The sequence below is a fragment of the Bacillus sp. G402 genome (assembly GCF_051172515.1).
Taxonomy (GTDB): Bacteria; Bacillota; Bacilli; order Bacillales; family Bacillaceae; genus Bacillus; species Bacillus altitudinis.
In genome coordinates this window covers 1,031,082-1,088,470 of the sequence record NZ_JBPIZC010000001.1, presented here as the reverse complement: position 1 = coordinate 1,088,470, position 57,389 = coordinate 1,031,082, and the positions used below count along the sequence as shown (strand labels likewise).

Below are 57,389 nucleotides of genomic sequence, written 5' to 3'. Positions count from 1 at the left end.
AAAACGTAACAGTTGATTTCACAAAAGTTCAAGAGTGGAAAGCTTCTGTTGTCAACAAATTAACAGGTGGAGTTCAAGGTCTTCTAAAAGGAAATAAAGTAGACATCGTCAAAGGTGAAGCTTATTTCGTAGACAGCAACTCTGTACGTGTCATGGATGAAAATTCAGCGCAGACTTATACATTTAAAAATGCAATTCTTGCAACTGGATCTCGTCCAATCGAATTGCCTACATTTAAATACACAGACCGCGTGATTAACTCAACTGGTGCTTTAGCGCTTAAAGAAGTACCTAAAAAGTTAGTTGTCATCGGTGGTGGATACATCGGTACTGAGCTTGGTACTGCTTATGCGAACTTTGGAACAGAAGTTGTCATCCTTGAAGGTGGAGACGAAATCCTTCCAGGTTTTGAAAAGCAAATGAGCTCATTAGTGAAACGTAACCTGAAGAAAAAAGGAAACGTTGAAATTCACACAAACGCTCTTGCAAAAGGCGTTGAAGAAAAATCTGACGGTGTCACTGTTACTTTCGAAGTAAAAGGTGAAGAAAAAACTGTCGATGCTGACTACGTACTTGTGACTGTTGGTCGTCGTCCAAACACAGATGAGCTTGGTCTTGAGCAAGTTGGTGTTGAATTGACAGACCGCGGAGTTGTCAAAACTGACAAACAATGCCGTACAAGCGTTTCAAACATCTATGCAATTGGTGACATCGTTGATGGACCACCACTTGCACACAAAGCTTCTTACGAAGGTAAAATTGCTGCCGAAGCAATCGCTGGAGAGCCAGCTGAAATTGATTACCTTGGTATTCCTGCTGTTGTATTCTCTGAGCCAGAACTTGCAACTGTTGGATACACTGAAGCAGAAGCAAAAGAAGAAGGAATCGACATTGTTGCAGCGAAATTCCCATTCGCAGCAAACGGACGTGCACTTTCTCTTGATGCAACTGATGGCTTCATGAAAATGATCACTCGTAAAGAGGATGGTCTAGTGATCGGTGCACAAATCGCAGGTGTTGGCGCTTCTGATATGATTTCAGAGCTTAGCCTTGCAATTGAAGCTGGAGTGACAGCTGAAGATATCGCAATGACAATTCACGCTCACCCAACTTTAGGTGAAATCACAATGGAAACGGCTGAAGTAGCAATCGGAAGCCCAATCCATATCGTAAAATAATAAACGTTGAAACCCTCTCCACACGGAGAGGGTTTCAGATTGTTGACAAAGGGCTAAAATGAACTTGATTTTAGCCCTTTGTCTTCTTTTCAGCGTGATAGAAAATCTTTGCAGTCTAGGAAGGACGAGTACTGGCGCGGAGCGAATTTGACATTCGTGAGCACCAGCACGCAGGACTGACAAAGAATGCGAGGGTTTGTCTACCCGCTGAAGCCCTCTCCACACGGAGAGGGGTTTTTTATGTATGTGAAACGTCGCTGAAAAAGAAAAACCCTCATGAGATGAGGGCTTTTTTCATATGGATATATAAGTGCAAAGTCGAACCGTTAATTTGTATTCACTCGATCTAATGCTTGGCATATGGGTGATAAGATATCCTCTTTACTTCGGACATTACCTTCCACCTTCACAATGACTTTTTCATTATTGACAAGTAAAATAGCCGGCAGTTCGTCTACTTCATTTTTCCAGCCTTTACGATCTTCTTTGACAATCATCTTGGACATTTCCTTCGGATATTCATTTTTTAAATCGAGCACTGCGTCATAATAAGGACTTTCTTTATCAAGATTTTCTGCATCAGTAAAAAAGAGAATTCTCGGCTTTTGAATATGACTGACCTGGTCTGTCTGATTCGGTATGATATACGCAAATGAGCATGAACTAAGTACAAAGAGCATAGGGAATATAATGAGAAGGGTCCTCATAAAATTCAATCTATTCACCTCAAAATCCTTTGGGGTTGTACCAACATTTTTAGGAGTTAGTTCCCTGTTAGTCACTCTAGTGTATCACGTCCTTTTTGACAATTTTCGATTGTTACTCAATTGTTACAGAATTGATATGAAGCAAAATACATTTGAAACGTTTCCTCAATATGATGAGAAAAAAGCATATATTTATAAAAAATAATTAAATGTGTCATACAATTAACCGTTGACAACTTAAATGTGACATCATATTATAGAGGTATGAAATAGATTAAACGCTTTCAAACTTTGAGTAAAGAAAAGGGGAATGTACGTGGGTACAATTATTTGTCAAGATTGCAATGAAACCATTGATCAATTTGAAAATGAAAAAGTGACAACACTTTATGGAACATGTGGTCACTGTCATTGCTGTGATGAAGCCTCTGAATAAATAAAAAAGCATGCAGCTCCAATTGGGGCTGCATGTTTCTTTTTTATAAAATGGCTTTTTGTTCTTTAATGACACGAATCATATCTAGTGTGGAATCTTCTGGTCCTTGAACAGGAAGACCGATTTCGATATTTTTAAAGATATAGGAGATATTTTCTTCTGTGATGATTTCACCTGGTATAAAAATAGGAATACCAGGCGGATAAACCATGACAAATTCTGCAATGATACGGCCAGCCGCTTCTTTAAATGGAATGACTTCCGTTGTTGCGTAAAAAGCGTCACGCGGTGTCATCGCAAGCGAAGGGATCTCAGGCAGTAACACTTCTGTCACGGCTTGTTTGCCGCCTTGACGTGCAGAGGTTGCCGCAATTTCCTTCATAGCCGTTACAAGCGTATCAATCGTCTCATCACAATCGCCAGGCGTCACGATACATAAAATGTTGTATAGGTCAGAGAGCTCTACTTCAATTCGGTAGCTTTCTCTCAGCCATTTCTCCACATCATGGCCATTCAGTCCAAGGTCTTTAATGGAGATGATTAATTTTGTTGGGTCATAATCGTAAGTAGAAGGTGAACCGAGAATTTCTTGACCAATACAAGTAATACCTTCAATTTCGTTTAAACGAGTTCTTGCTGATTCAGCTAATCGAATGGCTTCATCTGCAAGTGCCTTTCCTTCAGTCGCTAATCGCTTTCTAGCGACATCCAGGGAGGCTAAAAGCAAATAAGAAGTAGACGTAGTTGTCAGCATGCTTAAAATAGATTGTACTCGATCCTTTGAAACAAGCCCTTCTTTTATATTTAAAATCGAGCTTTGGGTGAGAGAGCCGCCAAGTTTATGCACACTTGTTGCTGCCATATCAGCTCCCGCCTGCATCGCAGACAATGGAAGCTCATCGTGAAAATGAATATGCACACCATGTGCCTCATCTACAAGAACAGGTACGTCATACGAATGAGCAATCTCTACAATGGTTTTTAAATCAGCTGAAATGCCAAAATACGTTGGGTTAATCACAAGCAGCCCTTTCGCATCTGGGTGTTTAGTCAGCGCTTTTTTAGCTGACTCTGGCGTGATGCCATGAGAGATGCCAAGCTCTTTGTCAATTTCCGGGTGAATAAAAACAGGTACTGCACCAGAAAATACAATAGCAGACATAATCGACTTATGGACATTACGTGGAACAATAATTTTGTCTCCAGGGCCACAGACGGTCATCACCATTGTCATGATCGCGCCGCTTGTTCCCTGTATAGAGAAAAACGTATGGTCGGCACCAAATGCTTCTGCTGCAAGCTCCTGTGCTTCTTTGATCATTCCTCGAGGCGAATGTAAATCATCAAGAGGTTCTATATTAATAAGGTCAATGCTTAATGCATTGTCTCCAATGAATGCTCTAAATTCAGGGTCCATTCCGGCTCCTTTTTTATGGCCTGGAATGTGAAATTGGACTGGATTAGTTGAAGCGTGTTTTTTTAGTCCAGTGTATAAGGGTGTATCATGTTGTGACAATTGCTTTCCCACCTTCATCGAAATACCTGCTATTATTATCCCAATAACAGCAGATTTCATTGCATAAAACAAAAGAATTATATTATGAACTGATCGGAATGTAAAGCATAAAATCAATCGGATTCTGATCAAACAGATGCTATAATAAAAGTTCAAATAAGAAATGTGGATTAAAGTGAGGGACAAGTAAATGGAATATCAATATCCAATGGACGTCGACTGGACAACTGAAGAAAAGATGGCGGTCATTTCATTTTTTCAAGCCGTTGAAAAAGCCTATGAAACAGGAATTGCGAAACAAGCGTTACTAGAGGCTTATAAACGATTTAAAGAAGTTGTACCATCAAAAGCAGAAGAAAAGACGCATTGTGCGGCGTTTGAAAAGGGAAGTGGGTATTCCCCTTATCGCACAGTAAAAAGTGCAAGAGAGGCTGAAGAAACAGCTATGATACGGATGTAAAAAACGAGCCTATATAGATAGGCTCGTTTTTTATACAGATTCTTTTTGTGTAAAGCGGTATAGATAAGTTACTGTGCGGAAGGCATCTTCAATTTTTGATAAGAATTCTTCATTATTCATTTGAACAACTTCTTCTCTAGGAAGCTGGATGCCGCAAAGGAGTTCGGCCTTTTTGACTGTTTGAACACGTTCAAATAGTGTTCTCAGCTGTTCAGCATCAAGTTCGCTGTGGCGGAGGACGTCCGGTTTCATATGATCCTTAGACCAAACAAAGTCTTGCGGTATTTTCTTTTGGATCGTGTCCAGCTCTTTTTCGAATAATTGCCCATATTCACCTTTTACTGGAGATTCATAAATGAGCGCAAACCATACAAATACATGAGTTTTCCAAAGCCCAATTTGAAAATGAGGGAGCTTTTTATACCCACGCTTACTGTTAGCGAAAGCCACCCAAGTGTCATTTGGCGGGTTGACTGATCTTCTTGCATGTTTTGCCACGTGGACAAACATTTCGTCTCCTGTAATAGAAGAAAGAAGCGGTGCAAAATGTTCACCAAGTGCTTCAAGCTTTGGACGGACTCTCTCTTTTAATACGGCCATACGTTCATCTAAACCGTCTACTGTGAATGTTTCAAAATCTTCATCTCTAAAACGCATTTCACTCATGTTATGCCTCCTGTATCTTTTCGCTGATCATATTTTATCATAGCTTGGGTCAAGCTCAAAAAAAGATGCACTTTAAAGAGAAAGATAGCAGGGATCTTGGTTCGGCGTTTAAAAACATCGATTTTGTGGTACATAACAAATAGGTAAAAACACAATTTTCAGAATGTCGTTGCGGTTATGCGATCGCTTCATACGATATAAGCAAGAACCATTTCTCTTATCGATTGTATTTTTTATCAATGAAAACTGACAAGGAATGAATCATTCTCTGGAAGGGGCGTTGACCAATGAAGCAAATCGTGAAGCATGGGTATAGACAAGAGAAGAAGAATCGCATCGCTGTGTGGAGATTAGAGGTTGATTATGAGCTTTCTACGCTTCATGAAGCCATCGAGCAAAAAGATGATATCCAAGTAGAACGCAGCAAACGAAAGCTTGAGCGCCTAAGAAAAGAATGGGAGCAGCTTCAAGGGTAAAACAAGGTGAGGTAAAAACGAACCAATTCATCGGTTCGTTTTTGTATGAAGCTGCTTTTTTCTTGCTTTTACGTACATAATATCAGTATGCTAATACAAATAGGTACTACATAGAAAAGAGGTTTACAGTCCGATGACAAACTGGGTGGAAATTGACCGACTTGCAAAGCTTTGGGTAAAAGAAGCGGGTAGCCGCATTAAAGAATCCATGCAGGAAGGTCTATCAATTGAAACAAAATCAAATCCAAATGATCTTGTCACAAACATCGATAAAGAAACAGAACGTTTCTTCATTGAAAAGATACAGTCGACATTTTCAGATCATCATATTTTAGGAGAAGAGGGCCAAGGGGAAGAAGTGACCTCTCTTGACGGGATAGTATGGATCATTGATCCAATTGATGGCACCATGAACTTTGTCCATCAAAAACGAAATTTTGCCATTTCAATTGGGATATTTGAACATGGTGTGGGGAAAATCGGTCTTATTTATGACGTCATCCATGACGAGCTCTATCATGCAGTCAAAGGAGAAGGGGCGTATATGAACGATACCTTACTCCCGCCTTTAAAAGATGTCGCCATTGAAAAAGCCATTGTCGGCATTAACCCAACATGGGCGATTGAAAGCCCCCATTTTGACGCTAAGCCGTTTGCCCGTCTCGTACGCGATGTGAGAGGAACAAGAACGATTGGATCAGCTGCACTTGAACTGGCTTATATTGCAAGCGGAAGAAGCGACGCATATGTCACGTTAAGGCTAGCGCCATGGGATTATGCTGCTGGATGTGTGTTGCTTGATGAGGTAGGCGCTGTTTACTCGAATATTCACGGAGAACGCTTAACGTTTCTAGAGAAAAATAGCATTGTTGCCGGAAATCGATCCGTCTGTGAGAAAATCTTGCATGATTACATAAAAGGAAGCGGAAATAAAAAATAAACAACATCACTTCATGAGAATGAAGTGATTTTTTGTTTTTCCTGAAACTTTTTGGTAAGGCAGATGTCTAAACGAATGAGGCCTTAATTTGATGTAAAGGATTGTGTAGCAATGTTTGATTTGTTTAGTGATTTATCCCTCCATTTTGAAAGGTTTTTTATTTTAAATGAGTACAGTATCCACATGATTCAATGGTGTGTGCTTGGACTATTTGTCCTTTTCATTACACTTCCCATATGGAAAGAAAAGAAGAGTAGTTATGTATTTTATGCTGGAATCGTATTAAGAGTAGTTCTGCTAGGGAGTATGACACTTGAGATGATCCACCAAGTGCTAGCTAGACAGTATACGATCGAAACATTTGAAGTGCTGACAGATTTCATGCAATTTCTCATCTATGGATATGTCTTGCTTGCATCACTTTTCTATGTGATTTCTCTTCCTTATTTAAAAAATAGGGGCATGTTTTTTGCGTTTGATTTATCTGTGTTACTTCTGCCCTTATGTCAAACGATATTTATTGTGTTAGTTGAAAGCAAAAAGTTCTTTCTCAGCGGTGATACGGAGCTGATATGGAGAGATTTGATCATCATTTTGCTTATGATTGGCTTTGCCGCTTTGGTACTTCACCTATTCTTTCGTTTGTTTTGGCACCAGAAGTGGAAAGAATTGCTGTTTTTCTATGGCTTGATTTTCACTGCGCTGCTGTATATTTTTTATCCTTCTATTTCGAAGTATGAGCTGCAATCTTCGTTTAAGTCCATAGTGATTTTAGTGGCGGCCGCAGGAAGCTTTATGACATTACATTTGTTATGTGCGTTAATACAAAACAAGGTAAAGTTGAGACAGTGGGGTGCTGGGGGGATTGTCGTCTTTTTTACGCTAATGCTGAACCCGATCCTAAATCTCCCACATATCATGTTTCAATTTACTAAAACGGAACTGACAGATACTTTCTCAGAAGAATATCGACCTTTATCTGAAGCAAGTGCGAAAGCATTCGCTTTAAAGTTTGTACCAGCGGACACTTCATTATATTCAACGACTATTAAGCAGCCGATCTCTGATAACTACGTGTTTGCAGCCGATCAGTATGAAGTGAATGTTTCTGCGTTTACAGGTGAATTAAACAGCTATTTTTATCATGGTCGCGCAAAGGGTCAGCATTTGACCGATAAAGAATATAGGGAAAAAACCATTGAATTTTTTGAAAGAAGCGGCCGATCCGTTGATCTAGACCGCATTCATATCGTCGTCGAAAAAGAAGACGGGGAGAAAAGCGTTCTTCTTTTGCCAAAAATGTCTCAGAATAAAGATGAGAGCCTAGCGTTTGCCACATGGAAAAAAGAGACGCTTCGACAAGCGCAATATGGGAACGCCATCTTTCAATTAAAGGATATAGACGGGATCAATTTAACAAACAAAGAAATGAAAACGAAAATAAATCGTATCTATAAAAAACTAAATTTACAGCCAACAGATTATCAGATTACAGACGTTGATGGCTTTTATTTTCAGTGGCAGCATGAAGTGGAGGTAAAGACAGCCGATCATTCTACATTTGTGTTTAATGGTTCAACGAAAGAATTGCTAAAAATACAGCTATCAAAAGCGATTCTTCAACAGAAAAAAGGAAATATCAGTGACGAAGATTTGTTGGAAATGATAGGGGAACAGTCAAAAGACGTGAAGACAGAAACAGGATCTCGTGAACACAAACAATATACTTTTCACGGGTCATCCCATTTACTTCATGTGACGAGAGATGCTGATGGAATTGCGTTGAATTGGCAATCAGACTCTTCTTTACCGCATACGGTATCGAATCAAGAACGTGATGAAGTCTATCAGCAAATCCTCAAAAAGTATGAACCTTATGCCATCTATAAAAAACAAATCAAGCCGGTGAGAATGATCGACAAAGAGGGGGAAAAGAGCATTTCGTGGTTTGTGATCATTCAAACTTTCGGATCGAATGAGCGGAAAATATATGAAGTAAATGGACGAACAAAAGAGGTGCAACGTTTTGACAGATAAAGAAAAACAAGCCATCTTTCAAGACTTATATGAATTGTATCAGGAAGGGGAGCTTGGAGAAGAGGCTTCTAACTGGATGATGGCGCATGAAAAGCAGTTTCAGCATTCTTTTAAGGGAAACGAGTTTACTCCTGCCCACACTGAGGATCAGAGCGATTATCTCGAATTAAAACGCATGAAGTGGTTTATTTCTTCGTTATACTTCTTTTTTATCGTATTATCAATTTGGATGACTGTGTGGTTTTATTTTTGATGTCTAGACCGACCAATCAAATTGAAAAAATATATGAAGAATATTTTCAGGAAATCACCAAATATTTATATCGCAGAACGGGAAATGTCGAAACAGCCAAGGACCTTGCGCAGGATGTATTTATCAAGGCACTGCATGGGTTATCCTCTTTTAAAGGACATTCAAGCATTAAAACATGGCTTTACACCATTGCTTATCATACATTTGTCAACGACTATCGCCGAAAAATAAAACGAACTTTTACGGATGTAGAAAATGCTGATTTTTTAGAGCAACAGATATTCATGACACCTGAAGACCATTTAGAAACTCAAGCTGATATTCAAAGGCTGTGGAGCCAGATCAATCAATTGAAGGATTCTTCCCGAGAAGTCCTCATTTTAAGAGATATTCAGGAATTATCGTATGAAGAAGTAGCGGAAATTTTGAATTGGACTTTACCTAAAGTAAAGACAACCCTTCATCGAGCAAGATTAGAGCTGAAACGAAAGCTACATTGTGAGGAGTTCAACAAATGAGCTGTTATTTGATTGAAGAACTATTACCACTTTATATAGAAGGGGACACGAGTGAAGAAACAAATCAATTAGTGAATGAGCACTTACGTTCATGCAAAAAATGCCTTCATCTATATGAAGAAATGAAAGAACCAGTCTCTATTGCAAAGTCAACAGATTTCATACCGTTCATAGATGAAAAAGAAGAAAAAAGAAAGTTTGAAAAGCGCTACTATGGAAAACTGTTATTAAGGGCAAGTATCGTTTTTAGTATCGTCTATCTCATCATGCTCTTGATCTATTGGATATAAGAAAGAACCCCCATCTGGATGAACCGGATGGGGGTTTTTTGAGCTTAGTTCAATTTTTCTTTAGCAATTTGAACTGCATCATAGAACGTTTTTAATTGCTCTTGAGGAATTTTCTTAAGCAATTGGTTGAAAACAAGTAATTCAGTAGAGCTGAATCCAAGACCTTTAGCGATTTTAGAATCAATTACAACGTTTCCTTTTTTGTCTAGAACAAGTGCATCACCAGCAAGATCAGCAATTCTGATCACTGATTTGAAAAGCTTTTCGAATTTAGTTGCTTCTTCTTTAGTAAGACCAAGTTCAACAGCTTTTTCTGCATCAAAAACTAATTTTCCTTTTTCGTTTTTAGTGATGCTTTCACTGAAAACGATTGTAAGAACAGCTGCGCGATCTAAGAATTTCTCAGCAGTCGCCGCTTCTTCTTCAGTCAGACCGAGCTCAACAGCTTTTTTCACATCAAATGTGTAGTTGTTGTCTTCCTCAACAAATGAATTGATGAGAATGCTGATAACACGCTCGTTTTTCTCCAATAAATCTTTAATAATTTGTTGCTGCTCAAAAGGAATCCCTTTGAAAGTTGCAGCACTTGCTTGCCCAGGAGCTACTGTTGTGAAAGTAAAAATGATAGCTAAAGCGAAAAATACAACAGAGCTGAGCGATTTGCTCAAAAACTTCTTCATGCTTCTTTTCTCTCCCTTTTCTGTTAAATTTTGTTGCAAGAACAGCATACCATGAGAAACTTTGTGGAAGAATAGGAAAAATGTAACTTTGTGTTTGATTTTGGAGAACTATAAAAGTTCTTGTCGAAAAATGGAGGAGTTCAGATTGCTTAGATTTGCCAACACTATATGAAATTTTTAGTTGAATCATTAGTGTTACATAGGTGGTTGGTCTTGTTTTTACCCAAAATAAAAGCCTTCTACATGTAAAATGTAAAAGGCTTTTCATAAATTTTATGATTGCACGTTTAATTTTCGTTTTAATGTAAATCCTGTACCCATGAAAATCATGGCGAACACAATACTTAAGCATGTTCCCAGTATGCTTTTTTCTGCAACAGACACTCCAATAAACGCCATACTGACGACGGCAAGTAATGCACATAATAATAGAAGCCATTTGATTTGTTTCATTTGTCTCCATCCCTTTTTTTAGAGTTAATATAAGTTTACAGAAAAACGATCGGCATTTAAAGGGGATTGTGATATAATATGAAAGTTATCTAATTATTTTAGGAGATGAAAATGTGAAACTTCGAAAAGACCTTCGCAACATCGCAATTATTGCCCACGTTGACCATGGTAAAACGACGCTTGTTGACCAATTGCTCCATCAAGCTGGTACTTTCCGTGCGAATGAAAATATCGCTGAGAGAGCCATGGATTCAAATGATTTAGAGCGAGAGCGCGGTATTACGATCTTAGCTAAAAATACTGCGATCCATTATAAAGATACACGCATTAATATTTTAGATACACCAGGACACGCCGATTTCGGTGGTGAAGTTGAGCGTATCATGAAAATGGTAGATGGTGTACTTCTCGTTGTGGATGCATATGAAGGTTGTATGCCTCAAACACGATTCGTGCTAAAAAAAGCACTTGAGCAAAACTTAACACCAATTGTTGTTGTCAATAAAATTGACCGTGACTTTGCTCGTCCAGCTGAAGTAGTTGATGAAGTCATTGACTTGTTCATTGAATTGGATGCAACAGAAGAACAGCTTGAATTCCCAGTTGTATATGCATCAGCAATCAATGGTACAGCAAGTAACGATGCTAGTAAGCAAGATGAAAACATGGAATCGTTGTTTGAAGCGATTGTCAACCATATCCCATGCCCAGTCGACAACCATGAAGAGCCGCTTCAATTCCAAGTGGCGCTACTTGATTACAATGATTATGTTGGAAGAATTGGAATTGGCCGTGTATTTAGAGGAACGATGCAAGTAGGACAGCAAGTTGCTCTAATGAAAGTGGATGGCAGTGTAAAACAATTCCGCGTGACGAAGATTTTTGGTTTCCAAGGGTTAAAACGAGTGGAAATCAATGAAGCGAAAGCTGGAGATCTTGTCGCAGTATCTGGTATGGAAGACATCAACGTAGGAGAAACAGTCTGCCCGGTAGAACACCAAGAGGCTTTGCCGATCCTTCGTATTGATGAGCCGACACTTCAAATGACATTTGTTGTGAATAACAGCCCATTTGCAGGCCGTGAAGGAAAGTACGTGACATCACGTAAAATTGAAGAGCGTTTAGAACAGCAGCTTCAAACAGACGTAAGTCTTCGTGTAGATCCAACGGATTCACCTGATGCTTGGGTCGTATCAGGACGCGGTGAGCTTCACTTATCAATTCTGATTGAGAATATGAGACGTGAAGGATTTGAACTGCAAGTATCGAAGCCAGAAGTTATTGTAAAAGAAGTAGATGGTGTTCGATGTGAGCCTGTAGAGCGTGTTCAAATTGATGTACCTGAAGAGCATACTGGCTCTGTTATGGAATCAATGGGTGCAAGAAAAGGTGAAATGATTGACATGATCAATAATGGTAATGGTCAAGTTCGCCTGATCTTTACAGTTCCATCACGTGGTTTAATCGGATATACAACTGAATTTCTTTCATTAACTCGTGGTTTTGGTATTTTGAACCATACGTTTGACAGCTACCAGCCGATGCAGTCTGGTCAAGTTGGCGGACGCCGTCAAGGTGTACTTGTTTCAATGGAAACAGGTAAAGCAACTGCTTACGGAATCCAAGGCGTTGAAGAGCGCGGTGTGATTTTCGTTGAGCCGGGTGTTGAAGTATACCAAGGAATGATTGTTGGTGAGCATAACCGTGAAAACGATCTTGTTGTCAACGTGAGCCGTATGAAACAACAAACAAACGTACGTTCAGCGACAAAAGATCAAACGGTTAGTATGAAAAAACCACGTATTATGTCACTTGAGGAATCTCTTGAGTACTTAAATGAAGACGAATACTGTGAGGTTACACCGGAATCGATCCGTTTAAGAAAGAAAATTTTAGATAAAAACGAACGTGAGAAAGCTGCGAAGAAGAAAAAGCTAGCAGGATTATCTTAATTCCATGAAGAATTAAAAAGATAGAACCCTGAAAGATAAGGGGAGGGAATCTTTTTGAATGATCAGGAAGTAAGTGAGAATCTATCCTTTTTCGCGATGCTGTTTCGTGTCGATGAAAATCCGCAAACAGGGATGTGGCTCCTATATGGCACCATCCTTGTTTTAGCGATTGTTGTTTTTAAACTCGGCTTTGCTAGACGTTTACCGATTTTAAAAGCACTTGTCATTTATTTGTTTTTGATTTTTGGTTGCACGTTTCTCACATTTCTAGGTATCTTCTTGCCAGTCGCAGAAGGCCTGGTTGTGGCAGCTGTCATTTTGATTATTTATAAAATACGACTGCATCGTGCGAAAAAAGAAGGAACAGTGAGTACGTAAAAAAGACCTGAACTTGTGTCAGGTCTTTTTTATGTCTTCTGTTCTTTTTTTCCTTTTTTCTTCTTTTTCTCTTTCGTCGCAGGATCTTGATAAAGAGAGAATCTGCCAGTTTTGATGCGTGCCTCTGTCTTTACTTTAATTCTTTCTTGGCAGTCATCGCACATATATGTATGAATCGGTCGATTTCTTAACCGTTTAGCAACAAGTGTATCATCATTAATGGTTTCAAGCTTTTCACATAATGAGCACTTCACTCTCATCATTTTCACCTCACTTTGGTCATGCCTTCATTATAGCATGTTTTTTGAGCCACTTAAAATCAGTATAAAAAAGGCTTATATCACAAGAGATATAAGCCGCAGCGTGTAGACAAACCCTCACATTCGGTGTCAGTCCTGCGCTTCGGTGCTCACGAATGTCATATTCGCTCCGCGCCGATGCTCGTCCTTCCTAGGGCTGCAAAGGTTTTCTATCACGCTGAAAAGAAGGCAAAGAGCTAAAATAAAGTTCATTTTAGCCCTTTGTCAATAATCTGAGGCTATATCACAAGAGATATAAGCCGTTCTCATTATTTCTTCTGATTCATATGATGGTTTGATTGATCGTTTTGGTTTTTTTCTAATTGCTTTTGATCTTGTTGTTTGAGCTGATGATTCGGATCATTCGTTGGATCTGTTTCGTTACGGTCGATTTCATTTCGAGGCATTTCTGGCATAACACGTCCCACAATGGCTGCTAGTTCATCCATAATTCCGCTTACTGGCCTGCCTGCTTGTATTTCTTTACCCATTTCCTTTAAACGGCTCACTGTATCTGGATCAGCGACGACAACAGCATTCGCACCTTCTGGGTCATTTTTCAGAGCTTTGGCGACTGAATATTTAATGGTTTCAACTTTGCTTCTATCTAAATCATCTTTTACATCAATGCCAACGACAGCGTACTTGCCGATGACGATCGCTGTTGCGTCATTTACATCTGCTACATGCTCAGTCACATTCACTAGGTGTTTTGCCACATCTGTTGATGGGCGGGCTTTGTCAGTGTTTTTCTTGGATGAGTCTGATACTCTTACTAAATGCTTGTTTCCGTCTTGATGTTCTTGTGCCAAAGGCTTCTCTTGATGTTGGCAAGCGCCTAATAAAAGAATGGTTTGAACCATGAATAACGTCAAAAATAGTCGCATGTGTATTCCCTCCTTCACAAACTGCATGATTTATTTTATTGTTGAATTAACCTTCTAACTTTATTCATGAAAACATATATTTTAACAATCGTTTTTGGAAAGACAAGGATGAATGAAACCCCGATCAGGAGGCGAAGGACCTGAGTAAAATTTATGTATTAGACACAAATGTGTTATTACAGGATCCGAATTCAATCTTTTCATTTGAAGACAACGAGGTTGTGATTCCGGCCGTAGTGTTAGAAGAAGTAGACTCGAAAAAAAGATATATGGACGAGGTTGGGCAAAACGCACGACGTGTCTCACGTTTAATCGACGGGTTGAGATCGAAAGGGAAACTGCATGAAAAAATTACGCTGGAGTCAAAAGGAACGCTGCGTATTGAGCTGAATCATCGCTCTTTCCATGAACTTCAAGAAATTTTCATCGAAAAAACAAACGATAACCGGATTTTGGCTGTTGCGAAGAATTTGAGCTTAGAGGAAGAAACAAAACCGGATGGCCGGCCTGTCATTTTGGTCAGCAAAGATGTCCTAGTGCGAGTAAAGGCGGATGCCATTGGTCTGCAAGCAGAGGATTTCTTAAGCGATCGTGTGCTGCAAAATGAAGACATTGATAACGGCTATCACGAGCTCTATATTCCGACTGAGCAGCTGAATACATTTTATAAGCAAAATCAGTTACCAATAAAAGACGTCACCCAAACGCCATTAAACCCTCATCAATTTGTTATTATGAAGGGAAATGAGGGTGGTTCTGCTTTGGGGATGCTTGATCAAAAAGCAGAGCATGTAAAACGGCTTATTTATGACCAAGAACATATTTGGGGAATTCGCCCAAAAAATGTCCAGCAAACGATGGCGCTTGAGTTACTTTTACGCCGCGATATTCCGCTTGTGACACTTATCGGAAAAGCGGGAACAGGAAAGACACTGCTTGCACTTGCTGCTGGATTAATGCAGACAGAGGACCTCGGCATGTTTAAAAAGCTCATCGTGGCCCGCTCCATTGTTCCTGTCGGTAAGGACTTAGGGTATTTGCCAGGCGAAAAAGAAGAGAAGCTCAGACCGTGGATGCAGCCGATCTATGACAACCTAGAATTTTTATTTAACACAAAAAAACCTGGTGAACTCGATGCGATACTAGCGGGCATCGGTTCAATTCAAGTGGAAGCTTTAACGTATATTCGCGGGAGAAGTATCCCTGATCAATTTATCATTATCGATGAGGCGCAAAACTTAACAAAACACGAAGTAAAAACATTATTAACGCGGGTTGGTGAGGGAAGTAAAATTGTGCTGATGGGAGACCCAGAGCAGATTGATCACCCTTATTTAGACAGCTTAAATAATGGGCTCACATATGTCATTGAGCGTTTCAAAGGGCAGCAAATATCTGGACATGTCAAGCTTGTCAAAGGAGAAAGGTCTGGACTTGCACAGCTTGCAGCTGATTTATTATAGTCCAGACCCGCTATCTTATGTAATGATTAACTCTTTGACGCCTTTAATCGGCTGAGTGATGTTGGACTGATCCTCGAAATAAACGTGGATTGGTCCTTCTTCTGTTATAGGTTTTCCATTTTGGCTGAAATGGGCAATGCTATCCATCGCCTTAGAGAGCGGAACAGCAATTGTTTCTGTTTCTGTGACAAATTCACACGTCTCCGCTTGTTCGAGCGGTTCTGCATTTTTTATCATGTCGCCAAGTTTCATCCCGAAGCTGCCTGTGACAAGTCTTTCTTTTTCGTACTTTTTCTCTGTTTTTAATGTGGGTGGAAGTGTTTGACCTTCTCTTATGACCCGCTCTTGATCAAGCTCCTGATCTAGCTGCTGCTCTTCGTTTGCTGCACTTTTCTCAAAAAATGAATCCATTAAAAATTTACGGTCATCAAAAATCCATACACTCGGATCAATGGTGATCTTGTATTGTACGTTCCCCTTGATTTGAATAATGCTCATGTTCAAGACAACCCCTTTCCAACATAAATTATAGAAGTTTTCGCCCGCTTTGTCACTTTCATAAACATGCACCTCCTTGTACAAACTACGATTAGACGAAAAATAGGGAGGATTTTGGGCATGGCATGTCGTGACAATGAAGAGCTTCAGCGATTTGTAGAAGAGGCAAAAAAGGTGGCCAAAAATGGAAAGGTAGCATCCTATATTCCGGCACTCGGTAAAGCGGATCAATCGGATTTATCTGTCGCTGTTTATCATGTGAGTAATACGTGCCACTCAGCAGGAAATGTTGATAAACGATTCACCCTGCAAAGTATTTCAAAAGTATTAGCACTGGCGCTCGTGCTCTCAGAAGAAGGACCGAAAAAAGTGTTTCAATATGTTGGACAAGAACCGACTGGCGACCCGTTTAATTCGATGATTAAACTAGAGACAGCAAGCCCAAATAAGCCGCTTAACCCAATGATTAATGCAGGAGCGCTTGCCGTTACAAGTTTAATAAGAGGGGCAACGCCGCAAGATCAGCTGAACCGGCTGCTTGGTTTTATTAGAGAGCTTGCCAATGACACCACCATTACATATTGCAAAGAAACCGCTGCATCCGAATTTGAAACATCAATGATTAACCGCGCAATGTGCTATTATATGAAGCAATATCATATTATTAAAGGGAATGTAGAAGAGGTGATGGATGTCTATACGAAGCAGTGCGCCGTCATGATGAATAGCCTGGATTTGGCGAAGATCGCATGTGTTTTTTCATTAGATGGCAGGCATCCAGAGACAGGAAAGCAAATCCTTTCGAAAGATGTCGCTAGAATTTGTAAAACGTTTATGGTTACATGCGGTATGTACAATGCGAGCGGGGAATTTGCGATCAATATCGGAATCCCTGCTAAAAGTGGTGTTTCAGGCGGAATTATGGGGGCGGCGCCATACGACTTTGGGATAGGTATATTCGGACCTGCTTTGGATGAAAAAGGGAATAGTATTGCGGGTATTAAGCTGCTTGAGCTCATGAGTGAAAAATATGAGATGAGTATCTTTTAATAACGAATGGCTTCTTTTTATTTTTACAGAGCGAACTGTACAAATCCGCTTGCAATTTTGGGCGTTTCGCTTTATGATAAATAGAAGAATTAGGTACTCGCCTGGGGAACGGAGGGATACTTTTGGCGTCAGAAATTTTAGTCGATCATCGGCAAAAAGCACTGGCTTTATTAAAATTGGATGCAGATAAAATTTTAAAATTGATCCAAGTGCAAATGGACAACTTAACGATGCCGCAATGTCCTCTTTATGAAGAGGTTTTAGATACTCAAATGTTCGGATTATCGAGAGAAATTGATTTCGCTGTCCGGCTTGGATTAGTTGATCAACATGAAGGCAAAAAACTACTCGATAAACTTGAGAGAGAACTATCCGCACTTCATGATGCGTTCACAAAAAAATAATGATTGAAAACTCAAACTTCCACAACATAAGTTTGAGTTTTTTTGTCCGCCTTTTTATTTTGATTGATGCCAAACGGACTTGATTGTCTCATGAAAGACGAACAATATAAAGAGGTAAAACGGGATCAAACGGAGAAAATGTAGTAGAATAAGAACAGCTAAGAGAAGAGAATATCAAGCAGTAGAAATAGACGTTAGGAAGAGGATTATATGTTAAAGAGAATGCTAAAATCGTATGACTACTCATTATTGTTCGCCATTATATTAATTAGCGCATTCGGCTTGGTGATGGTGTATAGCTCAAGTATGATTACATCTGTGATCAGATATGATGCTGCGCCAGATAATTTTTTCAAGAAACAGCTTTTATTTATGATTGTCGGGGCGGTCATCTTGATGTTTACAGCCCTCATTCCGTATCAGCTGCTCTTAAATAAAAGATTCCAAATTGTCATGCTTTTGCTATCTGTGTTTTCTCTCATTTATGTGTACTTTGGCGGTCACATTGCAGGGAATGCTAGAAGCTGGATCAAATTTGGGCCTTTTAGTCTTCAGCCAGCGGAATTCGTGAAGATCGTTGTCATCATTTATCTTGCTGCTGTCTATGCAAAGAAGCAGCATTATATTGACCATATTTTAAGAGGGGTTACACCTCCAATTGTGGTTGTCTCCATCCTATGCGGATTTATTATTTTGCAGCCAGACTATGGGACAGCTTTTATCATTGGTATGATTGCCCTTGCGATGATTTTATGCTCAGGGTTTAGCGGTAAAACGCTGGCCAAGCTGCTCGCTTTATTTAGTGCGGTGATGGTTGTTGTGACACCGTTTATTATTCTTTTTTGGGATAAAATTTTCACGCAGAATCGTCTTGGACGTTTTGAGAGTTTCCAAGATCCATTTAAAGACGCAGGCGCTTCTGGGCATCAATTGATTAATTCATATTATGCGATTGGATCAGGCGGCTTTTTTGGGCTTGGTCTTGGAGAGAGTGTACAAAAGTATGGATACCTTCCAGAACCGCATACAGATTTTATCATGGCAATTATCTCGGAAGAGCTTGGTTTTTTCGGTGTATTTTTTGTCCTTGCTCTCCTTGGCTTTATTGTCGTGAAAGGTTTTTACATTGCGAGAAAGTGTGAAGATCCGTTTGGAAGTTTGCTTGCAATAGGAATTTCTTCAATGATTGCCATCCAAACGTGTATTAATTTGGGCGGTGTTTCAGGTCTCATTCCGATCACTGGGGTCACACTTCCGTTTATCAGCTACGGGGGATCCTCTATCATTTTACTGAGTGGATGTATGGGAATATTGCTGAATATCAGCATGTTCACTGAATATAAAGAGCGTTATAAAAAGAAAAAATCAATCAGCAAACCATCGATTCAAAAAAATGGATTGCAGAAAACTTTGAATCTTTAGAAAACAAAAGTGTACAGTTTTCATTTCTTCCTTTATTATAGAGTACATATAAAATTTTAAGGGATATGGAGGAGTGAGAATGTCACAGAGAACAATTCAAAAGGTTCTAGTTGCAAACAGAGGGGAAATCGCTATCAGAGTCTTTAGGGCCTGTACGGAGCTCAACTTACGTACAGTGGCCATTTACTCCAAAGAAGACTCGGGCTCTTATCATCGCTATAAAGCCGATGAAGCATATCTAGTTGGAGAAGGTAAAAAGCCGATTGATGCCTACCTTGATATCGAGGGGATCATCGAAATTGCAAAACGAAATGACGTGGATGCGATTCATCCAGGATACGGATTTTTATCTGAAAACATTCATTTTGCAAGACGATGCGAAGAGGAAGGCATCCAATTCATCGGCCCAACTTCTCAACATTTAGATATGTTTGGAGATAAAGTAAAAGCGAGAGATGAAGCGAAAAAAGCTGGAATTCCAGTCATTCCAGGAAGTGACGGGCCAGTTGATTCGGTCGAAGAAGTCGAAAAATTCGGTGAAGAATACGGTTACCCGTTTATTATTAAAGCTTCACTTGGAGGCGGCGGCCGAGGTATGCGGATTGTCAGATCAAAAGAGGAGCTGAACGAAGCCTATGACCGTGCAAAGTCAGAGGCGAAAGCGGCTTTTGGAAATGACGAAGTATACGTTGAAAAGCTGATTGAAAATCCGAAACATATTGAAGTGCAGGTGATTGGAGACAATCACGGCAATATCATTCATTTATATGAGCGTGACTGCTCTGTTCAAAGGCGTCATCAAAAAGTCATTGAGGTTGCACCAAGTGTGTCCCTTTCAGATCAATTGCGTGAAGACATCTGTGAAGCGGCTGTTCAGCTGGCCCAGAATGTATCGTATATCAATGCAGGGACTGTAGAATTCCTAGTGGCAAATGGTGAGTTTTATTTTATTGAAGTCAATCCTAGGGTCCAAGTGGAACACACGATCACAGAAATGATCACAGGTGTCGATATCGTCCAAACCCAAATTCTTGTCGCAAAAGGACATGACCTCCACAGCAAAGAAGTCGGGATACCAAAACAAGAAGATATCTTTACACATGGATTCGCCATTCAATCAAGGGTCACAACAGAAGATCCTTTGAATGACTTCATGCCAGATACAGGAAAAATCATGGCTTACCGTTCAGGCGGTGGTTTTGGAGTACGTCTTGATACAGGAAACAGCTTCCAAGGTGCGGTGATTACACCTTATTACGATTCACTGTTGGTCAAGCTGTCTACTTGGGCACTTACATTCGATCAAGCTGCGGCTAAAATGGTCCGAAATTTACAAGAATTCAGGATTCGTGGCATTAAAACAAATATCCCGTTTCTTGAAAACGTTGCAAAGCACGAGAAGTTTCTAAGAGGGGAATATGATACATCGTTTATTGATTCAACACCAGAGCTATTTAACTTCCCTAAGCAAAAAGACCGCGGAACGAAAATGCTTACTTATATTGGTAACGTTACCATTAATGGGTTCCCTGGTATTTCGGAAAATAAGAAGCCTCATTTTGATCAACCAAATGTGCCGAAACTTGCTGTCCATGAAACGATTCCTTCTGGAACAAAACAATTGTTAGACAAGCATGGACCTGAGGGGCTCGCCAATTGGGTGAAAGAGCAAAGCAGTGTACTTTTAACGGATACAACTTTTAGAGACGCACATCAATCCCTGCTTGCAACACGCTTTAGAACACACGACTTAAAGAAAGTTGCGCAGCCAACAGCAGGTTTATGGCCAGAGTTATTCAGTATGGAAATGTGGGGCGGCGCTACATTTGATGTGGCATATCGTTTCTTGAAAGAAGATCCTTGGGAAAGATTGAAAGAGCTTCGTCAAGAAGTGCCAAACACTTTGTTCCAAATGCTATTAAGATCATCAAACGCTGTCGGATATACAAACTATGCGGATAATGTGATTAAAGCATTTGTAAAGGAATCGGCAGAGGCAGGCATTGACGTCTTCCGTATTTTTGACAGCCTAAACTGGGTCAAAGGCATGACGCTTGCCATTGATTCTGTTCGTGAATCAGGCAAAGTGGCAGAGGCAGCGATTTGTTATACAGGTGATATTCTTGATCCATCACGTCCGAAATATGATTTGAAATACTATGTCTCTCTTGCGAAGGAGCTTGAATCCGCAGGCGCTCATATTTTAGGCATTAAAGATATGGCGGGATTATTAAAACCGCAGGCGGCTTATGAACTTGTATCTGCTCTAAAAGACGAGCTCACGATTCCAATCCATCTTCATACACACGATACGAGTGGAAATGGACTCTTCACCTATGCAAGAGCGATTGATGCAGGTGTTGATATTGTTGATGTTGCTGTCAGCTCTATGGCGGGGCTCACATCACAACCAAGTGCGAGCTCATTATATTATGCTTTAGACGGACATGAAAGAAAGCCCGAAATGAATGTTCAAGCGGTTGAACGTCTTTCTCAATATTGGAATTCCGTCAGAAAATATTACCATGAGTTTGAAAGCGGAATGAATTCACCGCATACAGAAATTTATGAGCATGAAATGCCTGGTGGCCAGTATAGTAACCTGCAACAGCAGGCGAAAGGGGTCGGCCTTGGCGACCGCTGGAATGAAGTAAAAGAAATGTACAGACGTGTAAATGACATGTTTGGTGACATTGTGAAAGTGACACCGTCTTCTAAAGTGGTCGGAGATATGGCACTTTATATGGTGCAAAACGATCTGACAGAAGAGGATGTTTATGAAAAAGGAGCAACACTGGATTTCCCAGATTCGGTTGTTGAATTGTTTAAAGGCTATTTAGGACAGCCTCATGGCGGATTCCCAGAAAAATTGCAAAAGCTGATTTTAAAAGGGGAGGAGCCGCTTACTGTCAGACCGGGTGAGAAACTGAAACCAGTGGACTTTGAAGAAATCAAAAAGCAGTTCAAAGAATCACATGATCTGACGTTGACAGAACAAGATGCCATTGCATATGCTTTATACCCGAAAGTCTTTTCTGAATTTGTTCAAACAGCAGAAAGCTATGGAGATATCTCTGTTCTTGACACACCAACCTTCTTCTACGGCATGAGACTTGGTGAAGAAATTGAGGTGGAAATTGAAAAAGGGAAAACCCTCATTGTCAAACTCGTGTCCATTGGAGAACCGAATCCGGACGCTACAAGAGTGCTTTACTTTGAACTGAATGGACAGCCGCGTGAAGTGGTCATTAAGGATGAAAGCATCAAATCCTCCGTTCAAGAAAAAATGAAGGCAGATCGTTCAAATCCAAATCACATTGCCGCATCGATGCCAGGCACTGTGATCAAAGTGCTTGTTGAAAAAGGACAGAAAATTTCTCAAGGTGAGCATTTGATGATCAATGAAGCGATGAAAATGGAAACGACGGTACAAGCACCGTTCTCAGCAGTCGTGGATGAAATTCATGTCACGAATGGAGAAGGGATTCAAACTGGAGATCTGTTGATTGTCTTAAAGCCTGAATAATGAGTGAGACACATCCACTGCGATGTGTCTCAGCGTATAGACAAACCCTTGCATTCTTTGTCAGTCCTGCGTGCTGGTGCTCACGAATGTCACATTCGCTCCGCTCCAGTACTCGTTCTTCCTAGACTTCAAGGGCTTTCTATCACGCTGAAAAGAAGACAAAGGGCTAAAATAAAGAGCATTTTAGCCCTTTGTCAACAATCCAAGACACATCTACTGCGATGTGTCTTTTTGTTGAGCGCATTAAAATGTGCAGCCGCCCGCTAGAGTGATTACACTATAGAATGAGGTGAAGAAAGAGTGGAAATTGTCGTGATTTGGTTTCGCCGAGATATGCGATTGGATGATCATATCGCCTTATCAAAAGCGATCACATATGCAAAAAAACATCAGTACCGATTATTTGCTTTTTATCATCTAGATCCATTTTTTACAGAAATGGAACTGGATTTGAACAACGAACATTTCTTTCAAAACTTGGCCAATTTCGTCAAGGAAGCAAGAGAATCTCACATGTATGTTCATCTCATTCATGATGATATTTTGTCCGCTTTTCAAAAGCTCATGAATGCTTATGACATCAATGCGGTCTTTTTTAATGAGGACGAAGTAGGAAATGGTCAAACACGAGATGAGCAAGTGACCCGTTTCTTAGAAGAAAAGGGCATTCATGTGTCAAAGTGGCAAGATACGCATCTGCATGGGGCGAGAGATATTTTAAAAGTGGATGGTTCTCATTATCAAGTGTTTACTCCATACTACCAAGCGTGGCGGAAGCAGGAGAAGCAGTCTGTGATAAAAGTTGACAAATCATTTCTGAGCAGCAAGCATACGATTTGTGATGAGTCACTTTCTGAAAAGGGAGATGCGAAACTAAGGGACATCATCAAGAAATGTACAAGGAAATTCGATCAGATTGGATCAGACAAAGCGATGAGCACGCTAGGCGGCTTTATTCAAGAAAGATTGACGCATTATCATGAGAAACGAGATATTCCGTCTGTTTTTGGGACGAGCAAGCTGTCTCGGTTTTTAAAAACTGGGTCCATTTCTATTCGCACGATCTTTCATGCGGTCAATGAGGAAGAACTTTTTGAAGATGAGGGCAAGGAAACATTTATGAAAGAGCTAGCGTGGCGTGATTTTTATCATATGATCTTTGCGCATTATCCAGAGATGAAAGAAAAAGAAATCAACTCCTCCTTTCAACACATAAAATGGAATGATGATGAGAGACTTTTTGAAGCTTGGTGTAAAGGACAAACAGGCTTCCCGCTCGTTGATGCTGGGATGAGACAGTTAAATGAAGAAGGCTGGATGCATAACCGTTTGAGAATGGTGACGGCTTCATTCCTGACAAAAGATTACTTCATCGATTGGAGAATGGGCGAAGCGTATTTTGCGAGAAAACTTGTCGACTATGATGAGGCTTCGAATATTGGAGGATTTCAGTGGGCAGCCTCTGTCGGAACGGATGCTGTTCCTTACTTCCGTATTTTTAACCCAACGACCCAGTCGAAACGATTTGACCCAAGCGGAGAATATATTAGAAGGTATGTACCAGAACTAAAGCATGTGAATGAAAAATGGATTCATGAACCGAGTAAAATGCCGATAGATGAGCAAATGAAATCGGGATGTGTGCTGGGGGATATATATCCTCTGCCTACAGTCGATCATCAAGAAAGACGAAAAAAGGCCATTTCGCTATTCGAAGAAGCGAAACAAACATAAAAGAAATCCCCCTTTTCGGATGAAAGGGGGATTGTATGTTTATCTGAAAGGCTCTCTATTTTCATATTTAAACCGGGCAATGAGTAAGCAGAAGTAGCATAGTACCCCAAACAAACAAGAAATAAAGAATGAATGAGCAAGCGCATAACCGAGTGCGAGCTGAGAATAAACAGACATGACACCAGAGATCGCTTGAAGTGTAATCAGAATGGCTGAAATGATCCATCCATAATACAGCTGCTTTTGTTCTTTATAATGTTTAAGGGCATGGAACATCGCAACAAATATCCAAACGAATAAAAGAAGGGCTGCTGCTCGGTGAGACATTTGAACCCATTGATTAAAATACGCTGGAAGTGCGCCGTCTTTTGAACAAAATGGGAAGACAGAGCATGCAAGACTTGATTTTGTATGTCTCACATAGGCGCCCGTATACACCACAATATACGTATATGTGATCAACCCATAAATATGGAACTGCATTCTTTTGCCGATATGAAGCGGCTTCACAAGTTTTGTTTCAGATCTGGTGGCTTCAAACACAAGCAGTGCCAGCAGTAAAACGGAAGCAAAAGAAATCAGTGAAATACCGAAGTGCAGTGCCATGACAAGTGCGTTAGAACCAAACACAACGGCGAGTGCCCCTAACAGCGCTTGAAGCAGTAAGAATATAATGGACATGATGACCAAAAATTTGGTTTCACGGAATACTGGACTGATTTTTTTCCAGCATAAGACCGCCAGTGCCAGTACAAGAATGGTGGAAACTCCTGTTGACATGCGGTGGCTCCATTCGATAATGGAAGCAGGGTTCATTTCTGGAAAGAAACGACCGTGGCAAAGGGGCCATTGTCTGCCGCAGCCAAGACCGGAGCCAGTTTTCGTCACAAGCGCACCGCCAATCAGAACGATCAGCATCACAAATGTTGTGACAACGCTCAATAACCTTAAAGCAAATTTCATCAAATGATTTCACCTTCTCTAAATAACTTCTGATCTAAATGAAAACCTCACATGCTCTCAAGTTTAAGCCAAATGCGTGTTCTGTTGCAATTCATAATGACCAAAGTTCACAAAAAAATGATATGTTAGTTCACAAAGTTTACAGATTTAGAGTGCTTGATCTTTCTTTGACAGTCTGATAGAAATAGAGGAGAGAATATTTCATTTTGCACCGCCTTCTGAAACGCACATCCTAATAAATTCACGAAAAGTTCACAAATAACTTCAAGTTTGTCGTTTATTATTTAATAGGATGTTTTTTTACAGCTCTTTATCTTGTATGATAGAGTTGTAACGATTTTACGTTTTATTCGTTCGTTTGAAGGTTTGGGCAAGGGAGGTTATACACATTGGCAAATTCCAAAACAGCCGCGGAAGCAGCTATTCATGGACAAATAGAAGAAACAACCGCTTTAAAAGATTTTCTTGCTCTTATTAAAATGGGCATCGTCAATTCCAATTTCATTACAACTTTTACTGGAATGTGGCTTGCTTTTTATTTTACAGGTATGAGTTTCCTTGGGAATCTTGATATTGTGCTGTTAACAATGATTGGTTCTTCTCTTATTATTGCCGGTTCATGCGCCATTAATAATGCGTTTGACCGTGATATTGATATACTAATGGAAAGAACAAAAACAAGACCGACGGTGACAGGTAAAGTTCAGCCAGGTCAAGCGTATGCATTTGGTATTCTGCTTGTTGTACTTGGACTGATTATGCTTCTGATGACAACTGTTACATCAGCAGTGATTGGATTTATCGGTGTCTTTACTTATGCAGTTCTATACACGATGTGGTCTAAACGCCATTACACCATTAATACAGTCATTGGGAGTGTATCTGGTGCGGTTCCGCCATTAATTGGCTGGACAGCTGTTACAGGCACCATCGACACAACGGCATGGGTCCTGTTTATGATTATGTTCATCTGGCAAATTCCACATTTCTTATCACTTGCGATTAAGAAAACGGAAGATTACCGCAAAGCAGGTATTCCAATGCTGCCAGTTGTTTACGGCTTTGAAGTCACAAAACGTCAAATCATCATTTGGACAGCATGTCTTCTCCCGCTTCCATTTTTCTTAGGTGGATTAGGATGGCCGATTGTCGCACTTGGCACATTGCTGAACATTGGATGGCTCGTCATTGGTCTTATGGGCTTTAAAATGAAAGATATCATGAAGTGGTCAACACTCATGTTCGTTTATTCATTAAACTACTTAACGATCTTTTTCGTTGCGATGATTATTATTACACTATTCTAGAGTGAAATACACTTTGATCACATCAAAACAATGGCTATATCTTATAACACAACATTTTCTTACAACTATGAAAGCCGCCTGATATTCAGTTCTATTTAGGCGGCTTTCTGTTTATACATAGATGGTATTTTGAGTAAAAAAATCATTTTTTTATGAAAAGAGGAAATGTAAGTGCTTTTATAAGAGGCGGGGGTTATGGATGGGTGAAAGGTGATTTTATAAATAAGAGGTAAAAGCGAAAGGCAAAGGAGATCAAGCAAAAGGGGTTGGGACAAATTATGATAAGAAAATGGCGTGTTTATTCACTGTTTCTCTTACTGACGCTCGTTTTGGCGGGCTGCGGTGAACCATACTTATCAACACTCAAGCCAGTTGGGGAAGTAGCAGATAAACAGTTTTTCCTAACGGTACTGAGTACACTTATTATGGTTCTTGTCGTTATTGTTGTATCGATCATTTTCTTTTACGTCATCATTAAATTCAAACGTTCTAAAGTGGGAGAAGATACGATTCCTAAACAGGTAGAAGGGAACCGTAACCTCGAAATTACGTGGACAGCGATTCCGATACTTCTACTCATTATTCTCGTTGTACCTGTTGTGGCATACACGCTTGAGCTAGGGGATACAAGCGCCATGGATAAGAAAAAACGAGATCCTGAAAAGACACTTGTAGTGAATGTAAGAGCCAGCTTATATTGGTGGGAATTTGAATACCCTGATTATGGGATTGTGACAAGTCAGGAATTGATTGTTCCAACTGATCAAAAGGTTTATTTTAAGCTGAAAGCATCTGATGTGAAACACTCATTCTGGATTCCATCAGCTGGGGGTAAAATTGATACAAATACAGACAACGAGAACAAGTTTTATTTAACATTTGACTCAAAACGAACGAAAGATGCTGGAGAATATTTCTATGGGAAATGTGCAGAGCTTTGCGGTCCATCACATGCTTTAATGGACTTTAAAGTTAAAACGCTTTCTCAAGATGAGTTTTTAGGCTGGACGAAAAAGATGACAGATTATAAGAAGCCTGCATCTACGTCAGATCTAGCCCTTGAGGGTGAAAAACTCTTTAAAGAGAAAAACTGTTTAAGCTGTCATGCGGTAGAGCCTGGAGATGAACGGCCAGAGGCGGCAAGGACTGCACCAAACCTTGCAACCTTCGGAGAGCGGACAAAAGTAGCTGGAATTAAAGACATGAATAAAGAAAATGTCAAAGCATGGCTGAAAGATCCAGAGAGCTTTAAACCAGGTAATAAGATGACAGGGACGTACCCTAAACTAAATGACTCAGAAGCAGATGCACTCTACGAGTATTTAAAAGGTCTTAAAATACAGTAAATGCCTTGAGCAGCTTGAAGTTGCGCACATTCAAAAGGGTATACGATCTATGTGAAGTTTTTGTTAAGAGCTCCCGAATAAGTCTCTACATCCAAGAATAAGTCATCTGTCAGATATAGTCTGTTTTTAGAACGTGAAGATAGACATTGATATGAAAAGGGGCAAATGGGAGATAAGAGGGGGATTTCATGGTGAGTACAATAGCTAAAAAGCGGGGGTTTGGCGCTGTCTTATGGGATTACTTAACGACGGTTGACCACAAAAAAATTGCCATACTATATTTAGTGGCAGGGGGATTTTTCTTTTTAATTGGTGGCCTGGAAGCGATGATTATCCGTATTCAGCTAGCCATCCCTGAAAATGATTTTGTGAGTGCAGGGTTTTACAATGAAGTCATGACGATGCATGGAACAACGATGATTTTCCTTGCAGCAATGCCGCTTTTATTTGCATTAATGAATGCGGTTGTACCCATTCAAATTGGTGCACGTGACGTAGCGTTTCCATTTGTGAATTCACTTGGTTTTTGGCTGTTCTTTTTCGGAGGTATTTTCTTAAACCTTGGATGGTTTATGGGCGGAGCACCTGATGCAGGCTGGACTGCCTATGCGTCGCTCACGCTGAATTCAGAAGGGCACGGCATGGATTTCTATATTTTAGGGTTGCAGATAGCGGGTATTGGTACGCTAATTGCCGGAATCAACTTTCTTGCAACGATTATTAATATGAGAGCGCCAGGTATGACGTATATGAGAATGCCGCTCTTTACCTGGACGACGTTTGTGGCATCTGCACTAATTTTATTCGCATTCCCGCCGCTGACAGCAGGGCTTGCGATGCTGATGCTTGATCGAATGTTTGATACGAGCTTTTTTAATCCAGAGCTCGGAGGAAATACAATCATCTGGGAGCATTTGTTCTGGATTTTTGGACACCCAGAAGTTTATATCTTGATTTTGCCGGCATTTGGGATTTTCTCTGAGATCATTCCAGTGTTTGCAAGAAAAAGATTGTTTGGTTATTCGTCCATGGTGTTTGCGACTGTATTAATTGGTTTCCTTGGATTCATGGTGTGGGCGCATCACATGTTCACAACAGGACTTGGTCCAATTGCCAATGCGATCTTTGCCGTTGCCACAATGGCGATTGCGGTGCCAACTGGAATTAAAGTATTTAACTGGTTGCTCACCATATGGGGCGGTAATGTGAAGTTTACAACGCCGATGCTATATTCAGTTGCGTTCATTCCGTCATTCTTACTTGGCGGTGTAACCGGCGTCATGCTTGCAGCAGCAGCAGCGGATTATCAGTTCCATGACACGTACTTCGTTGTGGCGCATTTCCACTATGTCATTATCGGTGGTGTGGTCTTCGGTATTTTAGCAGGTGTGCATTATTGGTGGCCGAAGATGTTTGGGAAAATACTGAATGAGAAGCTTGGGAAAATTGGCTTTGTGCTGTTTTTCGTCGGTTTCCATTTAACGTTCTTTATCCAGCATTTTCTCGGTCTTTGGGGCATGCCGCGCCGAGTCTTTACATTCTTGCCAGGTCAGGGTCTAGACCTTGGGAACTTGGTGAGTACGATTGGGGCACTGTTCATGTTTGTAGCAGTTGTCATCATGCTGATTAATATCATCTGGACGACAGCAAAAGGGGAGCGTGTATCGGGCGATCCTTGGGGAGATGGAAGAACGCTTGAATGGGCAGTATCTTCACCTCCGCCAGAATATAACTTTAAGCAGCTGCCTCTTGTACGGGGACTTGATCCATTATGGATTGAGAAAATGGATGGTAAAAAAGGAATGACAGCATCTGAACCGCTCGATGATATTCACATGCCGAATAATTCCATCTTGCCTATCATTATCTCATTCGGTCTATTTGTGTCAGCGTTTGGTTTTATGTATCGTCAAGAGCACAGCTGGGGTCTACCGGTGATCTTCATTGGTCTTGGCATCACGTTTGCGACCATGCTCGTTCGCTCTCTTAAAGATGATCATGGATACCATATTCACAAAGAAGATTTGACGGATGACGATGACAAAGGGGTGAAAGCATAATGGAACCACAAAAAATGACAGCGGAAACCTTTCCGGCTTCTCCTGAGAAAGCCACGTTAGAAGGAAAGAATAAGTTCGTCGGGTTCTGGTTGTTTCTTGGGGGAGAAACGGTCCTGTTTGCATCTTTGTTTGCCACTTATTTGGCGCTGAAAAATTCAAATGCAGGCGGCGCAACAACAACTGAAATGTTTGACCTCACACTTGTCTTTATTGCCACAATGCTTCTGTTAACGAGCAGTTTAACGAGTGTGTATGCTATGTATCATATGAAAAACTTTGCCTTTAAAAAAATGCAGCTTTGGCTAGGTGTAACCGTTCTTTTAGGTGCTGGATTTTTAGGGGTAGAAATTTATGAGTTTTATCATTATGTGCATGCGTATGAATTTACCATTACGAGCTCTGCACTTGGCTCTTCCTTCTATACGCTTGTTGGAACACACGGGGCTCACGTCGCATTTGGACTTTGCTGGATCACCGCTCTGATGATTCGGAATATGAGACGCGGTCTAGATTTATACAATGCACCAAAATATTATGTGGCGAGCCTTTATTGGCATTTCATTGATGTTGTGTGGGTCTTCATCTTTACCGTTGTATATTTAATGGGAATGGTGGGATAAGAATGGGAAATAAAAACACAAATCAGTCCAAAGTCGATCTTGTCTATCGGAAAAAGAAAAATGCCGAAGAAATGAAGCATCAGCTCATTTCTTTCGGCTTGATGATTGGTTTAACGTTTGTTGCCTTTTTAACAATCGCCTCTGAAGACGTCGGAAATTGGTTCGCTGTCCCTTTTATTTTACTGCTTGCAGTGATTCAGGTGGCTTTTCAGCTTTATTATTTTATGCACATGAACCAAAAAGGGCATGAAACACCCGCGTTGTTTCTTTACTCAGGTGTGTTTGTCGCGTTTATTACCGTTTTAGCCTTTTTGACCATTATTTGGTGGTAAGCTCGCTTTGCCCTTGAAGGAGGCGCAGCAATGGAAAACTTAGAGATATTTGGATTTCGTGCATTATGGAGTCCTTACTATTTGACATGTATTGTAGTAGCAGCCACTTTTTATCTGCTTCTCGTGACGAAGGGAAAGCACCGTGCGACGGTGAAAGAGAAAACGCTGTTTCTCACGGGGCTTGTGTTGCTTTATGCAGTGAAGGGGAGCCCGATTGATTTAATGGGGCATATTATGTTCAGTGCGCATATGGCGCAAATGGCAGTGCTCTATTTGGTCATCCCGCCGCTTCTTATTACAGGTTTACCTGCGGCGATTTGGGAGCGGATCATTCAAACACGGGGTATTCAGCCGATTTTCCGCTTGTTTTCTAAGCCGTTGATTGCCTTGCTCGGATTTAACGGGTTGTTTTCGCTGTATCATATTCCGCTTGTGTTCGATTTTGTCAAAACAGATCCGTTTTATCACGCATTGATGACGGTTGTCATTTTTATCGCTGCCTTTTTCATGTGGTGGCCGCTTGTCCATAAAGTGCAAAGTCAGCCGCAGATTACGGGCATTTTAAAGCTTGGATATATTATGGCAGATGGGATTTTAATGACACCTGCCTGCGCACTCATTATGTTTAGTGAAGCGCCTATCTATGCCACTTATTCAGATGCCGGCGCATGGATACAAGCACTGCACCTATGCGTACCGAGTGATATGCTTGCTGGTCTTGCGCTTACGGGACCTGACATGTTTCATACATTGCCGCTGCTAGAAGATCAGCAGCTAGGTGCTATTTTGATGAAAATCATTCAAGAGATTGTATACGGATCGATTCTTGCTGTTGTCTTCTTTGACTGGGCGAGAAAAGAAAGAGCGAAAGATGCTGTACCAGATGCGCTCATTCCGAAATATGAATAAATGAAAAGCACAGCCGCAGGGGCTGTGCTTTTTATGCTTCAGCAGTTATCGCTTCTAGTTTTTCTTTTAATTGGTTCAGCGTTTTTTTGCTTGATTGAATAAGAGATTTAGGGAAATCTTCGCCTTCTCCATATTCAACACCATGTGGATAATAGTGTTTTCCAAGTAAAGGTGTCAGCAGCTGGATGTGGGCTTTTTTGGAGCCAACATCTCCCTCAGTGGCGTAGCCAGAGATCCGTAAGTAAAACGTCCCCTCTACCATGTTATACTTCCTGTCGTACGTCACACGCTCATAATCCCATTGATCGGCTCGTACAAATCCTTCACTTTCCATAATGAAATCCAATTTATTTAAGTCAGCTGATACCTTCTCAATCCCCGTACCTTCAAACTTCACCCAAAACCCCTCCTTATAAAAATTCCCTTTACTGACAATCATAGTATGAAAGCGTTAAACTTTCAACTGTGAAAGGTATGTTCTTTTATAAGCTGGTTACAGTAATAAAGAAAATAACGGATGGAGGAATCAACGTGAAAACGAAAAAAATCAAAGATATCATGACGAAAAAAGTAGTGACGTTGCAAAAGGACGACAATGCGTATGAAGCGGCAGTCAAAATGAAAGATGCTGACATTGGTGCCATTCCAGTAGTCGACGGAGATCAGCTTGTTGGTATTGTCACAGACCGCGACCTTGTACTTAGAGGTATTGCTGAGAAAAAGCCGAACTCACAAGAGGTTGGTGCCATCATGACGAAGGAAGTTTTGACAGCTGAAGAAGATGCAACCCTAGAAGAAATTGTCCGGTTGATGTCAGAACATCAGCTCCGCCGTATCCCGGTTGTCAAAAATGGGGCACTCACAGGAATCGTAGCCCTTGGGGATTTATCAGTTGAAGATTTATCAAACGATCGTGCAGGTGATGCTCTGACGGAGATCTCTCAACAAGACCAGGATCATGGCCAAGGATTTCTTCATTAGGAGTGGCATATTTTAAATTCGTGTTAAATAGGCTGTATTGTCGTTGATAAATGGAGCAAGTTTTGTTTAAATGACAGTAGAAGGTACTTTTTGTACCTTGCCAATTTAACGGAGGTGTTTATTTGAAAACTGTGCTGAAAACACTCTTCATCCTCCTGATTATATCTGGAACGTACGTTCTGTTTATTCAATATGGATCTTCACCAGAAAAAGAAAACAGCAATGAGCCGAAGGTGTCTAATGAAGAAACATCTAGCGATAAGCCGATCAACATTCCGAAAAAAGGGCTCATGTCCTTTATGGGGAAGTCTTCAAACGAAGTGCTTAAACAGCTAGGGGAACCAGATCGCATTGATCCTTCCGCATATGATTATGACTGGTGGATATACAATCAATCGAAGAAACACTATATTCAAGTAGGGGTAAAGGACAGTAAAGTGGTGACCTTGTTTGCGACAGGGGATGGGCTGAATGTTGAGCCGTTTAAAATCGGTCAAGCCACAAGTGAAGTGTTTAAAAAAACACAAATCGCTCCTTACATTCATGTAGAGGACGAGGGAAATTCATATCGCTTTGAATTCTCAGAAGATGATATGAATACCAGGCCGACGGTGAAAGTGGGAGATGATGTGTATGTACAGCTCTACATGGATAAGTTTGAAAGCACTCTTTCGAGCATTAGAGCCTTTAACGCAGATACATTTGTCAAACAAAAGCCGTATGAAGTCGTCTATCGAGGCCAATTAATTGAACCTGAGGCGATATCAGGTGAAAAATGGAAGGATATTGAAGCGTCGAGTCAAAAACAAATTTTTGATATGACCAATATTATCCGCCATAAGTACAAACTGCCGACCTTAAAGTGGGACGATGAAACCTCTGAAGTGGCATTCATGCATAGTGAGGACATGAAAGATCATCATTATTTCTCCCATGAATCTAAAAAATACGGCACGCTGAAAGACCGGTTAGAAAGAGGCGAGGTCGCATTTCAGCTTGCGGGGGAAAACATTGCATATAATTATGTTGATGGCCCTGCAGCTGTAGAAGGCTGGCTGAATAGCGAAGGTCACCGGAAGGCATTGTTAAATCAAGATTACACGCACCTTGGCGTTGGTGTGAAAGAAAAGTACTATACACAAAACTTCATTAAGAAAACGTCTTAATCCTCTAAACAGCTGCGCACAGATAGCGGCTGTTTTTTTATGAAAAGGGCTCACCAAAATAGACCCAGATGTATATAGTATAGTAGGCATTTGTATGGGGGGTGAGGATATGACAAATAAGCAAAAGCAAACATCCATTGATGAATTTAAACAGTTCGTCAGACGCCATCCGAAATTAATTCAAGAAGTGCAGACGCAAGAAAAAAGCTGGCAAAGTTTATACGAGAATTGGGTCATGTTTGGTGAGGAAGATGACATGTGGTCTCCTTACCGTCAAACACAAACGGAAGAAGCAAAAGAAGAAAAAGCCACTAAGCAAAGTGAACCGGGAAAAGCAGATTTTATGTCTAAAATGGTTTCTGCAGTGAAAAAAATGGACACTGATCAAATGAATGAACAAATTAATAAAATGAGCCAGTCTATTTCCTCTTTACAAAGCTTACTCGGTCAATTTTCATCAAATGGCTCAAAGAAGGGTTCATCTGGAGGCAGCCAGCACCCATTCTCCTTCAGGAAAGATTAATTGAAAGGGGATGCTTTTGGTGCGGAGAGAAGTACAAGAGTTTGTCATGGCCGAAGAGGATCGAATCAAATTCATCAGGCAGCGCCCACTCTGGTATAGACAGTTAACGCGGCATCCTGAAAATGTCACTTCGTTTGAATTAGATAAAATGAACTTTTACGAAAAAACCATTCCTCATCGTGTAAGCCAGTTGAGCAATAGTGTCCAAATGGCTGAAATGATGATCCAGATGTTCCAAGCAATGCGCAATCAAAATGGAGCCGGGTGAGGCTTTTTTTGAGTTGATTAAGATGTCTATTTCATGAGCATCCTATGAAAGTAGACGAAAGGAGAATCAGAACATGAAATGGATGCTGTCAATATGCGCATTGCTTTTTCTTCTCACCGGATGTCAAAGTCAACATGATCAAGAGCAAGTAACTAGGCAAGAACCAGCAATACCAGTCATGCAGCAGACGCAAAGTGAAATGAAGCAGCAAGGCTTTTTAAAATACAAAGTGCAGGGATCTGTTGTGTATATAGAAAGTACACTTCAAGATTTTCACCTTGAACCTTCACCCTTGAAAAAGGATAAGAAGGCGGGGTATTTTACTGTGTATGTAGACGGGAAACGGGCAGGCAATGAGTATACTGCGGCGTTTGTGGTCAAGCACCTTTCAAAAGGAAAGCATAAAATGACCGTTGTGCTAAATTCTCGTCACCCTGAATATAAGCAGAAAAGAGAGACATGGGATGTATTTGTCACGTAAAAGCATTTTCTGATCCATAGGTTTCGTGGTAAACTATGAATTGGAGGTGCAACATTTATGTATGCGACAATCGAATCTGTGGAGCTCCAAGAGGAAGCAAATCAATTGGCTGCCATGATTCTTCAGTCGGAGGAGGCTGAACATTACCGCAACTGCTTTAAGCGTCTCCAGCAAGACGAAGAAGCCCAACAAATTATTGCCCATTTTACAAAAGTAAAAGAGCAATATGAAGATGTGCAGCGGTTCGGCAAATACCATCCGGACTATAGAACGATCTCAAAAGAAATGCGTGAGGTCAAAAGAAAGCTAGATCTTCACGATACAGTGGTTGATTTCAAAAAAGCAGAAACAGCGATTCAATCCATCTTAGATGAGATTAGTATTGAAATCGGTCAAGCTGTATCAGCATATATTAAAGTTCCAACAGGGAACCCATATTTTGATGGTCTATCATCATGCGGCGGTGGCTGTGGATCAGGAGGCAGCTGTGGCTGTAAAGTATCTTGACGAGACTTGAACGTCTCGTCTTTTACATAATGAACGGAAAGAATTGAAAAGCGGCAGGTGAAAAGATGGATACCAAACGTCAAGGGATGGTCGTTTGGCTGCATTCGTTAAAGCAGTCAAAAGCGCTAAGGAAATTTGGGAATGTTCACTATATTTCAAGGAAAATGAAATATGCAGTGATTTATTGTGATATGAATGATCTTGAGCGCCACATGGCAAAGCTCAGTTCATTGCCATTTGTGAAACGTGTTGAGCCTTCCTATAAACCTTTTATTAAATTAGAGTACGAATCGAAATTGGACAAAGCAAAAGAGTATGACTATAAGGTGGGCTTTTAAAGACACAAAAAAACCCCCGCGGCATCACCCGCGGGGTCCTTCTATTCTTAATGATTCATTAAGGAGAAGGCAAAGGGAGAGGAGAAACCGGAGGAAGAACTTATGGGGAAACGTAAGTCTTCTCCGCGGTTGGCAACAGCACCACATCAGATGCTGTTAACAGTAGTATGACCCTCTCTTTTGTGATCTATACATAGAAAATGAATGGAATTCAGTGCATTGTCCCATGTGGAGTGGATATGGTAAGATAATGTTGAATTTTTTGTCATCAAACAATATTCAATAGATGCAAGCAGAAAAAGTGGTGGAAAAATGAGAGTGATTTCTGGAACAAAAAAAGGCCGCACGCTGAAAGCCGTACCCGGCCAATCAACAAGACCAACAACAGATAAAGTAAAAGAATCCATTTTTAATATGATTGGACCGTATTTTGATGGGGGATGGGCCCTTGATTTATTTGCTGGAAGTGGTGGTTTAGGTATTGAAGCGCTTTCTAGAGGGTTCGATCATTGTATATTTGTGGATCGAGATATGAAGGCGATTCAGACGATTAAAGGCAACTTGAATCAATTGTCGCTGATGGATCAAAGTGAAGTGTTTCGAAATGATGCAAACCGTGCACTCGCTGCTGTAGTGAAGCGAGAAGAATCTTTTCAAGCCATCTTCCTTGATCCGCCGTATAAAGATCAAAAGTTGAAAGCACTTCTTGATACGATTGATGAGCATTCCTTATTAGCAGATGATGGCGTCATTGTGTGTGAGCACGATAAAGATGTGACACTGCCAGAGGAAGCAGGACAGCTACATATCTCAAGGCAGGAAATGTACGGAATGACTGGCATTACGATCTATAGAAAGCGGGGAAATTAAAGCATGGGGAATATAGCCGTTTGTCCGGGTAGCTTCGATCCAGTCACATTGGGCCATTTGGATATTATCAAAAGAGGGGCAAAGATTTTTGATGAAGTATATGTGTGCGTCCTTAATAACTCGTCAAAAAAGCCGCTTTTTACTGTTGAAGAGCGATGTGAACTCATTCGTCAAGCAACAAAGGAGCTACCAAATATCAAAGTGGAATCCTTTCATGGACTGCTCGTTGATTATGCGAAACAAAAAGAGGCGAAAGTCATTTTGCGCGGACTTAGAGCGGTGACGGACTTTGAATACGAGATGCAAGGGACATCAATGAACAAAGTGTTGAATGATGACATTGAAACGTTCTTTATGATGACGAATAATCAATACTCCTTCTTAAGTTCAAGCATTGTTAAAGAAGTAGCGAAGTATCATGGATCAGTCAAAGAGCTTGTACCGCAAGAGGTCGAAGCTGCGCTGAAAGAAAAATTTAATGGATGAGTGCATTGTGCACTCATCCATTTTTTAATTTCTGATAATAGAGCGCAATATACACGATCAGACTGAACAAGGTGATGAGAGGACCAGCAGATACAAGCTGATTCCATAAAACGCTGCTAAACATCACGACTTGCTCGCTTGCTTCAAATGCCCCTGCTGGAAGCGCCATGTCTGCTTTAGAGACATAAAGGGGTTTGAATAACAGAAAGGCAAAGACGGCTGCGTAAATACCGTGAAGCAAACGGGCGAAGAAAAACGGTTTAAAGCGTATATCGGTTGCTGCCAAAATGCCGGCTACCTGAGCTTGAACGGAGAATCCGCTAAATCCTAAAATAAAGCTGACCACAATTGTTTTAGCGAGCAGGGAAACCTCTTGTGATCCTGTGAGCTGACTTCCTAATGTGATTTCAAATAGACCCGCAATCATGGCTAGATCTAATTCTGGCGGAAGATGCATCGTTATCAGTATATAACCGATCCCGATAGAGAGAAGATCTGTTACATGCACAACAGCGAGCATTTGACTAAAGACAGAAAATAAAATGATAAAGCCGCCAATCATAAAGAGCGTTTGAACAGATGACATGACAGCGTCACTTAATATTTGGCCAAGTGGTCTTTTTTCTGCGAGTCTTGCCGTATGAAGAGCGCTGAATGCTTCTCGAATTGGAGGCAATAAAAATCCTTTTCGGCTTCTGAGGTGCGCATCATGACGCGCTTTATATCCACGCATCGTCACCCCAACCGCGAGATTTCCTAAATAATGTGCACAGGCTAACACAATGCCTAAAGCTGGGTGATGAAAAAATCCTACAGCCACTGCTCCAAAAATGAACAAAGGGTTTGAAGAATTGGTAAATGACACAAGGCGTTCTGCTTCAATTCTTGTCAGCTGTCCTTCCTGCCGAAGTCTTGTCGTCAATTTAGCGCCAGAAGGAAAACCAGAGGCCATTCCCATCGCTAGTACAAATCCGCCGACACCAGGCACCCGAAAGATAGGCCGCATAAATGGCTCTAATAATACGCCGACAAATCTGACAATCCCGAAACTGATTAATAGCTCGGACAAAATAAAAAAAGGTAGCAGCGATGGAAAAACCACTTCCCACCACATTGCAAGTCCATTTTTCGATGCTTGCAAAGAGGCTTGTGGATGTGTAATCACAGTGGCTGTTAAAAAGATAAAAAAAGCAGCGATGAACAGAGTGTTCCATTTTTTCATGTAGATGTCGCCCCTTGCCGTTATAATCTATTGGCGAGCTCGTGATTAAAGAAAAAGAGATGCTAGCCGAGCCTGTCTTCTATTACTATACGATGAGAAGGGGCATGTTTAGACCTATAGATTCGTATATATGCATAGAAAGAGGAGGGTGGATTCATGAAACGACCGATTATCGGGCTTGCGCTGGGCTCCGGGGGTGCCAGAGGGATGGCGCATATCGGGGTTTTATCTAGTCTTGAGAAACAAGGAATTCAGGTGGATATGATCGCAGGAAGCAGTATTGGTGCTCTTGTGGGGAGCTTTTATGCAGCAGGACAAGACGTAGAAAAAATGAAAAAACTTGCACTTGTCTTCAGAAGAAAGTATTATGCTGACTATACACTGCCAAAAATCGGTCTGTTAAAAGGAAATCGAATTTTGCAGCTGATTCACACGTTTACATATGGGAAGAATATTGAAGAAATGCGCGTGCCTCTTGCGATTGTTGCCTGTGACCTTCAGACAGGGGAGAAGGTTGTGTTCAAAGAAGGGTCTGTCTCACAAGCAGTCAGGGCAAGCATTAGCATTCCGGGTGTGTTTGTTCCGCATGAAATAGGCGGCAGGCAATTGGTGGATGGAGCGGTAGTGGACCGCATTCCTGTCTCTGTTCTGAAAGAAATGGGGGCAGACCTCATTATCGCCTCTGATGTATCAAGGGTGAAAAAAACAGAAAAGGCAACGAGATTATCGGATGTCATTATGCAAAGTTTGGACATCCTTCAAAATGAATTGGTTCGTCACCAAACCATTCATGCAGATCTCATGATTCGGCCGAAGCTCGAGACCTTTAGCTCTAGTACGTTTACACAGGTTCAAGAAATGATTGAAGCAGGTGAACTCGCCGCCGACCAACTAAGAGAAAAACTGAAAGATGTCATTGATAAATGGGAGTGTTAATCGAATGAAAAAATTAAATATTCGCTGGCTCAGCTTTTTTGCTGTTGTTCTAGTCTTATTTGGCTTAACTTTTGTGAAACTGCCCTATTACGTCACAAAGCCAGGTGATGCAACAGAAATTGCGCCACACATTCAAGTAGACGGAGGATATGGCGAGAAGGGCAGCTTTTCTCTTATGACCATTAAAGTAGGTCCAGCCAATCCATATACGTATTTGCTTGCAAAAATGAACAAGTATGACGAAATCGTTCCAGAAGAAAATATTAAAGCGGACGGAGAGTCTGATGAGGATTATATGAAACGGCAGCTGCAGCTCATGAAAAGTTCTCAAGAAAATGCGATGATTGCCGCTTATACAAAAGCGGGGAAAAAAGTAGATTATACGTTTAATGGGGTATATGCGAGCTATGTGATGAAAGGAATGCCTGCATATGGGAAGATTGAAGTTGGCGATAAGATCAAAAGCGTCGACGGCCGTACATATGAGTCAGCAGATAAAATGGTTTCGTATATTAGCAGTAAAAAAGCAGGCACTGCTGTCCGTTTTGTACTTGAACGTAATGGCAAAGAAATCACGCAGAACGTGACGTTAAAACCATTTAAAGAAGAGCCAAAACGAGTGGGAATTGGCGTATCATTATTTACAGACCGTTATGTGAAAGTGTCTCCTTCTGTGAAAGTGGACATCGAAAACATCGGCGGTCCATCGGCTGGTTTAATGATGTCACTTGAAATTTACAATCAGCTGACAAAAGAAGATGAAACACATGGCTATGCGATCGCAGGGACTGGAACGATTGATGCAGATGGTACAGTCGGACCGATTGGCGGAATTGATCAAAAGGTTGTTGCAGCAGACAAAGCAGGAAAAGACATCTTCTTTGCACCGAATGATAAAGGTGACCCAAACTCTGACTACAAAAATGCAGTCAAAACAGCAAAAGATATTAAAAGTGATATGAAAATCGTTCCTGTGGATACCATGCAGGACGCACTAAACTATTTAAACAATTTAAAAGAGAAAGCATCATAAAAAGAGCAGCCTGACTTGCAGGCTGCTTTTTTCTATCGAGATGAAAAGAGTCCGCTCTCTTCATCATATCGAATCGGTGATGTTTTAAACTCTGCTTTTGTTAACTCTGTTTGCATGGGTTCACAGATGGGAAGGCTGAACACCCTTGAAGCGCGAATATCAAGATCAAGGGCGGGATGTGAAAAGGAAGACAGTTTACTCACAAGTGGTACATCCAACTCTTTTTTTACAAGAGACAAGTACTGTTGTCCTTTCCTTGTCATTCCAAGTAAACGAATATAGGGCGCTTTTTTCTCTTCAAGCAGCTCGTGCATCGTCTTTTTCTTCACGTTCATTAATAGATGCGTATTCATCCGCTGTAACCTTGTCCACGTATATCGTTTTGTTTTGACAAGTGATAGATACTCCTCGTAGGAAGACGCATGTGTCATGGCTTTTTGCATGCGATGTTCAATGCCTTCTTCAATTTCATAGATGCCCTCTAGTTCACTCGTATCCATTGTATGAAAAACATGTTTCAGAAAGCGAAAATAGGCTTCTTGCGTATGTAAAAGACCATATGAAGAATGATAGTCGTGTAATTGCTTTAAAGTAGCGTCCGGGAGGTAGGGCGTGACTGCTTGAAATGAGCTCTGTTCTTTTAAAGCTTTTCGGATACTTGTGGCGCTTGCGATTTTTTGGTTGTCAGGCAGTTCTTCATCATGATAATCAGATGCAATTCTTTGAGACGTAAAAGGCTGCATGTGAGGAGCTCTCTCTAAGATGGCTTTAACATAATGAAAGCCTAAAATGTTATTTGGTTTGGACAAATCCAGTAAGTGTTCAGAATGAATGGCCTCTTGAAACGCACCTGCTGCTGCTGCGGGATAACTAAGACCTTCTTTCACCTTTTCTTTTGTTAAAAGATCAATCTCTGCCTTTTTTTCATGCCAAGCGTGTGCTGTGCGCTCAAATGCGTTGATCTCTCCATCCTCACTGCCGAAAAAAAGAGAATGGCATTTTAATGCATCGAGGATGGACACAGCGCCATTGGCGAAGGTTTCTGCCTTTTGTACGGCATATATGTATGGAAGCTCACACAGAATGTCTACGCCGTTTTGCAGTGCCATTTTTGTACGTGCCCATTTTGAGACGATGGCAGGCTCCCCGCGCTGGAGGAAAGAACCGCTCATGACGGCAATGGCAACATCTGAGGAGGTTTGTTTTTTCGCCTGATTCACATGATAGGCATGCCCATAATGAAATGGATTGTACTCGACAACGACTCCCACTGCTTTCAATAGATGTTCCGCCTTTCTTGCTATGGTTAAATGGTCTGTGCTACAGTAGCATAAGGGAAAAATGAAGACCATTTTTTTCAGTGTAGGCATTCCGAGAACTGATGTCAAACAGCTCTTTGACATCATGAAGGACTGTAAAGAAAAAATATTGACAAATAGCATGATGAAAGCTATAATCATGTTTGTTGCTCTTAGAGGTGATACAATTGAAATGGACAGTTTATCAGTTACATCAAAAAGCTAAAAACAGCTTCGATTTTCATGAGACGGTTGACTTAAATGAACTTACTAGCCTTCATTCAGATATACGTCGCATTTCACCAGTAGAGGTGAAAGGGACTGGAGTGATCGAATCAAAGCAAGTCGCATTTGATTTAACCATCACAGGTGAAATGACATTGCCTTGTTCAAGAACGCTTGTTGATGTAAATTATCCATTTGCGATTTCAACAAAAGAACTATTTGTACTTCATAAGACAGACGACATAGAAGATGAAGACGTATCTGTTGTAGAAGACGATATCATCGACTTAACGCCTATAGTCAAGGAAGAAATTCTTCTTGAAGTGCCCATGCAAATCTTTTGCGACCAAGCTGGCGTAAAAGGTGCTGCACCACAGGAAGGGAATGACTGGGCGGTCATTTCGGAAGATGCACATCAAAACCGAATTGATCCTCGTCTGGAAGGCTTGAAGAAGCTCTTAGAAGAAAATAATGAATCTTAACTCTTTAAGGAGGTGGGAATAATGGCTGTACCTTTTAGAAGAACTTCTAAAATGAAAAAAAGATTGCGTCGTACGCATTTCAAACTACAAGTACCTGGTATGGTAGCTTGCCCAGAATGCGGTGAAATGAAAATTTCTCATCGTGTCTGCAAATCTTGCGGAACATACAAAGGCAAAGACGTAAAAAGCAACTAATGCTTGATAAAAAAACGTGAGGGAATCTTCCCTTGCGTTTTTTTATTGATCTATTTTTTAGGTTTCTCTCCTGCAAATAGTCTATCTACTCTAGTAAGCGCATATGATGTGGTATTCAGATTCAGGGGGGATGATGAGTTGACGATTACACGGCAGGACGCATGGACACAAGATGAAGATTTACTTTTAGCAGAAGTTGTTTTAAGGCATATCCGAGATGGGGGTACCCAGCTTTCAGCATTTGAAGAGGTTGGAAAAGCATTGTCAAGAACAGCAGCAGCATGTGGATTCAGGTGGAATTCTTACGTCAGAAAGCAGTACCAGGCAGGCATTGAGCTTGCCAAAAAACAGCGAAAAGAACTGCGTAAAAAAATTGGTATCCATTCTTCGGGTTTACCGCAGCATGCGTTCACCATAGAAGAGAAGGCATCTTCTGATCAGACTGAACTGACGCTTCGAGAAGTAATTCGGTTTCTAGAGCAGCTTGAGAAAGAACCATCTGGTCCAGCTTATTTACGGGAGGAGCTTAAAGATGCACAGCATCAATTAAAATCACTCACCGAAGAAAATGAACAGCTGAAACGTCAATTAAAAATGACAGAAGAAGATTACCGGGCACTTATTGGTATTGTTGAAAGAGTCAAACAGAATATCAGCTTAAAAGATTACGCAAAATAAGAAAACGCCCCTCACAGATGGAAAGAGGGGCGTTTTCTTAATGATTAAAATGATTAAGCGGACTCACCTGTGTTCTTTTGAATATGTGCCGGCTCCCAAATGAGTGGGTTTTCTCCTTTATCGCGTTCCATATCATATTTCACCGCTTCAAAGCCCATTTTATCCCAAAAACCGGCAGATTTGACGCGTGGATTCGTTCGAATTGGAAGGCCAAAAGATTTTGCGAAATCAACAAGTGCTTCGCCGTAACCTTTACGCTGATATCCTGGCAACACTTCTAGCTTCCACAGCTCTAGATAATCATGATTATGGTCAAAATACGTCGTCGTCGAGCCATCTACTTGATAGAGGCTCATACGTGCCACAAGCTTATCTCCAAAGTAAATCCCATAAAATGGAGAGTTGCTGTCATTTTCAATCATATTACTTTCTAGGTCTTCAAGCATGGAAAGTTCTTGTATGCCATATTCCTTAAATTGTTTAAATTCCTCTAATGTTTTGTAGTTAATCAGAAGACGTTTTACTTGTGTCATGTGATCTTCCCCCTTACACACATAATGTCGACAGTGATGTCATTGAAGGCGTTTTCATCCCATCCGCCTAAAAAAGTTTTTACACTTATTATTATAGTTTTTTAATTAAAAAAATTCAATCATAGCGCGTTATCTGCTTTTTGCATCGTAGCACGAAACTGGTAAAATAGTTGATAACATGAAGTAAACAGAAAAAGGGAAGTGCGGCAATTGAAAATTGGAATCATTGGCGGTGGTGCGATTGGTCTGCTTTGTGCCAGTTATTTATCAGAACATCATGACATCACCGTCTTTACAAGAAGGAAACAGCAGGCAGAAGAAATTCGAGCATTAGGCATTGAACGAATGGTAAGAGGGGAAACCATTCAATCAGCTGTTGGGGCCGATACGGGGGTCAAAGGATTATTTGATTTGCTGATTGTGACAGTGAAGTATCATCATCTGCAAGATGTTCTAGGGGAATTATCGGGACTGCCTCGTCATCGGATCTTATTTTTGCAGAACGGAATGGCCCACTTATTCGATTTAAAGAACTGGAAAGCGGCACATCAGTTATATATTGGTGTAGTAGAGCATGGCGCAATGAAGGTGTCTGATCGCGCAGTAAACCATACAGGAATTGGTGTCATCAAGTGGGGAGCATTTCTGCATGAGGAAAAAGAACCTATGGGTAGTGAACTATCAACGTGCGATTTTCAAATGGTTTATACAGATGAATGGAAGAAAGTACTGGAGGAAAAGCTGCTCGTCAATGTGTGTATTAATCCGTTGACGGCTCTATTACATGTGAATAATGGGGAATTGGTATCGAACCCATCATATGAACATATGATGACATGTGCATTTGAAGAAGCGGTTTCCATTCTAGGGTTGCTTGAGAAAGATCGTCTATGGGCTCATGTGAAATCAATTTGCCATCAAACGGCTGCCAATCAATCGTCAATGCTACAAGATATCGTCAAAGGCCGCCAAACTGAAAGAAAAGCAATCATTGGCTACCTTTTAAAAAAAGCTCAAGGTCAAGGGATGACGCCGCCATTCCTCACTTTCTTGAATAGAAGCTTGGAAGTATTGGAAAAAAAGCAAACAAAATCTTTTGAGTGAGCTCATTTACATGCTATACTTTTTTCGGGAAACTAACTATTTATTGAAGAAAGGAAGTTCTAAACATGCAATTGACTGAACTTTCCATCCGAAGTCAGAATTTATTCATACGTGATTATATAGAAGAAAAAAAAGAGATGACTGCTTTTTTTGATTATGATATACATTCTGAGCACACATGGAAAAAGAGATACGACGATCTCATGGAAAGGAGCTTCCCGCGCGAGGCTTTAGCGGATTATATGAGCGCATATCATGCAAAATTTGATTCGGCTGCGATGCGTGAGAATATTGAGAAGATACGTGATGAACGGAGCGTCATGGTGGTTGGAGGACAGCAGGCAGGCTTACTGGCAGGTCCGCTTTATACCATACATAAAATCATTTCCATTATTCAGTTTGCCAAAGAAAAAGAATCAGAGCTTGGCGTTCCTGTTATTCCGGTCTTTTGGGTAGCGGGTGAAGATCACGACGTAGACGAAATTAACTTTGTGTACACGTCTGGCGAAAAAGGCCCAGTCAAACAAAAGCTTCCATTACATCATGTGAAAAAAACAGCTGCGAAAAGAACACCTCTCCACCAAGAGAAAACAGAGAGATGGCTTCGTGATGTATTTTCAACCTATGAGGAATCTGCTTACACAAATGACTTGTTTGATCAGCTTCTTCGATGTTTACGCAAATCAGAAACGTTTACTGATTTCTTTGAGTGGATTGTTTGCGATCTATTTGAAGAAGATGGACTGCTGTTATTGAATTCAGGAGACTTCGGCGTGAAGCCACTTGAACGTACGTTATTCAAGCAAATTGTGGAGTCGAGTGATGCGATCGTGGCTCACTTAAATAACACGCAGGCTGCCATGGAACAAGCGGGGTATCAGCCGATTATTGAAGCTGGTGACCATCAAGCCAACTTGTTTTACGAATATGATGATGAGCGTTTCCTCATTGAAAAAGAGAATGGCCAATTTTCTATATCCGAAGTGGGGCTTACTTGGACAAAAGATGAGCTTTTGCAGGAAGTCGAGGAGCACCCAGAGCGGTTTAGCAATAATGTGGTGACCCGTCCATTGATGCAGGAAACCCTTCTTCCAACGCTTGCTTTTATGGCTGGACACGGTGAAGTGAACTATTGGGGTGAGCTGAAAGGCATCTTCGAGTACTTCGATGTCAAAATGGCACCCGTTCTTCCAAGACTGCACGTCACCATTCTTGAAAGGCACATTGATAAGAAGCTGCCGATAAGAGAATTGTCGGTTGAAGAAGTGCTGACAAAAGGCGTGAAAGAAAAGAAGGATGCGCACTTTCAGCAAAGTCTTCCAGACAGCTTTGTTCAATCGGTTCAACATGCCAAACGTGAATTAGCGAATGTTCACGAGGCAATGAGACAAGAAGCGCTAGAGATCGAACCAAGCTTTGAACAGCTATTAGATAAAAATGCCAAATTTATAGAAGACCAGCTTCAATTTGTTTATCAAAAGGTTGCAAAGCGTGTGGAAGAGAAGGAAGGATACATCCTTCGAGATTTTGAACGGATTGAAAATAGTTTAAAACCACTCGAAGCACCACAAGAAAGAATTTGGAATATCATGTACTTTTTAAACAAATATGGTCCAGAATTCTTCAAAACGTTCAAAAATCTGCCATTTTCATTTCAAAACAAGCAACAAATTGTCAAACTTTGAAATAAAGTTTTAATGAACCCTGACTAGTTCAGGGTTTTTTTTTATGTAGAAACAGTGTAAAATAAGTTTTGTGGAGAGAAGTGGTGGATAGTGGAGAGTATGGGTGAGAAAGTGGGGCTCTGATATCATGTTCATGGGTGAATACCAACATACGATTGATACAAAAGGGCGCATGATCATCCCTGCTAAATTTAGAGACGGTCTCGGAGAACAGTTTGTGCTGACGAGAGGGCTTGATCAATGTTTATTTGGCTACCCTATGAGTGAGTGGAAACTAATTGAAGAGAAACTCAAAGCACTGCCGCTAACGAAAAAAGATGCACGTGCGTTTACCCGGTTCTTCTTCTCCGGCGCAGTTGAATGTGATCTGGACAAGCAGGGGCGCATTAACATCGCATCCAACCTACTCCAATATGCAAAACTCGAAAAAGAATGTGTGGTCATCGGCGTTTCAAATCGAATTGAGTTGTGGAGTAAGTCGATCTGGGAACAATATACAGAAGAGCAAGAAGATTCTTTTGCTGAAATTGCTGAAAACATGATTGGATTTGATATATAATAATCCCTTGTGCAGCAAGCTTTCTACACATTCATTTCTATTTGAAAAAGGTGGGACCATATCATCATGTTTCAACATGAGACAGTATTATTAAAAGAAACAGTTGACGGTTTAAACGTCAAAGAAGACGGTACATATGTGGACTGCACGCTAGGCGGCGCAGGTCATAGCTCATATTTACTATCTCAATTATCAGAAAAAGGTACATTGATTGGGTTTGACCAAGACGATGCTGCACTGGATCATGCACGAGAGAAGCTCGCACATGTTAAAGCGAACATTCTTTTCATAAAAAGCAACTTCCGATATTTAAAAGAACGTCTGAATGAACAAGGAATTACAAGCGTAGACGGTGTGATTTTTGATCTTGGGGTTTCATCACCTCAGCTTGACACACCAGAGAGAGGCTTTAGTTATCACCATGATGCACCTCTTGACATGCGAATGGATCAAACCGCTGCTTTGTCGGCAAAACAAGTGGTGAATGAATGGCCATTTGAAGATCTAGTTCGGATTTTCTACAAATATGGGGAAGAAAAATTCAGCAAGCAAATCGCACGCAAAATTGAAGAAGCTAGAAAAAAAGCGCCAATTGAAACAACAGGTGAGCTTGTCGACATTATTAAAGAAGGAATTCCCGCACCTGCAAGACGAAAAGGCGGACATCCAGCGAAAAGAGTGTTTCAAGCGATCCGAATTGCCGTAAATGACGAATTGAAAGTATTTGAAGAAGCACTAGAACAAGCAATAGAGTTACTCAATCCGAAGGGGAGAATTTCTGTCATTACATTCCATTCACTTGAAGATCGGATTTGTAAAAGTACATTTAAAGAAATGTCTTCTCTTCCAGAACTTCCGCACGGACTACCAGTGATTCCAGAAGGACTTGAACCAAAACTGAAGCTGATCACGAGAAAACCAATCGTTGCATCAGAACAAGAGCTGGAATATAACAACCGTGCCCGTTCAGCGAAGCTCCGAATTGCAGAAAAAAAGTAAACGACACCATAGATGATGATAAAAAGGAGGTTTCTTATGAGTAATTTGGCTTACCAAAGAGAAGTAAAGCAACATCAAACCGAGCAGCAAGGTCAATCGGTTGTTATTAGAAGAAGAGGTTCTATTACACTTGGTGAAAAAATCTTACTTGTCATGTTTGTCATGGCTCTCATGTGCAGCTCGATCCTCATCATTTCGAAAGCCTTTGCTGTTTATCACGCAAATATCGAAGTGCAGAAACTAGAACAGCAAGTGTCTTTAGAATCGAAAAAGATCACTGAACTGCAAAAGGAAAAAGACTTACTAAGTGAACCAGAGAGAATCATTGAAGCCGCTAAAAAAGCGGGCTTAAGCATATCGAAAGATGTTAAGAAGGTCGATTAACATGGCGATGCCTAAAAAGAATAAAATGATGAACAGAGGCGCGGCAATTGCGAGTATTTGCTTCGCCCTGTTTTTCTTTATCATCCTTGCACGTTTTATTTATATTCAGATTACGGGAACCGTCGATGGACAAGTGTTAGCTGCAAAAGCCAATGAACAATATCAATCGAAAAAAACACTTGAAGCCAAAAGAGGGTCCATTTTAGACAGAAATGGCAATGTGATTGCGGAAGATACATCTGTGTATAAGCTAATTGCAATCATGAGCAAGAAAATGACGGTCGATCCAAAGCATCCGATGCATGTCGTTGACAAAGAAAAGACAGCAAAAGAGCTGTCAAAAGTCATTGATATGAGTGAGAGTGAAATTTTAAAGCGTCTGAATACAAAGGATGCGTTCCAAGTTGAGTTTGGTAAAGCCGGAAAGGATATTAGTTTTTCAACAAAGGAAAAAATTGAAAAGCTAAAACTTCCTGGGATCGCCTTTGAAAAAGACACAAAGAGGTATTATCCAAACGGCATGTTTGCTTCGAACTTAATCGGTTACGCTAGATTAGATGAAGCAACGAAGGACATGTCAGGCGCAATGGGTCTAGAAAAGGCTCTGAATAAATATTTAAAAGAAAAAGATGGCTATGTAACTTATAACAGCGACAGAAGCGGATGGGCACTTCCGAATAGTAAAGAAGACATCGTTGCCCCGAAAGACGGGAAAAACGTCACGCTGACCATCGACCAAAAAATTCAGGCATTTCTTGAAGAAAGTATGACGCAGGTCGCTAAAAAATATAAGCCGAAGAAAATCATTGCGACAGTCGTTGATCCGAAAACTGGAAGAGTTCTTGCAATGGGACAGCGGCCAAGCTTTAATTTAAATGAACTCGACATTACGAATTATAACAACGATGTCATTTCTTACGCATTTGAACCAGGTTCAACGATGAAAATTTTTACACTCGCTGCTGCTATCCAAGAAGGAGTGTACCAAGGCAGTGACAAGTATCAGTCTGGTACTTATAAAGTAGGCGGCGGTCTTGTAAGAGACCATAACAACGGAAATGGCTGGGGGAAAATTGATTTTCATGAAGGTGTTCTTCGTTCTTCAAACGTAGCTTTTGCGAAACTGGCAAAAGAAAAGTTAGGTTTCACACGCTACGAACAATACTTGCAAAAATTCCATTTCTATGACAAAACAGGCATAGACTTGCCGAACGAAGCGTCTAGTAAAATCAATTTCAGATACGAATATGACAAAGCATCGACTGCTTATGGTCAGGCGTCCGCGATTACCCCAATTCAGCAAATTGAAGCGGCGACAGCCATTGCAAACGGTGGAACGATGATGAAGCCATATGTAATCGATCATATTACAGACCCGAACACAAACAAAACAATTTTACAGCACGAACCAACAGTAGCTGGAAAACCAATTTCTTCTGATACAGCGAAGCAAGTCCGTGACATTTTAGGTGAGGTCGTTTCCTCAAAAATTGGCACAGGACAGCCATATCAAATCAAAGGTTTTGATGTCGCTGGGAAAACAGGTACAGGACAAATTGGCGGTGCTGGCGGCTACCTTCAAGGGAGAAACGATTACGTCTTTTCATTTATGGGAATGGCACCAAAAGATGATCCGAAGCTGCTCGTTTATGTGGCTGTCCAACAGCCTCAGCTATCTGAAACACAAACAGGCTCTGCCCCTGTTTCAGAAATCTTTAACCCTGTGATGAAAAATAGTTTGCTCTATTTAAATATCGCACCAACAAAAACAGATGATAAAAAATCTGGCAAACAGAAAATAAAACAAGAAACAATGCCGTCATTCCTAGATTTAGAAGTGAAACAGGCAGAAACAGAAGCAAAAAACAAAAAGTTATCACCTGTTGTCATTGGTGACGGTCTATCCATTAAACGCCAATGGCCAAATGCGGGCTCTGAATTCTCTGAAAGCCAGAAAGTCTTTTTGAAAACAGCAGGGAAAACCATTAAAATGCCTGATATGACAGGCTGGTCCAGAAGGGAAGTTCTTCAATATGCGTCTATTTCAGGTGTGCATATTGAAACAAATGGACAAGGATATGCTGTCAAACAAAGCGTGAAAAGTGGAGCGGAGATTTCAGATAAAGTCGTCACAGTGACCTTCAAAAGTCCAAATTAACTTGAAAACCTAGCAAATCATTTGCTAGGTTTTTTTCTTTTGCTTGAGCGATGGACGAGATCGTTCTATAAAAAGACGAGCCTGCATATGATGAAAACAAGCCATATGTAAGGAGTGAACCGGGCGTGCGAGTGTCAAGTGTAACAGTGAGAAAACGATTGCTTTTCGTGCTGCTGTTTGGGGTGATCATTTTTTTCATCATAGATACTAGATTAGGATATGTGCAGTTTATTATGGGCGAGAAGCTGACCAGTTTAGCGAAAGATTCATGGAGCCGTAACCTTCCATTTGAACCAGAACGAGGAGATATTTTGGATCGAAATGGGGTGGAGCTGGCGACGAACAAAAGTGCTCCCTCTATTTTAGTCGTGCCGCGGCAGGTGAAAGACCCTGCAGAAACAAGCAAAAAATTAGCAGCAGTGCTGAATATGTCTGAGGAGAAAGCGTACAAGCATGTCACCAAGAAAACGTCTATAGAGCGGATTTCCCCAGAGGGGAGAAAAGTATCTCATGAAAAAGCAAAAGAAGTCAGAGAGCTTGATTTAGATGGAGTCTATGTAGCAGAGGACAGCATTAGACATTACCCGTTTGGAAGTTTCTTATCTCATGTATTAGGTTTTGCTGGAATTGATAATCAAGGCTTACTTGGGCTAGAAGCGTACTATGATGATGACCTAAAAGGTGAAAAAGGCTCTGTGAAATTTTATTCTGATGCAAAAGGGCAAAAAATGCCAGATGAAGCAGATGATTATACACCGCCTAAAGATGGGCTTGATATGAAATTAACAGTTGATTCAAAAGTGCAAACCATCATCGAACGAGAACTAGACAATGCCCAGGCAAAATATAACCCAGATGGCATGATTGCCATTGCCATGAATCCGAAAAATGGTGAGGTGCTGGGAATGTCGAGCAGACCTGACTTTGATCCGGCTGACTATCAATCAGTTGATCCAAAAGTATTTAACCGAAACTTACCGGTGTGGAGCACATATGAGCCAGGATCGACGTTTAAAATCATTACACTGGCAGCTGCCCTGGAAGAAAATAAAGTAAATTTAAAACGTGATCAATTTTTTGACAGCGGATCTGTGACAGTGGATGGCGCAAGGCTCAGATGCTGGAAAAAGGGAGGACATGGATCACAGTCGTTTCTAGAAGTGGTACAAAACTCTTGTAACCCGGGATTCGTCGAGCTAGGCGACCGTCTTGGAAAAGATAAATTATTTTCTTATATTAAGAATTTTGGCTTTGGTCAAAAGACAGGAATCGACCTTCAAGGAGAAGGTAGAGGAATTTTGTTCCCGCTTGATCGTGTTGGTCCTGTAGAACAGGCAACAACAGCCTTTGGTCAAGGTGTATCTGTTACGCCGATTCAACAAGTAGCTGCAGTGGCAGCCGCAGTAAATGGAGGAACGCTTTACACCCCTTATATTGCAAAAGAATGGATCGATCCAATTACAAAAGAGGTGGTAAAAAAGCAATCACCAATTGCCAAGAAGAAAGTCATTTCAGCGGAGACGTCTAAAGAAATCAGGTATGCCCTTGAAAGCGTAGTCGCTCAAGGAACTGGCCGGAATGCATTCGTTGAAGGATATCGGGTGGGCGGAAAAACAGGAACAGCACAGAAAGTAAAAGACGGAAAGTACATGGAAAATAACCATATTGTGTCATTTATCGGTTTTGCGCCTGCGGATGATCCAAGCATTGTTGTGTATGTAGCAGTAGATAACCCAAAAGGCACGATTCAATTTGGTGGGACAGTAGCAGCACCTATTGTGGGCCATATTATGCGAGACAGTCTGCCTGAAATGGGCGTGAAAAAAAGAAAAGGACAAATTGAAAAGAAGTACCAATGGCTGGACACAAAAACCATTGAGGTACCGAATCTTGTAGGAGGATCTGTTTCTGACCTTGAATCACTCTTGATTAATTTAAAGATTGATGCTTCAGGAACTGGCAGTAAAGTGGTGAAGCAATCGCCTGCTGCCGGCACAAAGGTCAAAGAAGGTTCCACGATCCGATTATACTTAAATGATGAATAATAAAGAATGAACAGAGGGTAGCCGCACTCATTCGGCTGCCTCTTTTTGTTGAAAGAGAAGGGTCGCTTTAAAAAAAGAGCATAAAGTGTGTTTTTTCCAAGAGAAACTTAAGGAATACGCTGGATGTATCCTTTTTTTTACGATAAAATATAGACTGTGTGTTTTTTTCACAAGACATGCACGTGAACGAATTTGAGAGGTTTGATATGAAATGAAATTACAAGAACTCCTTACATACTTTAAAAGTGAAAACAATGAACTGATAAACGAAAATCCGGAGATTACTTCCATTGAAATGGATTCAAGAGAAGTAAAAAAAGGGAGTCTTTTTGTCTGTATAAAAGGCTATACAGTAGATGGACATGATTACGCTGAAAAAGCGGTGAAAAGCGGGGCTGCAGCGATTGTAGCAGAACACCCACTTCACATAACAGATGTACCAGTCATTATTGTAAAACACTCTCAAAGAGCACTTGCAAGAATGGCAGATGCTTTTTACGAACAGCCAACTCATAAACTCAATCTAATTGGTATTACAGGAACGAACGGGAAAACGTCCACAACACACATGATTGAGCAAATCATGAGAAAAGCCGATAAAAAAACAGGTTTAATCGGTACGATGTATATGAAGGTAAACGATGAAATTCTCGAAGTGAAAAACACAACACCTGAGAGTGTCACCCTTCAGAAGACCTTTAAGCAGATGCTTGATCAAGACGTAGATACGGCCATTATGGAAGTATCATCACATGCTTTGCATCTTGGGCGTGTTCATGGATGTGATTATGATATTGCCGTCTTTACAAATCTTACCCAAGATCATTTGGACTACCACAACACAATGGAAGAATATAAACATGCAAAAAGCTTGCTCTTTTCCCAGCTCGGAAGTGCCTTTCAGCACGATAAGCCGAAGCATGCCATTTTAAATGCAGATGATGAAGCGTCTAGTTATTTTGAAAAAGTCACAGCTGCTGAAATTATGACGTATGGCTTAGAGCAAGAATCAGATGTAATGGCAAAGAACATTCAAATCAAACCAAAGGGAACACAATTTGATTTGATCACCCCAATCGGCACAAAAAATGTGACGGTTGCCCTTATTGGGAAATTCAATGTGTATAACATTCTAGCAGCTGTATCAGTAGGAATTGTATCAGGCTTAACGTTTGAAACGATCGTTAGTGCCATTGAAGAACTTGAGGGAGTCAAAGGAAGATTCGAACTTGTGAATTGTGATCAAGACTTCCCAGTCATCGTTGATTATGCGCACACACCTGACAGTTTAGAAAATGTACTGACTACGTGCAGAGAATTAACAGAAGGTAGAATTTTCTGTGTAGTTGGCTGCGGGGGCGACCGTGATAAAACCAAGCGCCCTCAGATGGCCCAAATCGCTGTGAAATATGCAGATGAGCCTGTTTTCACATCAGATAATCCAAGAAGTGAAGATCCATCAGCCATTTTGAAAGACATGGAAAATGGCGTGCCAAACGCCTATTATCATAGCTTTGTGAACCGGAAACAGGCCATCTTTTTTGCCATTGCTAATGCAAAAAAGGGCGATACAGTCTTAATAGCTGGAAAAGGCCATGAAACGTACCAAATCATTGGTGATCAAGTCTATGACTTTGATGATGCCAAGGTGGCAGCCGACGCTATTTTAGATCTAAACAAATCTTAAAAATGATGAAAAGAGTGTAATGAAATGAAGCATTTTGTACAAAAACAACATACGAAAGACACGAATGAATATCATAATAATGAATGCTATTTTCTAATGGAAAACGGCTTTGGAAATTCGGAAGGAGTAAAGAACAATGCTTGAACAGGTGATATTGTTTACAATCATAATGGGATTTTTAATCAGTGTTCTTTTATCCCCGATTTTTATTCCGTTTTTAAGAAGACTTAAATTTGGTCAAAGTATTAGAGAAGAAGGACCTCAGTCTCACCAAAAGAAATCTGGTACCCCAACAATGGGTGGAATTATGATTATCTTTTCTATTACAATTACAACGATCGTGATGATTAACAAATTCTCTGAGATTAGTCCAGAAATGTTTTTATTGTTATTTGTCACCCTTGGCTACGGATTATTAGGATTTTTAGATGATTATATTAAAGTAGCGATGAAGCGAAATCTTGGCTTAACATCAAAACAAAAACTGATCGGGCAAATTGTGATTGCTGTGATTTTCTATGCAGTCTTCCATTATTATGAGTTTGCAACGACTATTCGCATTCCAGGAACAGATGTCAGCTTTGACTTAGGATGGGCATACTTTATCCTCGTCGTTTTCATGCTTGTCGGTGGTTCTAATGCGGTAAACCTTACAGATGGACTTGATGGTTTATTATCTGGAACAGCTGCTATTGCATTCGGAGCTTTTGCTATATTGGCTTGGAATCAATCTCAGTATGATGTGGCGATCTTTTCGGTAGCAGTAGCAGGGGCTGTCCTTGGGTTCCTTGTCTTTAATGCGCATCCTGCAAAAGTATTTATGGGTGATACGGGATCGCTTGCTTTAGGCGGTGCCATCGTGGCCATTGCCATTTTAACGAAACTTGAGATTTTACTCGTCATTATTGGAGGAGTATTTGTTGTTGAAACGTTATCCGTTATCCTTCAAGTCATCTCCTTTAAAACAACTGGAAAAAGAATCTTTAAGATGAGCCCGCTTCACCACCACTATGAGTTAGTTGGCTGGTCTGAGTGGAGAGTAGTTGTCACCTTCTGGACAGCTGGTTTATTGCTTGCTGTTTTAGGAATTTACATCGAGGTGTGGTTATAATTGAATAGGATGCAAATGTTAAAAGACGAACATGTACTAGTACTAGGCCTTGCAAAAAGCGGATATGCGGCAGCCTCAATTCTTCACGAACACGGAATAAACGTGACGGTCAATGACCAAAAAGCTTTTGAAGAAAACGAGCCTGCTCAGTTACTTTCTGAAAAGGGGATTGATGTCATTTGTGGCAGTCATCCTCTTCGTATGTTCGACGATAAAGAAATTACGATTTTAATTAAGAACCCTGGAATTCCTTATGAGAATGTGATGGTTCAAGAGGCGCTTCGCCGAAAAATTCCAGTTTGGACTGAAATAGAATTGGCGTATCATTTGACCTCATCTCCTTTTATTGGGATTACCGGATCAAATGGAAAAACGACCACGACCACTTTGATTTATGAAATGTTGAAAAAAGACAGCCAAAAAACATTGGTAGCAGGTAATATCGGAACGGTCGCAAGTGAAGTTGCCGCGCGTGCAGCGGGCGATGAATGGATCGTAACTGAGCTCTCTTCATTTCAGTTAATGGGAACCGTTGAATTCAGACCTAAAATCAGCTTAATATTAAATATTTTTGACGCACATTTAGACTATCATCACACGCGTGAAGAATACGAAAAAGCAAAACAGAAAGTGTATGCACATCAACAAGAAGATGACATAGCTGTGGTTAACCTAGATGATCCTTCTGTTGTCAAACTAGCAGAAGATTCGAAAGCGCAAAAAGTGTTTTTCTCAGTTAAAGAGCCGGTAGCACATGGAGCGTTTATTAAAGATGGTGCCATTTACTATATGAATGAACATGTCATTGACCTCAAGGATGTTGTTCTTCCTGGTGAGCATAACCAAGAAAATATTCTAGCAGCTATTTGTGTTGTAAAAAATGCAGGCTGCTCAAACGAAGCGATTGCGCAAGTTCTTACTACATTTAGTGGAGTGAAGCATCGTTTGCAATTTGTGGAGACGATTCAAAATAGAAAATTTTATAATGACAGTAAAGCGACCAATATACTGGCAACAAGTAAAGCTTTGTCTGCCTTCAAGCAGCCGACCATTTTACTAGCAGGTGGACTGGATCGTGGCAATGAATTTGATGAATTAAAACCTTTTATGAAGAATGTTAAAGGAATGATTACATTTGGTGAGACTGCGCCTAAGTTTGTGAAGCTTGGTGAAGAGCTGGGAATACATCACGTAAAACATGTCGATAATGTTGAACAAGCAGTACCTGCGGCGTTTAGCATATCTGAAGAAGAAGACGTGATTTTATTGTCTCCAGCTTGTGCAAGCTGGGATCAGCATAAAACATTTGAAGAACGTGGAGACATGTTTGTAAACGCCGTGCATATGCTTAAATAAGGGCTTGTCTCTCATAAGACTGACAGCCCAAATGAAATTATGCTTGGGGTGTCGGTCTCTTGACGAATAAGAAAACTTCTCCGGATTTTTTGCTTGTTGTCATTACGTTACTTTTATTGACGATTGGTTTAATTATGGTGTACAGCGCAAGTGCTGTGTGGGCATCGTATAAATTTGATGATTCGTTTTATTTTGCAAAAAGACAGCTTTTGTTTGCCGGAATCGGAGTTATCGCAATGTTTTTCATTATGCGGGTCGATTATTGGACGTGGCGGACTTGGTCAAAGATACTGATTGCAGTGTGTTTTCTCCTCCTCGT

Annotated in this window: 61 protein-coding genes (2 of these 61 cut by a window edge); 48 read left to right on the top strand and 13 right to left on the bottom strand. The window is 40.7% G+C overall.

The window, feature by feature from the left end:
- Positions 1–1,178: the 3' portion of a dihydrolipoyl dehydrogenase gene (gene lpdA, locus ACSBQP_RS05700; protein WP_003211097.1), read on the top strand. 235 nt of this gene lie to the left of the window's left edge; only the last 1,178 of its 1,413 coding nucleotides appear in the window; the start codon falls outside the window, past its left edge; it ends in the stop codon at positions 1,176–1,178.
- Between the two features lie 326 nt (positions 1,179–1,504).
- Here the strand turns inward: lpdA and ACSBQP_RS05695 are convergent, their stop codons facing one another.
- The gene (locus ACSBQP_RS05695) at positions 1,505–1,885 is read right to left on the bottom strand and encodes a hypothetical protein (protein WP_223255627.1); all 381 of its coding nucleotides are present in this window, start codon (positions 1,883–1,885) and stop codon (positions 1,505–1,507) included.
- A gap of 316 nt (positions 1,886–2,201) precedes the next feature.
- Here ACSBQP_RS05695 and ACSBQP_RS05690 point away from each other — a divergent pair, with 316 nt between their 5' ends.
- Positions 2,202–2,321: a GapA-binding peptide SR1P gene (locus tag ACSBQP_RS05690; RefSeq protein WP_003212464.1), complete on the top strand. Its 120-nt coding sequence runs from the start codon at positions 2,202–2,204 to the stop codon at positions 2,319–2,321.
- A gap of 43 nt (positions 2,322–2,364) precedes the next feature.
- Here the strand turns inward: ACSBQP_RS05690 and ACSBQP_RS05685 are convergent, their stop codons facing one another.
- A complete protein-coding gene (locus ACSBQP_RS05685; protein WP_090756397.1) occupies positions 2,365–3,837 on the bottom strand; it encodes an aminotransferase class I/II-fold pyridoxal phosphate-dependent enzyme in 1,473 nt (490 codons plus the stop codon).
- 190 nt (positions 3,838–4,027) lie between these two features.
- On the opposite strand from ACSBQP_RS05685, the gene ACSBQP_RS05680 reads away from it, so the two are divergent.
- A complete protein-coding gene (locus ACSBQP_RS05680) occupies positions 4,028–4,297 on the top strand; it encodes a UPF0223 family protein (protein ID WP_008345089.1) in 270 nt (89 codons plus the stop codon).
- A 30-nt stretch (positions 4,298–4,327) separates the two neighbouring features.
- On the opposite strand, the gene ACSBQP_RS05675 is transcribed toward ACSBQP_RS05680, so the two are convergent.
- A complete protein-coding gene (locus tag ACSBQP_RS05675; protein WP_035392176.1) occupies positions 4,328–4,963 on the bottom strand; it encodes a DUF1054 domain-containing protein in 636 nt (211 codons plus the stop codon).
- Positions 4,964–5,250: 287 nt separating this feature from the next.
- Here ACSBQP_RS05675 and ACSBQP_RS05670 point away from each other — a divergent pair, with 287 nt between their 5' ends.
- The 6 genes from ACSBQP_RS05670 to ACSBQP_RS05645 all read left to right on the top strand — a co-directional run bounded on the left by ACSBQP_RS05670 (position 5,251) and on the right by ACSBQP_RS05645 (position 9,477).
- Positions 5,251–5,439, top strand: a complete 189-nt coding sequence (locus tag ACSBQP_RS05670) for a hypothetical protein (protein ID WP_008345085.1) — start codon at positions 5,251–5,253, stop codon at positions 5,437–5,439.
- A gap of 133 nt (positions 5,440–5,572) precedes the next feature.
- Complete coding sequence (locus ACSBQP_RS05665) at positions 5,573–6,379, top strand: inositol monophosphatase family protein (RefSeq protein WP_046343457.1); 807 nt, start codon at positions 5,573–5,575, stop codon at positions 6,377–6,379.
- Between the two features lie 183 nt (positions 6,380–6,562).
- A complete protein-coding gene (locus ACSBQP_RS05660) occupies positions 6,563–8,416 on the top strand; it encodes a hypothetical protein (RefSeq protein ID WP_435028248.1) in 1,854 nt (617 codons plus the stop codon).
- Positions 8,406–8,669, top strand: coding sequence for a hypothetical protein (locus ACSBQP_RS05655; RefSeq protein WP_048001595.1), 264 nt, complete (start codon positions 8,406–8,408; stop codon positions 8,667–8,669). Before ACSBQP_RS05660 ends, ACSBQP_RS05655 begins: the two co-directional genes overlap by 11 nt.
- Complete coding sequence (locus tag ACSBQP_RS05650) at positions 8,669–9,187, top strand: sigma-70 family RNA polymerase sigma factor (RefSeq protein ID WP_435028314.1); 519 nt, start codon at positions 8,669–8,671, stop codon at positions 9,185–9,187. Before ACSBQP_RS05655 ends, ACSBQP_RS05650 begins: the two co-directional genes overlap by 1 nt.
- Positions 9,184–9,477 carry an anti-sigma factor family protein gene (locus ACSBQP_RS05645; RefSeq protein ID WP_008345075.1) on the top strand — a complete coding sequence of 98 codons (294 nt, stop codon included), beginning with the start codon at positions 9,184–9,186 and terminating at the stop codon, positions 9,475–9,477. The genes ACSBQP_RS05650 and ACSBQP_RS05645 overlap by 4 nt, the downstream gene beginning before the upstream one ends.
- Before the next feature lie 44 nt (positions 9,478–9,521).
- Here the strand turns inward: ACSBQP_RS05645 and ACSBQP_RS05640 are convergent, their stop codons facing one another.
- Together ACSBQP_RS05640 and ACSBQP_RS05635 are read right to left on the bottom strand one after the other, a co-directional pair.
- Positions 9,522–10,157: a hypothetical protein gene (locus tag ACSBQP_RS05640; RefSeq protein ID WP_017359387.1), complete on the bottom strand. Its 636-nt coding sequence runs from the start codon at positions 10,155–10,157 to the stop codon at positions 9,522–9,524.
- A 273-nt stretch (positions 10,158–10,430) separates the two neighbouring features.
- A complete protein-coding gene (locus ACSBQP_RS05635; protein WP_008345070.1) occupies positions 10,431–10,610 on the bottom strand; it encodes a DUF5325 family protein in 180 nt (59 codons plus the stop codon).
- 113 nt (positions 10,611–10,723) lie between these two features.
- Here ACSBQP_RS05635 and typA point away from each other — a divergent pair, with 113 nt between their 5' ends.
- Together typA and ACSBQP_RS05625 are read left to right on the top strand one after the other, a co-directional pair.
- Positions 10,724–12,562 carry a translational GTPase TypA gene (gene typA, locus ACSBQP_RS05630; RefSeq protein ID WP_008345068.1) on the top strand — a complete coding sequence of 613 codons (1,839 nt, stop codon included), beginning with the start codon at positions 10,724–10,726 and terminating at the stop codon, positions 12,560–12,562.
- Between the two features lie 96 nt (positions 12,563–12,658).
- Positions 12,659–12,940: a YlaH-like family protein gene (locus ACSBQP_RS05625; RefSeq protein ID WP_048002867.1), complete on the top strand. Its 282-nt coding sequence runs from the start codon at positions 12,659–12,661 to the stop codon at positions 12,938–12,940.
- Between the two features lie 29 nt (positions 12,941–12,969).
- Here ACSBQP_RS05625 and ACSBQP_RS05620 read toward each other — a convergent pair whose 3' ends face one another.
- Both ACSBQP_RS05620 and ACSBQP_RS05615 read right to left on the bottom strand, forming a co-directional pair.
- Positions 12,970–13,200: a YlaI family protein gene (locus ACSBQP_RS05620; RefSeq protein WP_008345063.1), complete on the bottom strand. Its 231-nt coding sequence runs from the start codon at positions 13,198–13,200 to the stop codon at positions 12,970–12,972.
- Between the two features lie 308 nt (positions 13,201–13,508).
- The gene (locus ACSBQP_RS05615; RefSeq protein WP_008345059.1) at positions 13,509–14,126 is read right to left on the bottom strand and encodes a YhcN/YlaJ family sporulation lipoprotein; all 618 of its coding nucleotides are present in this window, start codon (positions 14,124–14,126) and stop codon (positions 13,509–13,511) included.
- 140 nt (positions 14,127–14,266) lie between these two features.
- On the opposite strand from ACSBQP_RS05615, the gene ACSBQP_RS05610 reads away from it, so the two are divergent.
- Positions 14,267–15,589 (top strand): PhoH family protein, encoded by a 1,323-nt coding sequence (locus tag ACSBQP_RS05610; RefSeq protein WP_025207279.1) that lies wholly within the window; start codon positions 14,267–14,269, stop codon positions 15,587–15,589.
- Positions 15,590–15,604: 15 nt separating this feature from the next.
- Here the strand turns inward: ACSBQP_RS05610 and ACSBQP_RS05605 are convergent, their stop codons facing one another.
- Positions 15,605–16,087, bottom strand: coding sequence for a hypothetical protein (locus ACSBQP_RS05605; protein WP_008345056.1), 483 nt, complete (start codon positions 16,085–16,087; stop codon positions 15,605–15,607).
- 120 nt (positions 16,088–16,207) lie between these two features.
- Between ACSBQP_RS05605 and glsA the strand changes: the two genes are divergently transcribed.
- The 5 genes from glsA (at position 16,208) to ACSBQP_RS05580 (ending at position 24,223) form a co-directional block, all read left to right on the top strand.
- A complete protein-coding gene (glsA, locus tag ACSBQP_RS05600; RefSeq protein WP_035392166.1) occupies positions 16,208–17,137 on the top strand; it encodes a glutaminase A in 930 nt (309 codons plus the stop codon).
- A gap of 122 nt (positions 17,138–17,259) precedes the next feature.
- Positions 17,260–17,541 carry a YlaN family protein gene (locus ACSBQP_RS05595; RefSeq protein ID WP_003212509.1) on the top strand — a complete coding sequence of 94 codons (282 nt, stop codon included), beginning with the start codon at positions 17,260–17,262 and terminating at the stop codon, positions 17,539–17,541.
- Between the two features lie 210 nt (positions 17,542–17,751).
- Positions 17,752–18,963, top strand: coding sequence for a putative lipid II flippase FtsW (gene ftsW / locus ACSBQP_RS05590; protein WP_007499829.1), 1,212 nt, complete (start codon positions 17,752–17,754; stop codon positions 18,961–18,963).
- Positions 18,964–19,042: 79 nt separating this feature from the next.
- Positions 19,043–22,489, top strand: a complete 3,447-nt coding sequence (gene pyc / locus ACSBQP_RS05585; RefSeq protein WP_017367180.1) for a pyruvate carboxylase — start codon at positions 19,043–19,045, stop codon at positions 22,487–22,489.
- A gap of 300 nt (positions 22,490–22,789) precedes the next feature.
- On the top strand, positions 22,790–24,223 hold the full coding sequence (locus ACSBQP_RS05580) for a cryptochrome/photolyase family protein (RefSeq protein WP_435028247.1): 1,434 nt from the start codon (positions 22,790–22,792) through the stop codon (positions 24,221–24,223).
- A gap of 39 nt (positions 24,224–24,262) precedes the next feature.
- On the opposite strand, the gene ACSBQP_RS05575 is transcribed toward ACSBQP_RS05580, so the two are convergent.
- Entirely contained in the window at positions 24,263–25,186 is a 924-nt protein-coding gene (locus ACSBQP_RS05575) for a COX15/CtaA family protein (protein WP_024720295.1), read from the bottom strand.
- 389 nt (positions 25,187–25,575) lie between these two features.
- Here ACSBQP_RS05575 and cyoE point away from each other — a divergent pair, with 389 nt between their 5' ends.
- From cyoE to ctaG, 6 genes are all read left to right on the top strand, one after another.
- The gene (gene cyoE / locus ACSBQP_RS05570; RefSeq protein WP_024720296.1) at positions 25,576–26,493 is read left to right on the top strand and encodes a heme o synthase; all 918 of its coding nucleotides are present in this window, start codon (positions 25,576–25,578) and stop codon (positions 26,491–26,493) included.
- A 278-nt stretch (positions 26,494–26,771) separates the two neighbouring features.
- The gene (gene coxB, locus ACSBQP_RS05565) at positions 26,772–27,839 is read left to right on the top strand and encodes a cytochrome c oxidase subunit II (RefSeq protein ID WP_039168612.1); all 1,068 of its coding nucleotides are present in this window, start codon (positions 26,772–26,774) and stop codon (positions 27,837–27,839) included.
- Positions 27,840–28,027: 188 nt separating this feature from the next.
- Positions 28,028–29,899, top strand: coding sequence for a cytochrome c oxidase subunit I (gene ctaD, locus ACSBQP_RS05560; RefSeq protein ID WP_007499823.1), 1,872 nt, complete (start codon positions 28,028–28,030; stop codon positions 29,897–29,899).
- Positions 29,899–30,519 carry a cytochrome c oxidase subunit III gene (gene ctaE, locus ACSBQP_RS05555; RefSeq protein WP_007499822.1) on the top strand — a complete coding sequence of 207 codons (621 nt, stop codon included), beginning with the start codon at positions 29,899–29,901 and terminating at the stop codon, positions 30,517–30,519. The genes ctaD and ctaE overlap by 1 nt, the downstream gene beginning before the upstream one ends.
- A gap of 2 nt (positions 30,520–30,521) precedes the next feature.
- Positions 30,522–30,851: a cytochrome c oxidase subunit IVB gene (ctaF, locus tag ACSBQP_RS05550; RefSeq protein ID WP_003211520.1), complete on the top strand. Its 330-nt coding sequence runs from the start codon at positions 30,522–30,524 to the stop codon at positions 30,849–30,851.
- Between the two features lie 30 nt (positions 30,852–30,881).
- Complete coding sequence (gene ctaG, locus ACSBQP_RS05545; protein WP_017359380.1) at positions 30,882–31,760, top strand: cytochrome c oxidase assembly factor CtaG; 879 nt, start codon at positions 30,882–30,884, stop codon at positions 31,758–31,760.
- 31 nt (positions 31,761–31,791) lie between these two features.
- Here ctaG and ACSBQP_RS05540 read toward each other — a convergent pair whose 3' ends face one another.
- Positions 31,792–32,157, bottom strand: coding sequence for a YugN family protein (locus ACSBQP_RS05540; RefSeq protein ID WP_008345035.1), 366 nt, complete (start codon positions 32,155–32,157; stop codon positions 31,792–31,794).
- 161 nt (positions 32,158–32,318) lie between these two features.
- On the opposite strand from ACSBQP_RS05540, the gene ACSBQP_RS05535 reads away from it, so the two are divergent.
- From ACSBQP_RS05535 to coaD, 9 genes are all read left to right on the top strand, one after another.
- Complete coding sequence (locus ACSBQP_RS05535) at positions 32,319–32,741, top strand: CBS domain-containing protein (RefSeq protein WP_034646433.1); 423 nt, start codon at positions 32,319–32,321, stop codon at positions 32,739–32,741.
- A 122-nt stretch (positions 32,742–32,863) separates the two neighbouring features.
- The gene (locus ACSBQP_RS05530; protein ID WP_008345031.1) at positions 32,864–33,907 is read left to right on the top strand and encodes a CAP domain-containing protein; all 1,044 of its coding nucleotides are present in this window, start codon (positions 32,864–32,866) and stop codon (positions 33,905–33,907) included.
- Positions 33,908–34,016: 109 nt separating this feature from the next.
- The gene (locus ACSBQP_RS05525; protein ID WP_108611210.1) at positions 34,017–34,430 is read left to right on the top strand and encodes a YlbD family protein; all 414 of its coding nucleotides are present in this window, start codon (positions 34,017–34,019) and stop codon (positions 34,428–34,430) included.
- 19 nt (positions 34,431–34,449) lie between these two features.
- Complete coding sequence (locus tag ACSBQP_RS05520) at positions 34,450–34,698, top strand: YlbE-like family protein (RefSeq protein WP_017359376.1); 249 nt, start codon at positions 34,450–34,452, stop codon at positions 34,696–34,698.
- A gap of 73 nt (positions 34,699–34,771) precedes the next feature.
- Positions 34,772–35,179: a hypothetical protein gene (locus ACSBQP_RS05515; RefSeq protein ID WP_035392159.1), complete on the top strand. Its 408-nt coding sequence runs from the start codon at positions 34,772–34,774 to the stop codon at positions 35,177–35,179.
- Positions 35,180–35,236: 57 nt separating this feature from the next.
- The gene (locus ACSBQP_RS05510) at positions 35,237–35,686 is read left to right on the top strand and encodes a YlbF family regulator (RefSeq protein ID WP_007499807.1); all 450 of its coding nucleotides are present in this window, start codon (positions 35,237–35,239) and stop codon (positions 35,684–35,686) included.
- 65 nt (positions 35,687–35,751) lie between these two features.
- Positions 35,752–36,024: a YlbG family protein gene (locus ACSBQP_RS05505; RefSeq protein ID WP_008345023.1), complete on the top strand. Its 273-nt coding sequence runs from the start codon at positions 35,752–35,754 to the stop codon at positions 36,022–36,024.
- A gap of 312 nt (positions 36,025–36,336) precedes the next feature.
- The gene (rsmD, locus tag ACSBQP_RS05500; RefSeq protein WP_007499805.1) at positions 36,337–36,894 is read left to right on the top strand and encodes a 16S rRNA (guanine(966)-N(2))-methyltransferase RsmD; all 558 of its coding nucleotides are present in this window, start codon (positions 36,337–36,339) and stop codon (positions 36,892–36,894) included.
- A 3-nt stretch (positions 36,895–36,897) separates the two neighbouring features.
- Positions 36,898–37,380, top strand: coding sequence for a pantetheine-phosphate adenylyltransferase (gene coaD / locus ACSBQP_RS05495; protein WP_007499803.1), 483 nt, complete (start codon positions 36,898–36,900; stop codon positions 37,378–37,380).
- 13 nt (positions 37,381–37,393) lie between these two features.
- Here the strand turns inward: coaD and ylbJ are convergent, their stop codons facing one another.
- Complete coding sequence (gene ylbJ, locus ACSBQP_RS05490) at positions 37,394–38,602, bottom strand: sporulation integral membrane protein YlbJ (RefSeq protein WP_017367185.1); 1,209 nt, start codon at positions 38,600–38,602, stop codon at positions 37,394–37,396.
- 156 nt (positions 38,603–38,758) lie between these two features.
- On the opposite strand from ylbJ, the gene ACSBQP_RS05485 reads away from it, so the two are divergent.
- Both ACSBQP_RS05485 and ACSBQP_RS05480 read left to right on the top strand, forming a co-directional pair.
- A complete protein-coding gene (locus ACSBQP_RS05485; protein ID WP_046343476.1) occupies positions 38,759–39,538 on the top strand; it encodes a patatin-like phospholipase family protein in 780 nt (259 codons plus the stop codon).
- A 4-nt stretch (positions 39,539–39,542) separates the two neighbouring features.
- Positions 39,543–40,571: a SepM family pheromone-processing serine protease gene (locus tag ACSBQP_RS05480; RefSeq protein ID WP_017367187.1), complete on the top strand. Its 1,029-nt coding sequence runs from the start codon at positions 39,543–39,545 to the stop codon at positions 40,569–40,571.
- A gap of 32 nt (positions 40,572–40,603) precedes the next feature.
- Here the strand turns inward: ACSBQP_RS05480 and ACSBQP_RS05475 are convergent, their stop codons facing one another.
- Positions 40,604–41,851: a nucleotidyltransferase gene (locus ACSBQP_RS05475; RefSeq protein WP_435028245.1), complete on the bottom strand. Its 1,248-nt coding sequence runs from the start codon at positions 41,849–41,851 to the stop codon at positions 40,604–40,606.
- Between the two features lie 206 nt (positions 41,852–42,057).
- Here ACSBQP_RS05475 and ACSBQP_RS05470 point away from each other — a divergent pair, with 206 nt between their 5' ends.
- From ACSBQP_RS05470 to gerR, 3 genes are all read left to right on the top strand, one after another.
- Positions 42,058–42,576, top strand: a complete 519-nt coding sequence (locus tag ACSBQP_RS05470) for a YceD family protein (protein WP_061419002.1) — start codon at positions 42,058–42,060, stop codon at positions 42,574–42,576.
- A gap of 21 nt (positions 42,577–42,597) precedes the next feature.
- Positions 42,598–42,771, top strand: a complete 174-nt coding sequence (rpmF, locus tag ACSBQP_RS05465; protein WP_008354700.1) for a 50S ribosomal protein L32 — start codon at positions 42,598–42,600, stop codon at positions 42,769–42,771.
- 138 nt (positions 42,772–42,909) lie between these two features.
- Positions 42,910–43,449 (top strand): sporulation-specific transcriptional regulator GerR, encoded by a 540-nt coding sequence (gerR, locus tag ACSBQP_RS05460; RefSeq protein ID WP_017359370.1) that lies wholly within the window; start codon positions 42,910–42,912, stop codon positions 43,447–43,449.
- A gap of 53 nt (positions 43,450–43,502) precedes the next feature.
- Here gerR and ACSBQP_RS05455 read toward each other — a convergent pair whose 3' ends face one another.
- Positions 43,503–43,982 (bottom strand): N-acetyltransferase, encoded by a 480-nt coding sequence (locus tag ACSBQP_RS05455; protein WP_007499784.1) that lies wholly within the window; start codon positions 43,980–43,982, stop codon positions 43,503–43,505.
- Positions 43,983–44,192: 210 nt separating this feature from the next.
- On the opposite strand from ACSBQP_RS05455, the gene ACSBQP_RS05450 reads away from it, so the two are divergent.
- The 11 genes from ACSBQP_RS05450 to spoVE form a co-directional block, all read left to right on the top strand.
- On the top strand, positions 44,193–45,086 hold the full coding sequence (locus tag ACSBQP_RS05450) for a 2-dehydropantoate 2-reductase (RefSeq protein ID WP_435028244.1): 894 nt from the start codon (positions 44,193–44,195) through the stop codon (positions 45,084–45,086).
- A gap of 65 nt (positions 45,087–45,151) precedes the next feature.
- On the top strand, positions 45,152–46,771 hold the full coding sequence (gene bshC, locus ACSBQP_RS05445) for a bacillithiol biosynthesis cysteine-adding enzyme BshC (protein ID WP_435028243.1): 1,620 nt from the start codon (positions 45,152–45,154) through the stop codon (positions 46,769–46,771).
- A 127-nt stretch (positions 46,772–46,898) separates the two neighbouring features.
- Positions 46,899–47,330, top strand: a complete 432-nt coding sequence (gene mraZ, locus ACSBQP_RS05440) for a division/cell wall cluster transcriptional repressor MraZ (RefSeq protein WP_003211163.1) — start codon at positions 46,899–46,901, stop codon at positions 47,328–47,330.
- A gap of 66 nt (positions 47,331–47,396) precedes the next feature.
- Positions 47,397–48,329, top strand: coding sequence for a 16S rRNA (cytosine(1402)-N(4))-methyltransferase RsmH (rsmH, locus tag ACSBQP_RS05435; protein WP_007499781.1), 933 nt, complete (start codon positions 47,397–47,399; stop codon positions 48,327–48,329).
- 36 nt (positions 48,330–48,365) lie between these two features.
- Positions 48,366–48,713: a cell division protein FtsL gene (gene ftsL, locus ACSBQP_RS05430; RefSeq protein ID WP_008344998.1), complete on the top strand. Its 348-nt coding sequence runs from the start codon at positions 48,366–48,368 to the stop codon at positions 48,711–48,713.
- Positions 48,714–48,720: 7 nt separating this feature from the next.
- A complete protein-coding gene (locus ACSBQP_RS05425; protein WP_024720306.1) occupies positions 48,721–50,871 on the top strand; it encodes a penicillin-binding protein in 2,151 nt (716 codons plus the stop codon).
- Positions 50,872–50,996: 125 nt separating this feature from the next.
- Positions 50,997–52,916 (top strand): stage V sporulation protein D, encoded by a 1,920-nt coding sequence (locus ACSBQP_RS05420; RefSeq protein ID WP_060781051.1) that lies wholly within the window; start codon positions 50,997–50,999, stop codon positions 52,914–52,916.
- Between the two features lie 211 nt (positions 52,917–53,127).
- The gene (locus tag ACSBQP_RS05415) at positions 53,128–54,603 is read left to right on the top strand and encodes a UDP-N-acetylmuramoyl-L-alanyl-D-glutamate--2,6-diaminopimelate ligase (RefSeq protein WP_326110343.1); all 1,476 of its coding nucleotides are present in this window, start codon (positions 53,128–53,130) and stop codon (positions 54,601–54,603) included.
- A gap of 136 nt (positions 54,604–54,739) precedes the next feature.
- On the top strand, positions 54,740–55,714 hold the full coding sequence (mraY, locus tag ACSBQP_RS05410; protein ID WP_007499771.1) for a phospho-N-acetylmuramoyl-pentapeptide-transferase: 975 nt from the start codon (positions 54,740–54,742) through the stop codon (positions 55,712–55,714).
- A gap of 9 nt (positions 55,715–55,723) precedes the next feature.
- Positions 55,724–57,070 (top strand): UDP-N-acetylmuramoyl-L-alanine--D-glutamate ligase, encoded by a 1,347-nt coding sequence (murD, locus tag ACSBQP_RS05405; protein WP_370539203.1) that lies wholly within the window; start codon positions 55,724–55,726, stop codon positions 57,068–57,070.
- Between the two features lie 59 nt (positions 57,071–57,129).
- A protein-coding gene (gene spoVE, locus ACSBQP_RS05400; RefSeq protein WP_007499768.1) for a stage V sporulation protein E crosses the window boundary here: on the top strand, positions 57,130–57,389 show its beginning. 841 nt of this gene lie beyond the right edge of the window; 260 of the gene's 1,101 nt are visible here — the first part of the coding sequence; it begins with the start codon at positions 57,130–57,132; its stop codon lies beyond the right edge, outside the window.

What these genes read in the sequence shown, in the direction of transcription:
- ACSBQP_RS05695 (WP_223255627.1), bottom strand. Translation starts at nt 1,885, where the DNA reads ATGAGGACCCTTCTCATTATATTCCCTATGCTCTTTGTACTTAGTTCA.
- ACSBQP_RS05680 (WP_008345089.1), top strand. Translation starts at nt 4,028, where the DNA reads ATGGAATATCAATATCCAATGGACGTCGACTGGACAACTGAAGAAAAG.
- ACSBQP_RS05675 (WP_035392176.1), bottom strand. Translation starts at nt 4,963, where the DNA reads ATGAGTGAAATGCGTTTTAGAGATGAAGATTTTGAAACATTCACAGTA.
- ACSBQP_RS05670 (WP_008345085.1), top strand. Translation starts at nt 5,251, where the DNA reads ATGAAGCAAATCGTGAAGCATGGGTATAGACAAGAGAAGAAGAATCGC.
- ACSBQP_RS05665 (WP_046343457.1), top strand. Translation starts at nt 5,573, where the DNA reads ATGACAAACTGGGTGGAAATTGACCGACTTGCAAAGCTTTGGGTAAAA.
- ACSBQP_RS05660 (WP_435028248.1), top strand. Translation starts at nt 6,563, where the DNA reads ATGATTCAATGGTGTGTGCTTGGACTATTTGTCCTTTTCATTACACTT.
- ACSBQP_RS05650 (WP_435028314.1), top strand. Translation starts at nt 8,669, where the DNA reads ATGTCTAGACCGACCAATCAAATTGAAAAAATATATGAAGAATATTTT.
- ACSBQP_RS05645 (WP_008345075.1), top strand. Translation starts at nt 9,184, where the DNA reads ATGAGCTGTTATTTGATTGAAGAACTATTACCACTTTATATAGAAGGG.
- ACSBQP_RS05640 (WP_017359387.1), bottom strand. Translation starts at nt 10,157, where the DNA reads ATGAAGAAGTTTTTGAGCAAATCGCTCAGCTCTGTTGTATTTTTCGCT.
- ACSBQP_RS05635 (WP_008345070.1), bottom strand. Translation starts at nt 10,610, where the DNA reads ATGAAACAAATCAAATGGCTTCTATTATTATGTGCATTACTTGCCGTC.
- ACSBQP_RS05625 (WP_048002867.1), top strand. Translation starts at nt 12,659, where the DNA reads ATGCTGTTTCGTGTCGATGAAAATCCGCAAACAGGGATGTGGCTCCTA.
- ACSBQP_RS05620 (WP_008345063.1), bottom strand. Translation starts at nt 13,200, where the DNA reads ATGAGAGTGAAGTGCTCATTATGTGAAAAGCTTGAAACCATTAATGAT.
- ACSBQP_RS05615 (WP_008345059.1), bottom strand. Translation starts at nt 14,126, where the DNA reads ATGCGACTATTTTTGACGTTATTCATGGTTCAAACCATTCTTTTATTA.
- ACSBQP_RS05605 (WP_008345056.1), bottom strand. Translation starts at nt 16,087, where the DNA reads ATGAGCATTATTCAAATCAAGGGGAACGTACAATACAAGATCACCATT.
- glsA (WP_035392166.1), top strand. Translation starts at nt 16,208, where the DNA reads ATGGCATGTCGTGACAATGAAGAGCTTCAGCGATTTGTAGAAGAGGCA.
- ftsW (WP_007499829.1), top strand. Translation starts at nt 17,752, where the DNA reads ATGTTAAAGAGAATGCTAAAATCGTATGACTACTCATTATTGTTCGCC.
- pyc (WP_017367180.1), top strand. Translation starts at nt 19,043, where the DNA reads ATGTCACAGAGAACAATTCAAAAGGTTCTAGTTGCAAACAGAGGGGAA.
- ACSBQP_RS05575 (WP_024720295.1), bottom strand. Translation starts at nt 25,186, where the DNA reads ATGAAATTTGCTTTAAGGTTATTGAGCGTTGTCACAACATTTGTGATG.
- coxB (WP_039168612.1), top strand. Translation starts at nt 26,772, where the DNA reads ATGATAAGAAAATGGCGTGTTTATTCACTGTTTCTCTTACTGACGCTC.
- ctaD (WP_007499823.1), top strand. Translation starts at nt 28,028, where the DNA reads ATGGTGAGTACAATAGCTAAAAAGCGGGGGTTTGGCGCTGTCTTATGG.
- ctaE (WP_007499822.1), top strand. Translation starts at nt 29,899, where the DNA reads ATGGAACCACAAAAAATGACAGCGGAAACCTTTCCGGCTTCTCCTGAG.
- ctaF (WP_003211520.1), top strand. Translation starts at nt 30,522, where the DNA reads ATGGGAAATAAAAACACAAATCAGTCCAAAGTCGATCTTGTCTATCGG.
- ctaG (WP_017359380.1), top strand. Translation starts at nt 30,882, where the DNA reads ATGGAAAACTTAGAGATATTTGGATTTCGTGCATTATGGAGTCCTTAC.
- ACSBQP_RS05535 (WP_034646433.1), top strand. Translation starts at nt 32,319, where the DNA reads ATGACGAAAAAAGTAGTGACGTTGCAAAAGGACGACAATGCGTATGAA.
- ACSBQP_RS05525 (WP_108611210.1), top strand. Translation starts at nt 34,017, where the DNA reads ATGACAAATAAGCAAAAGCAAACATCCATTGATGAATTTAAACAGTTC.
- ACSBQP_RS05515 (WP_035392159.1), top strand. Translation starts at nt 34,772, where the DNA reads ATGAAATGGATGCTGTCAATATGCGCATTGCTTTTTCTTCTCACCGGA.
- ACSBQP_RS05510 (WP_007499807.1), top strand. Translation starts at nt 35,237, where the DNA reads ATGTATGCGACAATCGAATCTGTGGAGCTCCAAGAGGAAGCAAATCAA.
- ACSBQP_RS05505 (WP_008345023.1), top strand. Translation starts at nt 35,752, where the DNA reads ATGGATACCAAACGTCAAGGGATGGTCGTTTGGCTGCATTCGTTAAAG.
- rsmD (WP_007499805.1), top strand. Translation starts at nt 36,337, where the DNA reads ATGAGAGTGATTTCTGGAACAAAAAAAGGCCGCACGCTGAAAGCCGTA.
- coaD (WP_007499803.1), top strand. Translation starts at nt 36,898, where the DNA reads ATGGGGAATATAGCCGTTTGTCCGGGTAGCTTCGATCCAGTCACATTG.
- ylbJ (WP_017367185.1), bottom strand. Translation starts at nt 38,602, where the DNA reads ATGAAAAAATGGAACACTCTGTTCATCGCTGCTTTTTTTATCTTTTTA.
- ACSBQP_RS05485 (WP_046343476.1), top strand. Translation starts at nt 38,759, where the DNA reads ATGAAACGACCGATTATCGGGCTTGCGCTGGGCTCCGGGGGTGCCAGA.
- ACSBQP_RS05480 (WP_017367187.1), top strand. Translation starts at nt 39,543, where the DNA reads ATGAAAAAATTAAATATTCGCTGGCTCAGCTTTTTTGCTGTTGTTCTA.
- rpmF (WP_008354700.1), top strand. Translation starts at nt 42,598, where the DNA reads ATGGCTGTACCTTTTAGAAGAACTTCTAAAATGAAAAAAAGATTGCGT.
- ACSBQP_RS05455 (WP_007499784.1), bottom strand. Translation starts at nt 43,982, where the DNA reads ATGACACAAGTAAAACGTCTTCTGATTAACTACAAAACATTAGAGGAA.
- bshC (WP_435028243.1), top strand. Translation starts at nt 45,152, where the DNA reads ATGCAATTGACTGAACTTTCCATCCGAAGTCAGAATTTATTCATACGT.
- mraZ (WP_003211163.1), top strand. Translation starts at nt 46,899, where the DNA reads ATGTTCATGGGTGAATACCAACATACGATTGATACAAAAGGGCGCATG.
- rsmH (WP_007499781.1), top strand. Translation starts at nt 47,397, where the DNA reads ATGTTTCAACATGAGACAGTATTATTAAAAGAAACAGTTGACGGTTTA.
- ftsL (WP_008344998.1), top strand. Translation starts at nt 48,366, where the DNA reads ATGAGTAATTTGGCTTACCAAAGAGAAGTAAAGCAACATCAAACCGAG.
- ACSBQP_RS05425 (WP_024720306.1), top strand. Translation starts at nt 48,721, where the DNA reads ATGCCTAAAAAGAATAAAATGATGAACAGAGGCGCGGCAATTGCGAGT.
- ACSBQP_RS05415 (WP_326110343.1), top strand. Translation starts at nt 53,128, where the DNA reads ATGAAATTACAAGAACTCCTTACATACTTTAAAAGTGAAAACAATGAA.
- mraY (WP_007499771.1), top strand. Translation starts at nt 54,740, where the DNA reads ATGCTTGAACAGGTGATATTGTTTACAATCATAATGGGATTTTTAATC.
- murD (WP_370539203.1), top strand. Translation starts at nt 55,724, where the DNA reads ATGCAAATGTTAAAAGACGAACATGTACTAGTACTAGGCCTTGCAAAA.